A 57671-nucleotide genomic window follows, 5' to 3' on the forward strand; every position below is an offset into this window, starting at 1 on the left:
GTGTGTCACCCGGGCCATATCGCCGCCGGTGGTCTGTGCGGCCCGGGGCATGATCGAGGAGTAGTAGGGCGGGTCCTCGAGGACCACCCCGCGCACGAGATCGGGGCGTGCTGCTGCGAGCCGGGTGGCGAGCAATCCGCCCGACGAATGCCCGGCGAGGAGTACGGGCGCACCGATCACCTCGTCGACGAACTGCGCCACGAGCTCACCGATTCGGGCGTTCGTGTACTCGTCACCGGGCAACCGGGCCGAACCGCCATGGCCGTGCACATCGATGGCGTAAACATGGTGCCGCTCAGCAAGTTCCGGCAGCACCCGCTGGTAGTCCTGCCATCGGGATCCCTGCCCATGGATCAGCAGCAGCGGAGTACCGCGGTCGGGTCCCTCGGCATAGTTCGTCCGGTACCCGCCGATATCGACGCTCTTCTCCGTGAACCCGGCATCGCGGACCCGCGCCATCGCATTTCGGTAATACCCCAGGTCAGCCCCGGAATGCCGCCGCTTGATGAACACGACAGCCGACGCGCCAACCACTCCGAGTCCAGCAATCCACCGCATGCGATGAACTCTATTGGGTTCCGGTAGTAATCGCCGATTATCCAACGCCCCTGGTTGGGGGTGATTCGCCGGTTCCGGGTGCTGGGTGGGGTGGATGGTGCTCGCCTGCCCGTCGCGTCCGCTTCCCAGATTGGCCTTGCGGGGGCCTGCACTAGTACACAACCGGTCGATCACCTTCCGCGAGAACAACTTTCGGGCACCAGCTTCTACGGTGTTCTCATGAGGTATCTAGAAGGTCATTTCGCACCCGTCGAGGTGGAGATCACGGCCCACGACTTGCCGGTCACCGGGCGTATTCCGGCCGAACTCGGCGGCCGGTATGTGCGCAACGGTCCCAACCCGGTCGGTGTGGAGGACCCTGCGACGCATATCTGGGGTATGGGTCAGGGCATGGTGCATGGGGTGCGGCTGCGCGACGGGCGGGCCGAGTGGTATCGCAACCGTTTCGTGCGGGTCCCCGGATTCGCACCCATGGTGCACGTAATCGACCATGCCGGGCAGACTTTCGCTCTAGCCGAGGGCGGATTGCCGCCGGCTCTGCTGGACGCCGAGCTCAACACCGTGGGTTCTTGCGAGCTGGGCGCCACCGCGGCGGGATTCACCGCCGGGGCGCATTCCAAACACGACCCGCGCACCGGAGAGTTGCATTCACTGTCCTATATACCTGGCCGTGATTTCGTGCAGTACGTCGTGACCGATGCGGTCGGGACCGTGGTCGACACCGTGTCGATTCCAATGACGCGGACCCCGTTTCTGCACGATTTCGCACTCACCGGCGACAATGTGGTGCTCTGGGACACCCCGCTGGGCTTCGACGGATTCGACTGCCGATGGCGGCCGGATCACCCCACACGTGTCGGTGTCATGCCACGGACAGGTGGTGCGGTGCGCTGGCACGATATCGACCCCGTCCATGTCAGCCATACGCTCAACGCCTACGACGACGGCGATTCGGTCGTCGTCGACCTGGTTACCGCGGATGGCCCGTTCGACCCCGCCGACCCGGGGGCCATCCGGCCCGTCCTGGACCGCTGGACCATCACCACGGACAAGGTCCATCAGCAGCGCATCGACGACCGCCCGCAAGACTTCCCCCGCATCAACGACGCCTTCGCCGCCCGCCCCCACCGCTACGGCTACTCCGCCGCGACCGATCTGTATGGGATACCGTTCGCACCCGACAGCACGGCCCCGGACGAGATCTTCACCAACGCCTTGATAAAACACGACTTTCACCACGGAACCGCGGACGTTCACACCTTCGGGACCGGAGAAGCGGTAGGCGAGGCGGCCTTCGCTGCCACCGGACCGGGCGAGGACGAGGGGTACCTGCTCACCTACGTCCACAATCCACACCGCAATGCCGCCGATCTGATCGTATTGGCCGCGCAGGACTTCACCGGTGAACCGGTCGCGCGCATACATCTACCGGTCCGCGTTCCGTTGGGCCTGCACGGCAACTGGCTTCCCGACCACTGACCCTGCACCATGATGGTGTGACCGATCCCCGACCGCCCTACCTTCGAATCGTCGCCGAGCTCGAGCGGCGCATCGCCGCAGGGGAATTGCGGCCGGGCGATCCGGTTCCCACCACCAGGGCCATCGTGGGCGAATGGGGTGTCGCCATGGCCACGGCCACCAAAGCCCTTGCGGCGCTCAAACACTCGGGTGCCATCGAATCCGCCCCCCGCGTCGGCGCCGTAGTCGCTGCGCGGCGGCTGCCCTCGCGCAGCACCGACGGGCTCGAACGCGAACGAGTAGTGCGCGCGGCGATGCAGATCGCCGACGCCCGCGGTCTGGCGGCGCTATCCCCGCGGGCTGTGGCGGCCGAACTCGGCATCGCGACGATTACCCTGCGCCGTCACCTCGACGGCGAGTCCGAAGTCACCCAGCTGATCGCGGACGCCGCGTTCGCCGAGATCGATTACCCCGAGCCTCCCCCGAGTTGGCGAGAGCATCTGCGTGTGGCCGCGCGGCTGCAATGGAGTGTCTACCAGCGTCATCCATGGGTACCCAGGCTCGTATCCATCACCCGCCCGGCCACCCTGCCCGCCATGATGGCCTACGGACTGTGGACGCTGCGCGCCTTCGACGGCCTGGAGCTGGATTCCTCCACCCGGCTCCACATCTACGCCACCCTGGTCAACTACGTACGCGGCACAGCAATCAACATCGAAATCGAAGCGGGCGCCGAACTGGACACCGGGATGACAAGCAAACAATGGGGGGCCGCCCGCCTCGCCACCGACCGACCACTGATCGTCAAGATCACCGAACCGAACACGGAGATGGACCTGGAGTCGCTGTTCGCCTTCGGACTGGAACGGCTGCTCGACGGCCTGACCATAGCGATGACGCCACAGAAGACCCGCCGACCACAGTCGTGAGCGGGTCTGGGCTGAGTCGTGAATCCGTCAGTAGACCCATGAGCCTGCGCAAGAATCGGTTGCGGGCGGGATGCCTCTGTGATGACCTCCGGTCTCGTCGTACTCGAGTTGCTGCCACATCGGCCGCGGACAGGTGCCGTTCGAGTGGACCGGCGAAGGGTCTTCTCGGGAACCGGATTCGGTGCGCAGCGCGCTGATCGATTGCTCAGCGTGGACTGTGGCGGAATCGGCCCCAATGGAGTCAGTGACTCGAACGGTACTCCGGGGCCCCATTTCTTCGGTTCCCATTGCCGGGAATGTCAATCCCTCGAAGTGTGGAGGGTTCTTCGATGCGGCCTCGTCTTATGATGGGCCGCCCGGCCGTCACACGCACGGCAGCCATCTGGGTCTCGTAGTCGATCAGTGACAGCCCGCCGCACAGCGAGTGCCGACCGCCGAAGACCTGTCATCCAGCGCTTCCAGCATCTCTATGTCGACGACGAGCAGATCAACGGCCACAGCCCGCACAAGCCATTCGGGCCGCCGATCACCGGCGGCCCGCCGATCCCGACACCGCCGGGTCGGAACGAACCGAACCACGCAAGCAGAACCAGCCGCGGCCACGATCGGTCAGCGAACGCCCCAACTTCACGCCGCGCACCCGGCGGCAGCGCCGACGGGTGCGTTGAGGCGTCGGTGTTTGGCTCTACGGAATGTCGTCCCGCGACAGGCCGCCCGACTCGTCGAAGGTGTCCTCCACCGATTTGTTGCCGTCGCGGGCTGCTCCGTCGAATCCGTTCGTCTCGGACTTGATGGCGCTGACCTCATTCCAATCGCTCAGGCGCCCTTCTTCAGTATCGAACATGTCGTCCCGCGCGACGGTGTATTCGATATTGTCGAATCCCGCGTCTTGGAGTGCACGGACATTCGCATCGCGTTCGGTCGCGGGAACAAGGTTGCCGAGCCCGGTCCGCATGGCCAACGGGCCGCCCGGTTGCAGGACACGGTTGAGCTCGGCTGCTCCACCCTCCTTCAACGCGGTGCCCAAGGGCACGGCCTCGACGTAGACCTGGTCGAATGCTTCGTCCGGGAACATCGACAAATCACGGAAATCTGCGACAACATCGGGCCGGGACTGCGAATCGATATTGACGAATATTTCGCCCGACTCGGCAGGTCGGAAGGCGTGACCACCGCCAACTACCATCCGCGCCCCGCCGGGGGATGCTTGGGCGCGATGTAACAGGGCATCGAGATCCGACGCTGGCTCGGTGCGCAGCTGCGCTGCGTCGATACCTCCCGGCACGGTCCCGAGCGGCCGTTGTCCCAGGCCGTAGTACCGTTCGGTCATGTCGTCGGTCTGGCGCCTCTCCCGCACCCGCAATTCCCGGTTATCGGTGTACCGATACTCGGGCGACAGCCCCGCTCGTATCCGAACCTCCCGAACCAATGCGGCACCGGCCTCGTCTGCCGCCGCCGCCTGATCAACGGCTCGCCTCACCCCCTCAGCGGAATCGTAAATCGGGGGGCGATTCCCTGCTCGCTGGCCGAACGGAAGCTGCGACTGAGAGACTCCTTTGCCCTGCGGAAGATTTCAGCGATCCTACTGCTCAGGAAAAATCACCTCTCACGACGATCGTGGGCAACCATATCGTAGATAGCGAGCATATGAAGTTCTCGCTGCCAGAAATATGAAAGCTCGCTGAAGGACTAACGCCGTTGTCTTCGCGTGCCTGCCGGATTGTGGCAGTCTTAACGTGACGGAGGCGTGTCTCGTAGTCCGACGCCGAGCAGAAGACTGGATTCGGGTGGCGTGGTGTGGCGATAGAAATACCGCATGAGGTTGCTCTGTTCCTCAATGTGATGGGGGTTCCGTACCCGGACATCGACGAGGATCAGGTGCGCGAACTCGCGCGGCAGGTGCGTGACTTCGCAGCCAACGTCGCGAACACCCACGAGTCAGCGACGGGCGCGATCGACCGGATGGGGTCGGTGTATTCGGGTTACTCCTACGAGCAGCTGGTCGCGGCGTGGGCGCGGATGAGCGCAACTCATATGGCCGATCTCGACCGCGCGTGCCAGGTCACAGCCCAGGTTCTCGACGCCGCCGCGAACGTGATCACCATCGTGAAGGCTGCGGTGCTGGCCGGGCTCGCCGCGCTGGCTGCGAGCTATGCCAGCCTGATGGCGGCCACCATCGCGACCGCGGGCCTGTCGGCGGCCATGACCGTCGCGATCCGGGCGGCGGCGGCCAGGCTGGTGACCGCGATGGAGCAGACACTGCTCGTGTATCTCGCGGCCGAGGTAATCGGCAAGGCCATCGAACCACTGGAAGACACCGTCGCCCGCATGATCAATGGTGTCGCCTACGAGGCCGCCGCCGATGCCCTCGGAGTACCCCCGCCACCGAATTCGTCGGCGCTGCCGCTGCATATCGAACCGGACGAAGTGATGCGCTACGCCCAGGTGCTTGATGATCATGCCGACGACATCGTCGGGCATGCGGGGAGGTTCGCCGACACCGTGGCGGCGTTGGACTTCACCACGGCCAGCGGAATCTACGACGCCGTCCCGCCCAGCAACGAGAACACACCGCACCGGTCGGCCAGCGTTTCGCAACCCGGTACCGCAGTAACCCCGCCGTCCACATCAGACCGGACAGCCGAGCCGAATGTGGCGACCACCGGAGCACAGCCAATTGCCACTATGCCAGACACTGGGACAAGCAACGGTGCGGGCCCAGCCGACACGCCCCACGGTCGTCAGTCCCGAGCCGCGTTCGAAAGTGCCGGTTCGTCGCCAGCCAATGCCAGTGACCATGTCGGCGCCGCCTCACACACGACGGCAGATACAGATTCCGTACGCCCGACAGCGATCCACAGACCGAATGCCTACGGCGACGGCTCGCTCCCGACAGCAGCCGACGCGATACCGGGGCAGGGTCGAGACGCCGGAGTGTCCGTCCCGCTGCACAGTTCGGCGGTCGGGACTGGACAGGCGGCGCAATCTGGCAATTCCATCACCGCCACGGGCACACCCGTAACCGGCGCGGACGTGCACCGGCATCCTGTGGAACCGGTCGCGCTGGCTGGGAAACATCAGGATGCGGCAGATGATGTCGTCGTTGGTCCGGCGCTTTCCCCAGCTACACACGCGACAGCTGGACATCCTCCGCCAACCGATGACAGGTCGACGGCCTCCACACGCTGGGGGCGTTCCGCAAGACCGGGTGACCAATTAGGCAGTCCAGCCAGACCAGCCCGTCAGCGCACCACCGCCCGACGACCGATCACTCCGGACACCGACCGCAAGCCGGGACCTACGCCCTGGTCGACGACACCCCATGCCGCGCCCGCAACCGGCCCGAAGACGACGGTGGTCGCGCCAACCCGCATCGAGCCGCGCCCCCAGCGTCATGAAGACGTGACCACTGCTCGACCCGATCAGGCCACCGGCCAGCACCGGATCCGCCAGAGTGCCGAAGACACATCGAGCGTGGCTAGGCAGGTAGATTCTGGAGTCGATTCCAGATGAATGTGTGCGTCACAGGTCGCGTTGAGCGGTGATCACTAGTCCGTTATTCGGTAGCTCTTGGGATCAGCCCGACCTTACCGGCGGCAATTGGCCTGCGGAGCTGGACCCGCTACCAGCCGGCTACAGGTCCTTCGCTACCGCGGGGGAGGCGGACGAGTATGGCATCGATACCTGGGAAGGCACGATCCACGCTGTCCCACAACATCCGGTGGACGACCTGCTGGTCCCCTACGTAGCTAACGGTTCGGAGATCAACGCGGTTCTTCGATCCGGATGGATCGACGAGGAAACAGTCGAGTTTGTCCGGAGTATGGACAGCCTGATGAAACTGACACCGCCTCTGGATAGTCCCCGGTTGGGGCGTGATGATCCGCTACACGCAGGTGCTTCGTCACCTCTATCGAAGTTCGCAGGGCATCTCCGCCCCTATTTCACACTCTCCCAACACTTTTCATCGGCGTATCCAGGCTGAGTGTGTCAGCACCTGTCCAGGCCGGAGGTGCCGTTCCTGTTCGTGTTCTGGTCGTAGACGTAGTAGGGGCCGACGGCCAACCCCGGCACGTTTTTGTACCAGACATTTCCGTGACTGTTGACGACATAGCACCTGATGTAAAATTTATCGCCCTTGTTCTTGCGACTAGCGACCGAGTGCGACGCTCCCGGGCCTGTCCTGATCGGAACGTTGTCCTTGGCGATGGTCGTCGTGGTGTCCGCGTTTGCGATGGGTGCCAGGACGACACCGGCGGACAGTGCCAGAAAAGCGGCCGACAATGTGATCCCCGCGAACCTCTTACGTGTCTTCATCATTCTCCATTCTTCCTATTTATGAACCGACGAGAAATTACCGATTCGCTCGTTATACCGACAACGGAGTCGATCCTCTGGTGCGTCACATGGCCACGGCATCATAACCATGCAATGGAAATGCACTCCAGTCCGTGGAGAGGATTTGACATTCCATTGACATAGAGGGCTCTCTGCATGTCCGAACCGAGGGCCAGGGCACGCTCCGCGTGGATCAGGCGCTGACTGCGGGGAGTCGACACTGGGTGGGGGTGCGGTCGGAGGCGGTGTCGAGAGTCAGGCCCCACACCCGAAACACGCTCGTCCGCGCGAGTGCCGGAAATGCCGCCACCGGCACAGCAGCAATTCCGACACCATGATCGCCCGCCATCTGTACGACCCCTTCCCGAGTCGGCGAGTCTTTTGCTTACTCAGCCCGGATCCACGGGCGAAATTCTGGTGGGCTGATTATTGGTAATTGGGGTGGTGGTCAACGTCGTGTCTGTGGGGTGGGTGGACCGCCCCGGCTTTGGTTGAGACCTGACTACCGACTACTCGTGTCTCATGCTGCCGCGGGCTGCTGACTCGGGCCTTCCCGGAAGGCCTGCTCGAACTCCAACGGTGGACGATAGTCACAGGTGGTGGTTCGGAGTTCCCGCCCGGGCAAGGGTTTCCGATTGATCATCACCACGCTGCCGCGGGAATCGGCCAGCGCGGGCGCGAACAGGCGGGTAAGTCGCAGTGCCGAAACGACGTTGGTGTGGAACCCGGCCGCCACCGCTTCGAGGTCCGCCTCGGCCAGATCGGCCATGGGTGGCATGGCGAACGCATTGTTCACGAGCGCGTCTACTCTGCCGAACGTCTCCAGTACTGTCTCGGCGAGCTTCGCAGCCGACGCGTCGCTGTCGATATCGGTCGGCACCACGCACGTCCGCCCGCCGATCTCCGCGATCTCCGCGATCTCCTTCGAGACTTCCTCGAGCCGGCTCTCCGTTCGAGCCGCGAGCACCACAGTCGCCCCCGCGCGCGCACTCTGTACGGCGATCGACCGGCCGAGCCCCGGGCCTACACCCGATACGACAATGACCTTCTCGCGCAACAACATCAGTCGAAGCTAGTCGGCTATGTCCGGCGATGCGAAAACATACTCCCGGCAGTGGGAACTGGTCGAACTCCCAGGTCGACGTTTCCTGCCTCGGGGCTTTACTCCAGTGCCGACATCGACTCGGCGATATCGGGCGGCGCGGTCTGGATGAGCGCGCCGAATTCGCTGCGACGCCAATCGACGTACTGATGGACTCGGCACTGGCTGATGGCGGGGTTGCGGCGCGGCGCGGTGCGTACCTCGAGGTCCAATCCGACTGTGAAAGCATGACGTTCGAGGCCGGCCAGGTCGATGCCGCGCTGCGTTTCCAGGATCAGATGCAGCGTAGCCGAATGGGCGCCCCATTCATTGTAAACATATCCACCCACCCAAATCGCTTGTCGTGCGGCGGCTTCCGAGGCCGCTGCCGCGGTGGACAGGGGGGTGCTGAACAAATCGCGGGCGATAACGTGTCCGTCCGCCCGGCAGATCGTGTATATCTTCCGTGTGGCGGCTGTCCAGAGCGTCAGGTGTGGTCCGTGGGCGCCGGATGCGCTGAATCGGGAATGGAGTGTGCGGTGCGACATAGTAATTCGAGCGTACGATCCTGAATCGGCCATTTCATGGCCGGATTCCCATAGTTGGGAAGATATGTCGATCGAATTGATCAACGCGACCTCGGGATTCTCGTTCATGCGACGAGAATCCCGGCGGTCATGTTATTCCTGGCTTAGATCCGACGGCAGACGGAGAATGGATAGCTTCCGTTCTCGGGCCGGTCCTTGTAGAAGGGCCAATTCATTCTGGCCCGGGTATCAGGGCCGAAAATTCCATCGGCACCTGTTCCGGCTTTCCCCTGGGCATTGACCAGCGCGGCGTGGGTTCTGTTGGGAACCCGGCAGCAACGTCCTGCGCGAGGTCTCCCTCAGCGGCGCCGCAGGACCAGCGGCAGGCCGTCCTTCGGCTGACAGGTGACCATGTAGCGGGGGATCACCTCGAATCCGGATTCGACACTGAACTCGAATGTGCCGACGACGGCGCTGAGTACCACCTGCGTGATCGTTGTCGACATCCGCTCCCCGATGCACATGCGGCTGCCTTTGCCGAACGGGTAGTAGGCGTTGCGCTGCTCGGTGCCGAAGCGTTCTGAGCTGAAGCGTTCCGGATCGAAGGTTTCCGGATCGTCCCAGAACCGGGAATCACGGTGGGTGATCTGAGGATTGAGGATGATCTTCGCGTTCGCCGGCAGCCGGTAGGGACCGAGGTCGTCGGCCCCTACGGTGCTGCGGAACCAGATCGGGAAGGCCGGATGTAGACGGAACGTCTCGTCGATCACTCGCTTGCCGTACTCCAGGTCGGGCAGCTCGGCGAAGGCCGGTAGCTCGGTGGCCCCGACTCGCGCGAGTTCGGCCGCCATCTTGTCGGTGATCTCCGGATGGTTGGCGAGTTCGTAGGCGGCCCAGGTCAATCCGGTGGCGGTGGTTTCGTACCCGGACATGAACAAGGTGAAGATCTCGTCCCGCAGTTGCTGGTCACTCATCCCCGCACCGGTGTCGGCATCCTCGGCCGCCAAGAGCAGGCCGAGGAGATCCGCGGGTTTGTGGTCCGCCGTGCGCCTTTCGTCGATCAACGCCAGTACCTCCGCGTCCAAGGCGGCCATCGCGCGGCGGTATGCGGTGGCGCCGGGCACCGGGAACCAGCCGGGCAGGAAGAACGTCCACACTTTCGACGCCAATCCCGCGAACACCTGGGAGGTGAGCCGGCGCAACCGTTCTGCCCGTGCCGGATCGATCGACGTGCTGAACAATGTGCCGAGCACGATCTCCACATTGAGTTCGATGCAATCGTCGAGGAAGTTCACCGATCGACCGGAGTCGGCAGCCGCCTCCCATCGCGCTACGGCGCGCTGCACACACGCGCTGACGTGCTCCTCCATCAGCTGCAACTGGTGGGTGTGGAAAGCCGGCTGCATGAGACGCCGTTGTCGTTTCCAGAACTCACCTTCGCTGGTGACCAGCCCGTTGCCCAGCGCCTTCCGCAACGGTTCCATCATCGAACCCTTGACATAGTTCGACGCGTTGGTCACCAGGATGCGGCGAACGTAGTCGGGGTGACTCACGACGTAGACGCCGAGCGGGCCCGCGCCCACGCGCACCAGGCTGTCGTGTTCGGCGGCGGTGTCCATGACGAATCGGTATGGGTCGCGCAGCAGGCCCGTTCGGAGTTCGGCGGACGGGACCGGAAGGGGCACAACGACGTCGGAGGTCATAACAGCAGGTGAGTCGGTACCGCTCATCCTCCGAATTATTTCCGGCCCCTCAATAGCGGGAATAATCAACGAAGTTGGGAACTACCGATGACTACCTACCTACCTATGAGACCAGACTGCTTCGTGTCAGCTTGCTCGAGCTTCAGTAGGGAACGGTTTCAGGTAGGGAACGTCATGGACTACGTCGCCTCATTTCGCTCGTTGTGTACGAAACCCGGTCTGCCCGACCACTATTTCGGTCTGTCCGGCCAGACGTCGGCCTGCCTCCCGCCCGGAGGTGTAGCCGGATCCGAGCCGGCTGAACACCGGTCGAACCGGCGGCAGTGCCGGACGTCGGTTCGACCGACCAGGAAGTAGGGCCCCGGATATGACCGCCGTGCCGATCGCCGTGGTCGCCATCATCAGCGCCGAGATCGTTTTCGTCGTCGGTGCGGTGTGCTGGCCGTCCGGGCGCAGGCAGAGTTCGACAGCGCGGCACAGTCGGCGATCTTTCCTGCGCAGAGCCGGGCAGCTGTTCGCGGCCGTACCCGATCGGTCAGGTTTTCGGCACGAATCGGATGATGTCGTTGCGGGAGGTGATCATCAGCTTCTGGAAGATCGCGGTCATCTGCGCGTCGACGGTTCTGGTCGAACTGCCCCGACGCGCGGCAATAGCGGTGTTCGTCCATCCCTGCGCCGCGAACTTCGCCACCTCACGCTCAGCCCGGGTCAGCTCGTCCCAGAGCGACGCGGTGCCGGTGCGGACGCCACCGGCTGGCACCCGGTCCATGGGTAACTGGCCCAGCGCGAGCCGCTGGACCTCGTACAGGTTGGGACGCAGCTGTGCACCTTCTCGTTCGGCGACGGCGTACGCCTCTGGACCGAGCACACCGCGGGCAACCTCGATGGCCCAGTTGGTTTTCTGGGCTAAGGGCACCATTTTCTCGATGTCGGTGCCTAGATCTTTGCATAGGGTCTCGGCGCCGCCCATGAGCCGGGCAGCCTCGGTCGCCAAGGCAACCAGCTCGTCGGGATCGGCGCCGCCCGCGGCGGTCGCGTCGGAGATGATCTGCGCCAGCGCCCAAGATCGGACGTATACCGCCCAGCCCGAACCCCACTGGTCGGGAATGGACACCAGATGGGCCAGTGACCGGCGCCCCACCGACAATGCCTCCGCGGGATCACCGTTCTCTGTCAGCACGAGCGCCCACATCAGCTGCGTCCACGAGGTCAACCAGCGCGCCCCCGCCGCGTCGGCCCGGTCCACACCGCTGCGGACGGTGTCCAGGGCGTACTCCGTGGCGCCGAAGAAGCCGACCGCCATAGCCTCCAATGGCGTGCCCATTGCCAATCCGCTGTGGTCGCCGGCCGCACGGTTCTTCTCCTGCGCGCGGGCTAGCACGGTCATGGATTCCGCGCTGCCGTGCACCAGCATCAACTCCTGGCCCCAGGTGAATTCGACCGCGGGGGGTAATCCCAGATCGATTTCGGGATGCTGCCGCCAGTCCTGCCGGTCGGCCGGATCGGGTATGCAGAGGGCGACGCACTCGTCGAGCATGCGTTCGGTGTCCGCATACTGCCCCTGCCACAACGCTATCCACCCGATCAAAGCCATGGCGATCACCTGGAGCTCGGTCGGTTGCGGGGTGAGCGAGCGGCTTGCCGCGAGCGCCCGTTCCGTCCACTGCCGGGTTTCGCGTAACGAGGCGTTGAAGAACGGCGCACGCAGCGCGATCAATCCGACCGAGATCTCCAGACCGGTCGCTGATTCGCCCGGCGCGTGCAGGCTGCTTTCGATGGCGAGTTGGATATTGGCCCAGGATGCGCGTGCCCAGTACAGATAGTCCAGTTCCGCCGGGCCGAACCAGCCGGCGTAAGCCTGCAGGATCTTGTCGCGGTAGTACTGCCGATGTCGCCTGGCGACCCGGGCTGGTTCGTCGGCCGAACACTCTTGCAGCCGCTGGTGGGCGAACACCCGGATGGTCTCGAGCAGCGAGTACCGGACGGTGGTTCCGGTGCGGTGCTGGGACGCGAGTGACTGGTCGACCAGGCGCTCCAGCAATCCTTCTATCTCGTCTTTCGCCAGCCGCACCGGCTGGCGGCCGTCGCCTGTGCCGAATTGATCGTCAGCACATACGGATTCGAGTGCTTCCAGCTCGGCACCCACCTCGTGCCCAGGATTGTGGTCTTCTTCAGGGTCCGTATCGTGCCCCGCAGCGAACACCGACAGCCGCGCCAGGAGTAGCCGCTCCTGGTCCGTACACAGTTCGTAGGACCAGGCGATCACATCGGGGACCCGCTGATGCCGCGCATCCACCCCTACCTGCCAGGCCGGGGACCACTGCATCCGCTGGTCGTTGGCGCCGCCGGTCAGTTCCTGCAGGATGGTCGGCAGCGGCTGGCGGCGCAGCCGTGCGGCGGCTAGCCGGATATAGAGCGGGTGATGATGCATGTGCCAGCAGATCTGCCGCGCGATGGCGACATCAGCGGTATCGGTGACCGCGAACCCGGTGAGTTCGGCGCGCTGCCGGAACAGGCTGAGTGCCTGCTGCCCGGACAGCGGCGGAACCGCGACCAGATGCTCGTCGACCCAGCCCACCGGCTCCCGGCTGGTGGCGAGGATGACCAGATCCGGTGCGGCGTCGAGCAACTCGGCTATGATCGAACGCGCCTCGGCAAGCACATGCTCACAGTTGTCCAGCACCAGCAGCGTCTGCGGGGTCCGGCCCGAGACGTTGTTCGCGGTGAACTGATCGACGAGTGCCTTCCACGCCGACCGCCCCGAGAAATCGGCGGCGAGCGCCGCGTGCGCGATCTCCTCTTCCACCGCGGTGACCGTGGATCCCCTGGCCAGCCGGGCCAGCCGCACACAGTGCACTTGCATCCGGGCCGCCTTGCGGAACTGGCCGACCGCTTCCACTGCGAGCCGAGTCTTCCCGATGCCGCCCATCCCGGTCAGCGTGATCAACCGCGCCGATCCCGACAAGAGCGCTCTGATCCGATCCAGTTCCAGGTCCCGGCCGATGAAACCCTCGGAGGTTGCCCGAAAGTCAGCGGGTTCGTGGCGACGCCTGCTCGGCATAGAAGTAGAGCTCCTTCATCCGTACGGGGACCGACCCTACCCGTTTCGTGCATCAAGTAGCTGTAAAACAGCGGGCACATATATGACACGTCCACCACGTCGGTTGTCGAACGACGACCGCCGACTGTTCCCACCAGCGGGAAGTGGACTCCGCGGGCTCGCCGCCGGAGTGAATTACGGTGTGCCGATATAAGTTCGGCGGAAGGGATGCGGCGAGTGTCGAGTCCGGAGGACGCGTTCTACACCGGTGTGCAGGCTTTGGGGCTGGTTGCCGGCGGGGCGCGTAATGAACAGCATGCGGTGGCCGCGTTCACCGCGGCGACAGATCTGGACCCGGACATGTGCGACGCCTGGCTGGGGCGCGCGATGGCGGGCGAGGTCTCCGGTGAGGTGATCTACGGCGCCTATCGGTCGGTCCATAACCTGTATCGCGATCAGCAGCGGGCCGGGCTGGTCGATCGGGCGCTGTGGTGTCACGCCGAACTCGGCGTATACGGGCTGCGGATGCCGATGGCCGACCGGAATCAGATCGCCATCGGGCAGGCAGCCGCCTACGCCGACGCCGGGGAATGGCGGGAGGCCGCGGCGATCCTGGACGAGGTGCCCGGTGACGAGCTGGCCGATTTCGTTCGGATGTCACTGTATTTCCGCACCGGGCGATGGCCCGACGTGCTGGATCTGCGAACTCGGCGGCCCCGGCTCGACGACGGCACCCTCGATATCGCGGCGGAACTGATGGCCACCCAGGCGATGGCGCAGCTGGGCCGCGTCGACGAGGCGTTGCCGCGGGCGCGTCAGCTGGTCGAGGAGACCGCGTCGGGCAGTCAGTCCTACCTGTGGGCCGACGTGCATTTCCTTTACGGAATGTTGTTGCGGCACAACGGGGACCACGAATCCGGCGATAAGGTCCTGGCCGGACTGAAGGGTTCCGGGCTGTGGCCGGACCGGCCCGAATGGCAGCGTGCGGTCGAGGAGAAGACATACCGGCTGGAGATCACCACCGCCACGGTGATCGCCACCAGATCCGACGTGTGGGATTCGGCCACCGGTGACAATCCGGTCGAGGTCGCGGCCGAGGCGGCGCGGTCGCAACGGCAAGAATTGCTGACCGAGGCCTCCGAGCTGCTCAACGCGCAGATCGGGATGGGATCGGTGAAGGAGCAGGTGGACCGGCTGCGCTCGGGCGTGCAGATGGATCAGGTGCGGGCCGCCCGCGGCCTCGCCGTCGACTCGAAATCCCAGCATTTGATCTTTTCCGGGCCGCCGGGCACCGGTAAGACCACCATCGCGCGCGTGGTCGCGAAAATCTTCGCCGGACTCGGCGTGGTCGACAGCGCCGACGTGGTCGAGGTGTCGCGCAACGATATGGTCGGCACCCATCTCGGGCACACCGCACCGAAAACCAACGCGCTCATCGACTCCGCACTCGGCGGGGTGCTGTTCATCGACGAGGCATACACCCTGATCCAGGAGGGCTTGTCGGGTGGCGACGCGTTCGGTAAGGAAGCGGTCGACACGCTGCTGGCCCGGATGGAGAACGACCGCGACAAACTGGTGGTGATCATCGCCGGATACGAGGATGAGATCAACCGGTTCCTGACATCCAACGAGGGTCTGTCCTCCCGGTTCACCAAACGCGTCCGGTTCCCCAGCTATGATCCGAGCGAACTGGTGTTGATCGCCGATCACATTGCCAAGAACAAGGATTCGGTGCTGTCCGAGGATGCCAGGGAGATCCTGCGCGAACGGTGCGAGCACATGTCGCGGCCGGACGACAATGGCAGGCGGCTGATCGACAAGGCGGGCAACGGCCGTTTCATCCGCAATGTGGTCGAAGCGGCCGAGGCCGAACGGGACTACCGGTTCACTCGTGACAGCGCCGACATCAGCGCGATGACCGACGAAGAACTGATGACCGTCAACGCCTTCGATATCACCGCGGCCCTGGCGGGTTTGGCACCGACTGCGGCGAGGTAACCCGGTGGCCCGCTTCCGGGTGGTGTCCAAACACCAGGTTTCCGGCTGGCGTTTCCTGCTCCGCCGGATCGAGCACGCCTTGGTGCGCCGGGATGTCTCGATGCGCGACGATCCGGGACGTGGCCGGTCGACGGCCTTGGCGGTCGGTTTCGCCCTGGCCTGCGTCGGTGTGGCGGGCGCGGCCGTGCTCGGGTTCTTCTCCCCGAAGCAATCGATCGGCGACGCACCGATCGTGGCGGACAAGGACTCCGGAGCGCTGTATGTGAATATGGGCAACCGTTTGTATCCGGCACTGAACTTGACCTCGGCGCGCTTGGTCACCGGGACCGCTGGTGATCCGCAGCGGGTGGGGGCCGACGAACTGGCGAAACTGCCACGCGGCCCGTGGGTCGGTATTCCGGGTGCACCGGGACGAATGATCGCCTCGGACAACCGTGATTCGTCGTGGACGGTGTGTGACCGGTCGCGGAGCGGCAGCGCGCAGGTGGATCCCGACACCGGCCAGCCGGTGGCCACCAGGTCGCCGGTGCACACCACCGTCCTCGGCGCGCCGCTCACCGTGGACGACGAAGCCATCCGCAAACTGGGCGAACACGAGGCCCGGCTGCTGCGCAACAACGACACGATCTGGCTGGTATATCGCGAGGGCACAAGCAATGTGGTGCGGGCGATGATCAATCTCGCCGAATCCGCGGTTACGCTGGCGCTCGGTCTCGACGCGACCGCGCCGATCCTGTCGGCGTCGGACGGGCTGATCGCCGCGATCCCGGAGGTTCCGCCGCTGCGGGTGCCCGCCATCGACGGCCTCGGTACCACGACGACGCTCTCGACCGGAATGACCGTGCAGGTCGGGTCGGTGCTGACGGTAGCGCAACCCGGCCGGGAAGCCGAGTACTACCTGGTCTCCCGCTCGGGTGTGGTCCGGGTGAGCGCGGTCCTCGCGGCCATGGTCCGCAATGCCGATGAGCGCGGCGAGATTTCGTCGCAGACAGTCAATTCGAACCTGATCGCGACGAACCTGCGACCGGGAACCTGGCCGGGAACCCAGCGCTACCCCACCCGGCCGGTTCGGTTGGCGGACACCGGCGCCGACACGGTGACCTGCCTGTCCTGGGAGCGGCTCGAGGGTGAGCCGAGCGCCGCGATCACCCTGCTCGTTGGTCGTCGGCTGCCGCTGACTACCGAAGAACAAAGGCTGCCGGTCGATTTGGTGACCGCCGCGCCCTCTCAGGGAAAGACGGCCGACGCCGCATATCTGCCGCGCACCTCCGGTCGATTCATTCAGGTGACCGGTACCGAGCCCGGTTCGGCACTGGCCGAATCGCTGTGGTGGATTTCCGACAGCGGGGTGCGTTACGGCATCGCCGCAGACCTCGGCGGCACGGGCTCAGCGGATCCGACACTGCGGGCACTCGGGCTCGGTGCTCCGGTGCTGGCCCCGTGGTCGGTCGTCTCGCTGTTCGCGGTGGGACCGACACTGTCGCAGCGTGATGCCCGGATACAGCACGACGGCATCCCGTCCAACCCGTCCGGCGCCGGATTCGGTGAGGAACAGCGATGACCACTACCCGACGCTTCGTGCGGCCACCTCGGATGATCGCCGGGCCGAAAGCGCCCGCGGTGGCCGAGCTGAAGCTGGAACCGCCGACCGAACTGCCCCGACCGGTGCCGCCGTCGAAGCTGAAGATGATCCTGCCGGTCGTCATGGTGGCGGCGATGGTCGGGATGATGGTGATGATGTTCCGCAGTGGGCGGGCCATGTCACCGATGATGTTGATGTTCCCGATGATGATGATGGTGTCGATGGTCGGCATGATGGCCGGCGGCATGGGCGGTGGCGGCAGCAAGGGCACGGCGGGCGAGGTCAACGAGGACCGCAAGGACTACCTGCGCAGTGTCGCCAACAACCGCGCGAAAGTGCATGAGGCAGAAGCCGAATTGCACAAGTTCCTGCGGTATTCCCATCCGGGCCCGGCCGAGATCGGCACCCTGGTCGGCGGCAAACGCATGTGGGAGAACCAGGCCACCCATCCACAGTTCCTGCGGGTGCGGATCGGACGCGGCCGGATCGCCAACCAGGTGCGCGTGATCGTGCCGGAAGCAGCCCCCACCTCGGAGCTGGACCCGGTGGGCGTCGTCGAAATCACCCGATTCGCCAAGGCGTACTCGACGGTGGGCGGCATGCCGGTGGCGATGAACCTGCTGTCCACCCCGCAGGTGGTCTTCGACGGTGATCCGGCCGCGGTCGGCGCACTGCTCCGGGCGATGATCGCCGAAATCGTTGTGCTGCACGGCCCGGACCAGGTCGCGATCGCCGCCGCGGTGCGGGAACCGGACGCCCCGGAATGGGCGTGGCTGAAGTGGCTGCCGCACGCACAGCATCGCGAGGACACCGACGGCATCGGATCGAGCCGGATGGTCTATCGCAGTGTCGGTGAGTTGCGGGCCAAGGTTTTGACCGGATTCAATCGGGGGCCGTTCTCCACCTCGGCGGAACCCGCTGTCGATAAGAAACACCTCCTGTTGATTGTCGATGTGAGCGGTCCGGTCAACGAACGTGATATCTCCGGCATCGACGGCTGCACCTGGCTCGGGATCGGCGGCGTGGATCAGCCGCTGCCACGCTCCCTGCGTTTCACCGTATCCGCGGAGCGGACGATGGACGAGGTGACCCTGCGCGGCACCCGCCGGGTCGGGATCGCCGATCGCATGTCGAGCGCCGCGATGACCGCACTGGCCAGAAGCGTGTCACCGTACCGGCTTTCATCGGTGGTGGAGGCCGTGGTGGCCGAGCAGGCCAGCGGCGGAACATCCTGGCAGGACCTGGTCGGCGTGACGGACCCCGGCGCGATCCGCGTGGACCGGCAGTGGCCGCCGCGCCGCGACAACGACCGGGCCCGGCTCAACATCCCCTTCGGACACGACTCGGCCGGCGCGCCGGTGTTCCTGGACATCAAGGAGTCGGCCGAGGAGGGGATGGGCCCGCACGGAATGTGTATCGGCGCCACCGGATCCGGCAAATCGGAGTTCCTGCGCACGCTGGTGCTGTCCGCCGTCGCCACCCATCCGCCGGAGGTACTCAACCTGCTGCTGGTCGACTTCAAGGGCGGCGCGACCTTCCTCGGCTTCGACCGGCTCTCACATGTGACGGCCGTGGTCACCAATATGGAGGAAGAGTCCGACCTGGTCACCCGCATGGAGGACGTCCTCAACGGCGAGATGGCACGGCGGCAGCGCATCCTGCGCGACGCGGGCAACTTCGCCAACGTGGCCGACTACGAGAAGGCCCGGGAACAGGGCGCGAACCTCGCTCCGCTACCCACCCTGTTCGTCATCCTCGACGAATTCGCCGAATTGCTGGAACAGTACCCGGATTTCGCCAAACTGTTCGTCGCGATCGGTCGGCTGGGGCGTTCACTGCGCATCCACCTGCTGCTGTCCTCGCAGAAAGTGCCGGCCAACCGGATGGGTGAACTGGAAGCCCACCTGTCCTATCGGGTGGCGTTGCGCACCAACCAGACCAGCGACTCGCGCGACGCCATCGGCACCGCGGACGCCTACCATCTACCGAAGAAGCCGGGCGCGGGATATCTGCGGGTCGGCGCCGGTGATCTGCAACGGTTCCAAGCCGCCTATCTGGGCGACCCGTGGACGGCGCCGTCGCAGGCGTCGGCGGCGACACCGCAGCGGGCGCGCCGGCCCGGCGGCGGATACCGTCCCCCACAGCAGTTCACCGTGACCGCGGTAGCCGACATCCGCCCACCCCGGCCGCCCGAACCGCAGGATCTCGCGCCGGAGCCAGGCACTGAAGAAGAGCAGATCACCGTGATGGAAACGGTGTTGCAACAGCTGGCCGGACACGGGCAACCGGCCCATCAGATGTGGCTGCCACCGCTGAATGTCGCGCCGACCCTCGACCGGCTGACACCCGCGGTGGAACCCGGCGCGCTGCGGGTGCCGCTGGCGCTCGTGGACCGGCCGCGCCAGCAGCGCCAAGATGTGTGGTCGGTGGACCTGTCCGGCTCCGGTGGTCACGCCGCCGTCGTCGGCGGACCACAATCGGGTAAATCCACCGCACTGCAATCGCTGATCGTGTCCGCGGCCCTGACCCACACGCCGGAGCAGGTGCAGTTCTACTGCCTGGACTTCTCCGGTGGTTTGGCCGCCCTGCGGAACCTGCCGCATGTGGGTGCGGTGGCGCTACCGCGCGACACCGACCGGATCCGGCGCACCATGGCGCTGATCAGTAACCTGCTGGCCAACCGTCAGGCGCTGTTCGCCGAACTCGGCATCGACAGCATGCGCGAATTCCGTCGCCGGGTGAACTCCCCGGCCGAGGCCGCTGAACTGGCCGCCCACGACCAGCACGGGGATGTGTTCCTGGTGGTGGATGGCTGGGACATCGGGTTCGCACCCAATGGCCCGTACTTCGACGAGTACGGGCCGGTACTGGAATCCGTTGCGGTGCAAGGGTTGAACTACGGCATCCACTTGCTGGTCAGCAGTTCCCGCTGGGCCGCGATCCGGCCGGCGATCAAAGACATGATCCAGACACGGGTCGAGCTGCGCCTGGGTGACCTCACCGACACCGTCTTCAACACGCACCGCAAAATGGTGGCCGCGATACCGCCGAATCGGCCGGGCCGCTGTATCTCCAACGACGCACTGCACATGCTGACCGCACTGCCGCGCATCGACGGTGTGAGCGACAGTGCTACCGCGGCAGAGGGATTGACCGCCACGATCGACCATCTCAACCAGCTCTATCCGGGCCGGAAAGCGCCCGTAGTGAAACTGCTGCCCGCAAAGATCAGCTGGGACGAGATGCACGCCGGGCGGCTGGCGCCGCAGACGTTGGCGCAGCGGCTGGTGGTGCCGTTCGGGATCCGCGAATCCGATTTGAGTGTCGCGGCAATAGATTTCGCCGTATCGACGCACATGATCGTGCTCGGCTCCTCCGGTAGCGGCAAGTCGACCGTGCTCGCCGCCATTCTGGAGTCGATCCGGCGGCAGTTCACGGCGGATCAGGCGCGGGTGCTGCTCGTGGACTATCGGCGCCAGCACATGGACGCGATACCGGAGGAGATGTCGATCGGCTACCTGACCTCCGAACGTGATCTGACTCAGGGGTTGCCGCCGTTCGCCGCGAAAATGCGCAGCCGCCGGGCACCGGACGACGTGACCTCACAGCAGCTGAAGGACCGATCCTGGTGGAGCGGCCCGGAGATATTCCTGGTGATCGACGACTACCACATGGTGTCCCAGCGCGGCGCGATGAACCCCCTCGATCCGATCAAGGACATCATCGTCGACGGGCGCGACACCGGGTTGCACGTCATCGCGGCCCGCAATATCGCACAGGCCGACATGGCGTTGTACGACAATATTCTCGGCCAAATGAAGAACCTGAACTCCTCCGGCCTCGTCATGGACGGGACCAGGCTCGACGGCATGCTGATCGGTGATGTGAAGCCCACCAAGCAGCCCGCCGGGCGGGGAATCTTCGTCGAACCGCTGCATTCCCGCAAAGATCTCGTGCAGGCGGCCTGGGAGCCCGAACGCGAGTCCTGAGCACCGAATCCGGTCCCGATTCCCATGGGTGGGAATGCCTTAGCGTTTTGACTGAGGTGCTCATGGAAGCACAGGTTGATTGGAGATCAGACCATGTTTCTCAACGTTGACCCCGAACAACTTCCGATCACCGGGGCCCAGCTGACCGCGGCGAACCAGGTCCTGGAATCCGCACTGTCCGCGACTGCCGCCACTGCCGTGCCGGTGCCCGCCGGGCTGGACACGGTGAGTTTCGCCGCCACAGCGGCACTCGCACTACACGCGGTCACGTTCTATTCGAACGCGGTCGAAGGCGCGATTCAGTTGCAGGCCGGTGCGATTCAACTCGGTCCGACCGGCGTCAACTACCGGGCTGCCGACACCGCCGGCGGCGGGTCGGTTGCGCAGCATAACGCCGGCTTCACCTACTAGCGACCGGCAGATCCATCATGACCTCCCCATTCGCGCTCATGCAGGCGATACAAATGGTGTTCACGCCGTTCGAATTCGCGGCATTGCCTCCGGAAGTCAATTCCTTCCGGCTCTCGGCGGGTCCCGGCCCCACACCGATGGTCGCTACCTCGGCCGGGTACAAGACACTCGGCGTCACCTTCTCGGGGACCGCGCAGTCGGCCGAGGCGTCGATCACCTCGATGGAGATGACGTGGCAGGGCTTGTCCGGGGAGCGCGCGGCCACAGCGTTCCGGGGGCACTCGAGGTGGTTGCAACGCGAAGCCGAGGCCGCGATCGAGTCGGCGAAGTGTGCCAGCGGCATCGCCAAGGCGAACATGCAGGCGCGGGCCACCATGCCGCCGCTGTCGGTGATCCAGGCCAACCGGGCCGTGAGCGCGGCACTGGCCACAGCCACGGCCCAGGGCGGTCCCCTGGCCGTTGCGACGGGGGCGGTGCTTGCTGCGAACGAACTGATATATATGGCCATGTGGACGGCCGCTGCGGCATCAATGACCACATACTCGGCCAGTACCGCCGGGTTCCTCGCCCAGCTGCCGGCCGTGATTCCGCCGCCACCCATTGTCGATCCCAGCGCTCTCGGTGACGTCACGCCTTACAGTTCGTTGCTCAGCCCCGGTACGCCTCCTGGCACGGAGACACTCGGCGGCCCGGGCGGTGGACAGGGCGTCGGTCCATCGGCACCGACCGGTGGTCAATCGGTACCAACCGGTGGCCAGTCGGGACCAACCGGTGGCCAGTCGGGACCGACGAGTCAGGCGCCGGGACCGTCGTCTCAGCCGGTCCCTGACGCGCAGAACGCGTTGTCCAATGTCGATCAGGCAATACAGTCTCTGCCCGATCCGTTGGCCGAGGGCGCCGGGATGGGTAATTACGGCGAGGGATTCAGCGAGCAGTCGGGCTTTCCTGGGACGTCGACAGAATCCCCCACCTTGGCGGCAATGAGCGGGGGTGCGGGCAGTGCCGTGGCGATGGGGTTGATGCGTGGCGGCTTCGGCGCCATGTCGGGGGCCTCGACCGGCTTCCGGATGCCGTCGAACTGGCCCGCCGGTGTCGGCACCGCATTCGGCGCACCCGCGCAGGCGACCGGCGCGCCCCCGGCGCGCACCGCACCGCGACGGGGAGTGACCGCGCCGACAGCGCGCATGCGTCGGCGACGCCGCGATGACGAGGAAGAGCGGAAATCGAAGGTCTTCGTCCCCGGCGAACCCGTTGAGGTGCCGGTGCTGGACAAGCCACTGGTGGTCGGTGTCATCGAATACGCCGACAGCGAGGACGAGCGGGACAGCGAATCGGCTCGCATAGTGAATGTCGCGGCCGGTGTCATCGGCGTCGACGATGAGTTGGAGGGCGCGGAATCGGCCTCTTCGAAACGTCCCCGGTGAGGTACACCGAGGCGTATTTAAGCCCTACCGGGAAAGGAATATGATATGACCATCACATACACCGGTGATCCGGCAGCGCTGCAGAGTTCGGCGAACAATACTGCGGCTTGCCTTGGTGAACTGGAAAGCCATCTGAAGGCGCTGGCGGCGACGCAGGATGAACTGCACACGGCGGTGGTAAGCCAGGGGGCGGGAAACGCAATCTACAACACGCTGGGTAACGCACACGTGCGTGGTCTCTCGCTGGCTGGGACGCTACAGCAGATTGTGGACGGATTGTCCGACACCGGGGTGAAGGTCGACCTCGAGGATCTCGAAGGTGCGGCCAGGGTTAATGCCGCAATGGGTGACGACGGTGTGGTCGACGGTGGCGCGGGCGCCAGCAGCTGGACATCTGCGGGTACCGCCGTCGACTCAAAGGTCGACACCGCAACCTGGTGATTTCGCTGCCCGAAACATGTTACTTCGATCGAAGGCTTGATAAATCATGAAATATAACTACACAGCTGTCGATGCGAGCAGCGCGACCTTGCAGGTAATTGTGAATGGGATGGAAACCAACCTGACCAATATAAAAACTCTGTACGGCCAGCTGATGGCGGATTTCAGCGGTGCGGGTGCCGAAGGATACTCCACTGTCATGACGACCCTGCAGAACAAAATGGATGCCTACGACACCACCCTGCAGCAGGTGAAGAACGCGATCGCAACCACAGCCGCCAGTGACGGTCTGATGAAAATTACCGACGGCAACCAGGGCAACAAGTTCCTGAGTATCGGGATGTAGTCCAGCGGTGGGCCATTTGCAAGGACACAATGCGGTGATGGTATGGATTCGGATCCGGTAGCGGTCGAGGTGAATGTCGATGCCGCCCTGCTCTTGCAGCGGCTGGTCGGCATCGACTCCTACCCGCCGGTACTGGCGCTGCTGCCCAACATCTTCCGTATCGAGGACCGGGATCGGGTGCACGAGGTAGTACGTTCCCAGCTCGCTGAGGCGGGCATCGTGGACGACGAGGGCGTGCACCCGCAGGTCGCGCACTGGCTGCAATGCCTGTACCGACCCGATATGGAACTCGTCGCCCGGATCATGGACACCGGGGCCGACGAGGTAGCGGGCATGCTGCGGATGTCGATGGTCCGCGCCGGCTCCGACCATGTCCTCGCGGTGCGCAACGACGACCACATCATCATCCAGTCGGTGTATCAGGATCAGCAGGATCTGCGCGTGCTGGTCGCGGCGCTCGCCGAGGCGCTGGGGCCTTGTCCAGCAGTGGAATTCGAGCCGGTGACCGCACGCCAAGAAGACTTCGCCGACAATCCGACCGGCAGTGTGGACCAGCGCAAGCAACTGCTGCTCGAGCTGGGGGCGGTCCCGCACACCGCCGGTGTGCTCAGCCGAGCGTTCGAGGAGGTGCTGCGGCATGCGGAGATCGTCGTCGTCGAACACCACGACGGCGGCTCGACACAAACCGAGATGTGTGTGAATGTCTTCGACACCGAGTTCGGCCGGATTGTCGCGACACCGAGTATCGGCCTCGACGGGCAGCGGTGGACCCGGCTCGCACCCGGCGACGACAGCACACTGCACGCAGGAGTCGTCGCCCTACTAGAGATGTTGCCGGGCCGCAGCTGGTTCGACACCGGCCGGGCCTGAACGATTCGCCTTGGCGCGGCGTGAGTAATTGTGCGAGAGGGGCACTTCGTGAATCGACCACCCACTGCCAACGGGCAGCGGTCCGACCACGGCCGTTCGCTGGGCGGATACGAGGCATTCTTCTCCCCCGAAGAGACCGACCCTGCTCGTTCCGAGAGTGCCGCGTCCACCACATCGTCGCAGCCGCCGAGTGCCGGCCCCTTCGGCGCCGACAGTGCTGCGGCGTCAGCCGGCCAGAACGCACCCGCCGAGGTACCGCAACCGCCGACGGTTCCCAGATCCGAGGACACAGCACCCGGCAACAACGCCACCGGCACGGCCGGGCAATCTCCGCCCGCACCGACCGGATCGACCTCCGCTCCGCCACCGAGCTCGGCGGCTCCTCCGAAAGCGGCTGTGGCGCCGGCACATCCGAGTGCGCCGGACCCGTTCGCTTCGACCGCGGTAGCGCAACCCGGTGCGCCGTCACCGCGGAATGGCTCGCGGATCTCCGTCTGGGAGCCGCCGCCATCTCCGGCCAATGCTCAGACTTCCACCGGGAATGCTCAGTCGTCGCCGTCCAGCGTGCAGGCTTCCGCTGGGAACGCTCAGTCGTCGGAATCGCCGGCAAGTGCTCAGACTTCCACCGGGAACGTTCAGTCGTGGGCGCCGCCCAGCACACAGACATCCGTCCGGAGAGCTGTCGCGGCCGCGGTGCATCATCCTGCCCGGCACCAGGATTCGGCTGCGGTGCAGCATCCGGCCCCACTGCAGGATTCGGCCGTCGCGAACGTGGACGAGCCCGAAGTCCTCACCGGGTCCGAGCCGATCACCTGGCACGCCGAGCCTGCCGGGCGGGTGGAAGTGATTCCCACCGCGCAGGCGAGATCGCAACTGCTGTCGGAGATCATGGCGACCAACCGGGCGACGCTGCGCGCGGCCACCGGAATGCGTGGCGCCTTGAACAAGGTGGGCTTCAAATTCGGGCTCTCGCCGGCCGAGCAGCGCGCCGAGGATCTTCGCAACCGCATCCGGAAGCAGATTCCCAGCACGTACCAGATCGCGGTGATCAGTGTGAAGGGCGGCGTCGGTCGCACCACCACCGCGGCCGCCCTCGGCTCGACCTTCGCGAGCATCCGGTACGACCGGGTGGTGGCCGTCGACGCCAACCCCGACTTCAGCGACCTGGGCACCCGGACGGTGCGGCACCCCTACGGGCTCACCCTGCGTGACCTGGCCAACGCGCAAGACCTGCGGGCGTTCTCGGCGGTGCAGGTCTACACCACCACCAACGCCGCCAACCTGGTGGTCGTCGCGTCGCCGTGGGCGACCGATGCCAGCCAGGCGCTGACCGGAGCCGAATACGCCGCCGCGGTGGAAACCCTGCGCGTGCACTACAACCTGGTCGTCGTCGACTGCGGCACCGGTGTTTTCGATTCCTCGACCGGTAGCGTGCTGGCCAGCAGCGACGCGGTGCTCGTGGTCACGCCGGCCACGGTCGGCGGGGTGACCGGCGCGGTGGCCACCCTGAACTGGCTCGGGTCGCACGGTCTCGCCCGGCTGGTGCAGCGGTCGACCGTGGCGATCGTGCATCAGCATCCGGTGAAACCGAATGTCGATGTGGCAGCGATCGAGGAGCTGTTCGCCACCGCCGGGCGACCGACCTTCACGGTGCCGTTCGACGAGCACCTGGCCGAGGGCGGCGAAATCGATCTACGACTACTCGACAAGTCCACCGGAATCGCGTTCCAGGAGCTGGCCGCGGCACTGGCCGACGACTTCCCGACCTTCCGAGGAGCTGCCCGATGACCGCTGCCGCAGCACCGCCGGCCGAGGCCGCCGCAGCGGAGGTGGCGCGGGTCCGGGTGGCGATCATGGTGGCCACCTACCAGGTCGATGTCGTGGTGCCGACCAAGTTCACGGTGGAGACGTTCATCGACGACCTGCTGGTCGTGCTGGCCGAGGCGATCGACGATGACACCGTCGACTTCACCGCGCCGGCCGGGCAGTGGAGTTTGGCCCGCCCGGGGCAGTTGCCCATTCCACGCTGGCGCAGCCTGGCCGACCACGACATCACCGACGGCGCGGTGCTGACCCTGACCCCGGTCGAGTCGGCGGAAGTGTTCCGTCCCATCGTCGAAGACATCACCGAAGCGTTGGCGCTGACCAATGAGCGGGAGTTCAGCGAATACGATCCCGACGTCTCGGCCGCGGTCGGGCTCGGCGGGGTCGTCGTCGGCTGCGGGGCCGCCTCGGCCATCCTGCTGTGGTCGTGGCTGCAGACGGGGTCCATGATGTGGACCGCGGTGCCGGCGCTGTTGCTGGGGATGATCGGTCTGGGGGCGGCGCTGGCTGCCGCGCAGCGCTTCGGTTCCCCGCGCAGCTGCCTCGGATTGGCGCTGGGCTCGTTGCTGCTGGCGGGCGCCGGGGCCGCGATGCTGGTGCCGCCGGCCTACGGTGAGGCCGGTGCGCTCACCCCGGCCAATCTGGTAGCGGGCGCGGTGGTCGCGGCGGTCGCCGCGGCGACGGTGCTGCGGGTGACCAGGGTCGGTGTCGCCACTCTGATGTCGGTAATAGTGCTCGGTATTCTCGCCACACTCGCGGCGATTCCCGCGCTGATCTGGGAGTTCTCCACCAGCCAGGTGGCGGCCGGTGTGCTCCTCGTCGGGGTAATACTGCTGTCGCTGGCGCCACGGGTGGCGGTGGCGATCGCCCGCATCAAGCCACCCGATCTGCCGGACCCCGGAACCGAGGTGGCCCCGGCCACCCTCGCCGATATCTTCGACGCCGAATCGTCCACCGGTGACCAGCCCGATGACGAGTCGGCGCGCCGCAGCGCCGAATCGCTTTTCGAAGCGCGGGCCCGGCTCGCGGTGACGAGCCTGCGCGGGCTGATGGTGGCGTTGTCGTTTCTGCTCGCGCTGGCGTCGGTGCTGGTGGCGGCGATGCATCCGGGCAAGATCCGCGAAGTAGTGCTGGTGCTCGCGGTGGCGGGCATCCTGCTGATGCGCGCCCGCTGGTATCCGGACCGGGTGCAGGCCATTGCCCTGATCACCGGATCGGCGGTGACGGTCACCGGATTGGGAATCGTGCTGGCGGGAGTGCACGACGATGTCGGCTCCCGGCTGCTGCTCGCCGTGCTCGTCCTGATCATCGCGTTCCTGGGATGCCGTGCGGCGGTACGGCTCCCGCATGTCCGGTTGTCTCCGGTGACGCGCCGGGTGCTCGACATCTTCGAATACTTGCTGCTGGTGCTGGTGCCGATTCTCGCGTTCTGGATCATGGGCATCTACGCGGCGATGCGGGAGCTGCTATGAGAACGGCGGGATGCGCGGTAGCCCTGGCCGCGGCGATGCTGCTCCTCGGCGCGGTACCGGCGGCGGCGGTACAGCCGCCACAGGTCGTGGTCGGCCCGCCACCGCCCGCGGATCCACCACGCCCCGAATTTCCGATGAAGCAGGACAAGGGATGCGTTGCGGCGGGTCTGCTGCCCGGCAGTGACCTGTCCCGGGTCCCGCAGCCGGATGCCGCCCTGAACCTCGCGCGGGTCCGGGAGCTGAGCCGGGGCGCGGGCGTCACGGTGGCGGTCATCGACACCGGGGTGGACCCGAACCCGCGGCTGCCCGACATCGTCGGTGGCGGCGACTTCGTCGTCGACGGCGGTAACGGACTGTCCGACTGCGACGCCCACGGCACCCTGGTGGCCGGAATCATCGCCGGGGCGCCCGATGTGCGGGACGGGTTCGTCGGGGTCGCCCCCGAGGCCAGGATCCTGTCCATCCGGCAGCGCTCTGCGGCGTTCACCGCAGAGCAGCCGCGTGCTTCCGAGCGGACCGAGGCCGCCGCCACCGAGATTCGCACCATGGCACGCGCCATCGTCCATGCCGCGAACCTGGGTGCGGCGGTGATCACGGTGTCCCGGCCGGTGTGCGTGCCTGCCGACCAGCAGGTCGACCAGTCCGCGTTGTCGGCCGCTGTCGGGTACGCGGTCCGGGTGCGCGGTTCGCTGATCGTCGCCGGCGCCGGCGACACCGGTGGTTCCGAATGCAACCAGCAGAACCCGAAAATGGACCCGGCCGACTCGCACGATCCGCGTAACTGGCGCGGAGTGCGAACCATTTCCGCGCCCGGCTGGTTCACTCCCGAGGTACTCACGGTGGGAGCTACCACCGCCTCCGGCGCGGTGCTGGAGAGTTCCCTGGCCGGGCCCTGGGTGTCGGTGGCCGCGCCGGGCACGGGCATCGTGTCGCTCGCCCCCGGTGGCGGGATCGTCAACGGTGTCGTTTCGCAGAACGGGTTGAGCCCCGTGGGTGGTAGCGCGTTCGCCGCCGCGTATGTCAGCGGTGTCGCCGCCTTGCTGCGGTCGCGGTTCCCGGGCGAGACCCCGGCCGAGATCGCCGCCCGCTTGCAGGGCAGTGCCCACGCCCCGGCCCGCGGCGTCGACAATATGATCGGTGCGGGAATGATCGACCCGCTGGTAGCGCTCAGCTACCGGGCGCCGCCGGCCCGGCCGGCCGGGCTCTACCTCTCCGCGCCGCTGACCGTACCCCCGTCGGCGCGGCCAGCAGATCGGCGACCGGCGATCATCGCCGTGATAGTGCTCATCGGAGCCGTATTGCTGGGTGCCGCAGTGAGTTTCAGCCCGGGGCTGGCTCGCAAGCCCGCGGCTGACCAGGAACCGGGGTCGCGGTGACGGTGTCGTTCCCGCGCACGGTTCCCGTGCCCACCGCCGCCCGCCTGCCTTTCGCTACCGAAGCCGGCCCGCTCGCCGGGGCGCTGATCGGTGGCAGCCTCATCCTCCCCGTCCTGATCGCGACTACCCCCTGGTGGGTTGTCGTGCTCGTCTCGGCCCTGTGGGCGGGCGCGGTGCTGGTGCCGGTGCGAGGTCGCACCGCCTGCGGGTGGCTGCGCGATCGGCTGGCCTACCGAGCGGGCCGGATCCGGCACGCCGACGAACTCACCCGCGCGCAGCCGGTGGTGGATGTGGAGGTGGCCGCGGGCGTGTGCGGTATCCGGCTCGGGGACACCACGCTGGTCGCGATGATTCAGCTTGCGCCGAACCTGGACCTGCCGACGATCATCGGCGCGAACACGACCTACACCGAGGACATCGTCCCGGTGGACCTGCTCGCGACCATGCTCGACCAGTACGGACTCGCCCTCGACATCGACATTGTGACCACCGGGCAGCGGGTCCGGTCCGCGGGAAGTTACGGCGCGCTCTACGACCAGCTGATCGGCAACAATCCGGCGATCGGAGACCGGCTCACCTGGCTGGTGCTGCGCCTGGATGTCGAACGCAATCTCGAACTGCTGGCACGGCGCGGTCCCGCGGCGTCGGTGGCGCCGAAGGCGCTGGCCACGGCGGCGCTGCGGATCGCTTCCCGGTTTCGCGAGCTCGAGATCACCGCGCAGGTCCTGCCGGCCGAGGCGGTGCGCGAGGCAACCCGGTTGTTGCACACCGGATTCGAGCTGACCGACCTGCGGGAAACCTGGGCTCATCTGGAGGGGGTAGTGTCGGCCCGCTGCGTCACCAGCTACGAGATCGACCTCGCCGGGATCGACCAGGAAACTCTCGATACCTGCTGGATGTGGCACACGGGCCGGATCACGCTCACCGTGAGTCTGTCCACCAGGCCCGGCGAACACGGTGCCGGCCCGATGGCTCCGGGAGTCGAGCTGCGCGCCCTGGTGCGTTACGTCGGCACGCCGCAAGTCGACCCACCCGCGCATCTGCATCCGCTGACCGGTCGGCAGCAGTTGGCCCTGCTGGCGTCGCTTCCCCTCGCCGTGCGCGATCACCTGGGGCGTATCCAGCCTCCACGAGGGGTCCAACCTGTCCGCCACACTGCCGGATCACCGGATTCTGTTGTCCCGCAACTAAGTCTGCCCATCGGACCGAGCGGGCAGATCCTCGGCGCGATCAGTGGGCGAGCCGAGCATCATCTCGCGCTGCCACTGTTCGATCCGGTGCGCTACAGTCCGCGCCGACGCACCATCGATGTGCACGCACACCTGTCGACCGCACAGCAACTCGTCCTGCGAACCATTGCCGTCGGTGCCGACGTGGAGATCCACACCAGCCGCCCGCAGCAATGGCAGCCGCTGATCGACGCCGTCGGTGATCCGCGCTCGGTGCGCCTGGCGGCTGGGCACGGCCCGATCGAGGGCTCGAGCCACGCGGAGCCGGCGAGAGTAGCGGTCTTCGATCATCGCACGCCGACGGTCACCGCGGCACAGGCCACGATCGTCATCGGCGCACCCGGCGGGCCGCGGCAACGATCTGCCGACCTGGCCATCGACCAGGTCTCGGAGACCACCGTCGACGTCAGCATCCCGATGCACACCGTGCGGCTCGACCTGATCGAACCGGTCGGTGAGCAAAGGTACCTGGCCGGTGCCTCGAACACTGGTACCTCGAACAATGGTGCCCCGAGCGCTGGTGCCCCGAACGACATGTCGCCCCGCGGCCAACCGGCCGCCGTACCCGCTCTGATCGGTGCTCGACCCGAGTCAGGGATTGCGGAAAGGTAGGTCCTCAGGTGTTGCCGGATTCGAAGCCTCGAAACGACGACAGCAGTGTCGAGTTGACGCCCAGCAGTGTCGAATTGACGCCCAGCAGTGTCGAATTGACGCCAAGACAAGAATTGACGCCCAGACAGCTGGCCGCGTCGGTGTTTTCGAAGCGGCTGTCCGCGCTCATCGCGGAATCTGTCGTGTCCAGCGAAGAGGAGGGGCCGGCGCGGTCGTTGACGCTGTATTCGCTGGCGCAACATCTGGAACTGGCGTACCCCGACGTGCCAGTGTCGCAGTCGGGGCTGTATCGCCTGATCCACGGTGACGCGATACCGCGACTGGATCTGATCATCGCGCTGGCCCGGGTCTTCGACGTCGAGCCGGGCTACTTCATCACCGACTAGGTTCCCGCCGACGGGAACAGCTCGAGACCCGAGATCGATAGGATTCGCGGTATGCCCGACCAGGAACCGGGAGATGTTTTCCTCCGCCATCGGAGCCTGGTGCTCGCTGCGCTGATGCCCGACTCGCCGGGGGCGGAAGCCGACGCGCCGGGGGCGGAGGCCGACGCGCAGCCAGCCGACGCCGAACCCGCGAAACCGGACCCGGAGACCACAACGCAAGCGACGCAGCGGCTGATGGAGTCCGACACCGTCCCGGAGTCGCGACCGCTGTCCGGTGTGGTCGATGTCGGGACCGCCACACGCCCACGACGGTCGGGCAATTCGTCGGCAAGTGATCGAATCAACGCGCTGTTGAACGGGTCCACGGCCACCGCGTCGAGCCCGCCGACGTTCGTCGAACCCCCGCGGAGCGCGTACAACGGCGGCGCTACCGCGCCGGCCGACCCGGCACCCGAGCACCGGGATGAATTCGATGACCTGCTGCGACGACCGCGGCAGGAGGGTCTGCGCGGAAAAGCTGCCGAATGGGGCCAGCGGCTCGTCCCCGCGCTGCGTAAACCCAAGGTCCAACTGGCCGTCGGTGCGGCGCTGGTGGTGCTGCTGCTGATTGTGCTTATCCGGCCCGGGGGTGGCGAGCCACCAGAACAACCCCTGGTGATGACGGTTCCGCAAACACCTGCCCCGACATCCGCGGCGAACACCGCCGCGGCGGACAGTGCCAAGCGAATCCAGGTGCTGTCCGCGAAAAGTCACTGCCCCGCAGGCAGTACTGATCCGATGGACGCCTTCTCCAGCGAGGCCGATAAGGCCTGGGCATGTGTGCGGGCCTACAAGGTCGACGGACAGGTGCTCACCATCGACCTCGGCGCCAGCCACAAGATCGAATCCATCTCTCTCGTGCCCGGCTGGGACTACGTGTCCGACAGCGGTGTGGACGAGTGGGACAAACACCGGACCGCCAGCAAGGTGTCCTACCAATTCGATGACGCGAACTTCACCACCTACACCCAGGAAACTCTCGATCAGCGGGGCGTGGTGACGACCGAGATCAATCCACCCGTGACGGCGACCAAGATCACTCTGACGATCCTGAAGTCCGGTGGCGACCGTGCACTGACCGATACCGCCATCTCCTCGATCGTGATCACCGGACAATAGGGAAGGTCGGAGATGGCGTCGAGAACCTGCTACTACTGCTCGCACCACAACACCGGTGCCGACGCCCGCTGCGCGCACTGCGGTGCACCGCTGTCCGGACAGGCCGAGGCGACAGAGGCCGCGCCGACGGCGGAGAGGCCCGCGCCGACGGCAGAGGTACCCGCACCACACCGAATGCGGCCCGCCGATATGGCCAAGGACCTGTCCGGTGCTGTGACCCGGGAACTGGCCGCGCCGCTGGGCCGGATCCGAACACTCACCGATCGGCGCTACCCGCGGCGGCACTGGGTTGCCGTAGCCGCGGGGATCGCCGGATTGCTGGTGTGCGGCATGCTGGTCGGCAGTCGGTTCGCCATGACACCGCCCACCGCGGCCGCCGGTGTCGCAACAGCGAGCCTGCCCGAGCCGCTGCGCGCCGCGTCCTGTCAGCGGTACAAGGCCGCGGAACCCAGCGAGCGCTGTGTGCTGGCGGCCGGTGACGCGCTGCTCAGTGGCATCTCCGGCCGCCGGGATCTGATCTTCCACGTGCGCGCCGTCGCTCCGACCGAGTTGGCGGAGACGGTCGCGCAGTGGCGCGGGAGTGCGCGGGCGATCGTCGCGGACGGGGAGATCTTCGCGGCGATCGGGCCTGCGGCCACGGTGCTGTATGCGGACAGTGCGAAGGGAATTCGGTTGGAGACCACCGCATTCGAGGCGGAGTCGAGCGCCCGGAGCTTCCTGAACCGCTCGGGTCTGCTGCGGTGAGGCGCGTCGCGCAAAACTAGACGGTATGAGGGCCTGAACGTGGTGCGGTGAGGCCGAAGGCCTCGTCTGCAAAGCGTTCAGGCCCTCATACCGTCTAGGCGCCTAGCTGCTCCTGCTCTGATCTCTTTTGTGCTGGCTCGGTTTTCGTCGGTCAAGGTGTTGTTGCTGAAAGGGTGAGCTGAGAGCTGGTAACGCTGCGGACCTTTCATGCCATGCCGAACCGACAGAGGCGAGGGGCAGATCGCCCCATGGTCGGTATCGCAGGTCAGCATTGACCACCGCATTCGGCAATGATTCGGGGCGCGGCGGGCTCACGACTATTTTGAGCTGTGCCGTTCGACGGGCGTGCCCATTTGCTGTCGCTCGTCTGGAATGCTCGCACTGTCCCAGGTCAGCGGGGATGAACGAACATCGGCGATCGTTCGGCCGCGGCGGCGGCGGAAGAGGCTGCGGAGCGTGCCCGCGTTGAGATAGCCGACCTTGGCGGCTACCGAGTCGATGGTCAGCGCAGTGGTGCGTAACAAATGCGTGGCTCGCTGTAGCCGAATCTCATTCACGAAATCCGTCGGGGACATGCCAATTTCAGTCCGGGTAGCGCGCTGCAAGCTACGAGGCGTGACGTTGAGTTGCCTTGCGGCATCGGTGATCTGGAACTGTTCAGCGATATGGTCGCGGATCCAACGTTCGAACGCGGCGACCAGCGAGTCGCCTCGGGCGATCACCTCGGGGACGGCGAATTCGATCTGTGTTCGCCCATAGCCTGCTACCAGGTAGCGGGAGGTCAATTCCGCCAGCGCGGGACTGCGCGCCGCGATCAGGGATAGCGCCAGATCAAGGTGAGAGAGTGCGGCGCCGGCTGTAGTGATGCGACCGGCGCGGCACAGGACGGGGCCCTCGTCGACGACGATGCGCGGATAGCGATTTCGAAATGCCGGGCCGAGCCACCAACTCGTTGTTGCCTGTACACCGTCGAGCACTCCGGCTTCGGCCAGAAAGAACGTACCGGTGCAAGCGGCGGCGAGGCTTGCACCCTCAGTACGGGCTCGCAAAATCCTTTCCAGGACAGGACGGCCCGCTGGCGCGGAGACCAGCCGAATCAGAGATTCGGCGTCGAAGACCAAGACGGCGGGCACAATTATCAGATCGATCCCGGCCGACATGTTCGCCAATCGCGTGGTCGGCACGGTGTGGCCGTGGCCGGAACGAACGCTGTCACCGAGCGACACGGTTTGTATTCGCCATACGGCAGGCGCTGGGTCGAATTCCTCGACCAGCGAATTTGCTGTGCTGAACGCCTCCAGCACGGCTGCGAGGCCGAAGTCGGCAACGCCATCTACTACGAAGACTGCCACGTCCATGTCGCAAATAGTACCCAAGTTGTCCATTGCGACACTCGGATGTCGGTTACCAGGCGGTTACTGTCGACATTGGGAGTCTCCCGGCATAGTTGCCGAATCCCCGCGACGTCGCTACTGGCGATCGTGCACCGGCCCTCCAACGCGGAGTACACATGACGCTCATCGATACCACTGGCATCCACCACATCCGGCTCACCGTCACCGACATAGAACGCTCCTGCGCGTTCTACCGTGACGTGCTCGGGTTCGCTATCGCCGCGGAATCGTCGAGCAGTCCGGATGATCCACAGGTTCGCAATGATCCGGCTCAACTCTACGGCGGTGTGGTATTTCAAACCAACGGAATGCTTTTCGGACTCAGGCCGGTAGCGGCAGCCGACGATCATTTCGACTCCGAACGGGTGGGCCTGGACCACCTCAGCTTTACGGTGTCGTCGGCGGACGAATTATCCGCCGCGGCAGCTAGATTGGACGACGCCGATATCGAACACGGAGAAATTACCACACTGGAACAGTTCGGAATCGTGATCCTGTCCTTCAGTGATCCCGATGGCATCCACCTCGAACTGACCGCACCGATCGGTTGACACCCATGTCCCTGGAGCGCTTACGATGAGGATCAACAGTCGCCGCTGCCGTACTTTCAAGTATAAAGTCACCACTCCGACTTCCTGTGCCGTCGATCTCGATCCGTCAGCAGTCGGGAGGAACGAATTATTCTTCGATTGTCTCGTGGTGACCGTCGACGTCGAGCGGGGAGATGTGGCGCTGGGCGCCAAGGCCACGCATGTGATTCGGCGAATCGTCGCCGAATCTGCGGCAGCATATGTTGTTATTCGTGGTTCTGCTCAGCTGGTTAGCCCAGCCGAGCAGTTCGATGACCTGACCAGCTGGGACATGCTGTCCCAATTAGCTGACGTTCTGGATGTCTTGACTCTTCTTGCCGAACGCCTGGAGGAGTACGGCGAGCGGGTCCACCTGGTGCCGTTCGGTTGGAAGTACCGTGCGCAGCTCGATCCACTGGAACCCGAACGGGATGAGGATGATATCCATCTGGCATTGCGGCTGGCCCCCTCGCAATAGGTGGCCCTTCACGAATTGGGGTGGCCCTGAAAAAGTGGACAAGGTTGGCTTGCTTCGTTCTCCGGGTCGGCAGTCGCCCTGCTCGACTGGCAGCGGAGACTGTGGGCTGACTTCGGGAATCCCAGCCCAACTGACCTGCCACCTCTCAGGTTCCAATTCAGCGACTAACTGACAGCCTCCACGAGAGGCTGATCGATATGCCACCCCCTACCCTGCCGAGTTTCGTGCGCGAGCGATCGCACTCGTGCGCGCCGGAAAACCTGCCAAACAGACGGCGACCGAGTTGGGCATTCATCATGGATCGACGACTTCTACAACACCGAACGCCACCACAGCTACCTCAACAACCTCAATCCTGCCCAGTAGGAGATGCTCTGGCAGGATATCCAACGCGAGTCTCAACTCTCGTAAGGATGGACCACAATCCGGGGGCCACATCAATGTCGTGTGAGAGCCGTCCCGCCTTCTATGTGGGCCGCAGGGCTCTCGCGCTCCCCGGGCCGAAATCAGGGGGACAGGTCAAACTCATTGGATCAGAGTCAGCGATGCTGGTGGAACGGCATATGTCCGCTCAAGCTGCGTTCCGCGCTTGTCTCGGTCGGCCGAGTCGCATGACCGCGGCCAAATCTGACATTCGATAAGGCCCGCCCACGCGGGTCAATGCGGTGTTTCAGCTTGAGTTGCCGCGCGACGCGTAATACCAGGCAAAACTAGCACGACAGTTGTATTTCGTTGTGTCACTGGCGTTGTCGTTGGTATCGGGCTTGTCGAACGCGAGTCTGGTGGCGGCGACGCCAGTGTGAAGCGGCGAGAGCGTGGCTGAGAGTGCGGGCGGGGTGGAGCACTATCGCCAGGAGACGGCGGATCTCGGCGACTGTGATTCGGCCCAGCCCGCGTGGGCTTTTGGGTCGGTGGCAGCGGTGACGGCAAGGAAGGCGTGGGCGAGCATGGCCATGGTGATGTGCCGGTACCATGGGTCCCATTTGCGGACTTGGTAGTGGTCCAGGCCGCATTGTCCCTTGGCAGCCTGGAAGCACTCTTCGATAGCCCATCTGGCTCCGGCAACGGCCACGATCTGCTCACGGGTCACGGTATCGGGATGAAAGCACAGGTAGTAGGCGATATCGGTGGGGTCGTCGATCGAGCGCCGCGCCAGCAATGTGCGCACGAATCCCGTTGGGGTGTCGTCGAATTCGGGTAAGGTGGCCCAGGCGAAGTCGTATTCGCGTTCACCGCGAACCCCGGGACCACACGAAACCCGGCGCCATGCTTCCCCCGGAGCACGGCCGATGAGCGTATCGACCCGACGGCGGCCGTCGGTATCGGGCACGGTCTGTTTGATCGGCACCTCCACGACGTAGGACATGCGGCGGGCCTCCAGGAATGCCCGGAACTTGCCGTCGCGGCCATATGCCGAATCCGCAGCCAGCCACCCCGCGACGACCCCGGCAGCCAGAGCCCGGTCGACCATCGCCTCGGCCAGCCTGGATTTGGTCAAAACACCTTGCTCCCATCGGTATTCGGGAATTCCGGCGTCGGCGCACCGATCTCGGTCGGCGATCCAGGACTCTGGCAGATACAACTCCCGATCAATCAATGCCCGCCCCGACCGACCGGCATACGCGAGAAATACCCCCAGCTGACAGTTCTCGACCCGCCCGGCCGTACCCGAGTACTGCCGCTGCACCCCTGCCGAGCGCAGTCCCTTCTTCACGAAACCCGTCTCGTCGATCACCAGCACCCCATCGGGCGAGGCCAGCGACTCGGCCACATAGGAGCGAACCTGGTCACGCACAGCGTCGGCGCTCCACCGCGCCCGGTTCAGAAAGTGCTGGCACCCATCGGGACTCACCGCCCCTGCGGCCTCCGACAGCTGCCAGGAATTCTTCCGCTCCACCGGCGCCAGCAACCCGGTCAGGTACGACCTCGCCCACCGCCTCGGCTCCGCCCGCCCGAACACTCCTGCGATACGCGCGCACACATCATCCAAACTCGCCCGCCACGACGAAATATCCTCAGCGACAACATCATCCAGCACCGACACAAAACTACATCAGAATCAACCACACTGCAGCACAACGAAATACAACTGTCGTGCTAGTACTCCAGCAGCACTTCGTGATAGATGCTGTCGTCGATTCCGCTGATAGTGGGGCGGGTTCGGCGGTAGCCTGCGTGTCTTGTGCCGATCGATGAGGATTTCTCGGCGTGGGTGGCCGGGTTGGATGATCTGTTCGCGCGGGTGGCGGGGCGTTTTCACCGTGCGGAACCGCGACGACGTGCGCGGGCGTATGTGCGGGGCCTATTGGCTCCGTTGGCCGGGAAGAACGGGTGGACCCTCGCCGAAGCGGCGGGTGACGGGACTCCGGACGGGATGCAGCGGCTACTGAACAAGGCCGCCTGGGACGTCGCCGGGGTACGCGACGATGTGCTCGCCTACGCGGTCGAACACCTCGGCGACCCCAACGGTGTGCTAGTCGTGGACGAGACCGGATTCCTGAAGAAGGGAACGAAATCTGCTGGTGTGCAACGGCAATACTCCGGAACGGCGGGCCGGATCGAGAACTGCCAGCTGGGCGTGTTCTGCGCCTACACGACAGACAAAGGCCGCACCTTGATTGATGCGGAGCTGTATCTACCGAAATCGTGGATCGAGGACCGGGACCGCTGCCGACAGGCGAATGTGCCGGACGAAGTCGTCTTCGCCACCAAACAGGTTCTGGCACAGCGAATGCTGGCCCGCGCCCTGGAGACAGGCGTGCCCGCGCGGTGGGTCACCGCGGACGAGGCCTACGGCGGTGATTCGAAGTTCCGCAGGTGGCTCGAACGGCGACAGATCGGATATGTGGTCGCCGTGCCCAGCAGCGCGCCGATCGTGTCTGTGGCGGGAGACTCACGCGTGGACCGCATCGTCGCGGACGCACCGCAGAGCGCATGGAAGCGTCGCAGCTGCGGAGAAGGCGCGAAAGGCCCTCGCCTGTTCGACTGGGCCGTCGCCACGCTGCTGACCCTCAGCGAGGCCGGGGCCGGATGGCGCCGCTGGCTGCTGGCACGACGGTCGCTGACCCCCACCGCCAAAGGCGAACTCGAGATCGCCTACTACCTGTGCGGCGCCCCGATCGGCACCAACGACGAGGACCTCATCCGGGTCGCCGGGGCCCGCTGGGCGGTCGAGGACTGTTTCCAGACCGCCAAGACCGAGGTCGGACTCGACCAATATCAGGTCCGCCGCTACGACGCCTGGTATCGGCACATCACCCTGGCCATGCTCGCCCACACCTACCTCGCCGTCACCGCAGCCATCGCCCCAAAAGCGTTGGCAGCGGCCTTATCTCATTCACTATCGGCGAAGTCAAACGTCTCCTGGCACACCTGATCACCACCGACGCCGACCCCGAACGGATCTGGCGGTGGTCGATCTGGCGACGCCGCCATCAATACCGAGCCCGAAAATCCCATTACCAGCGTCGACAGCATCTATCACGAAGTGCTGCTGGAGTACTAAGACGGTTGGTGTTCGCGCCGGAGCGCGGCAGCCAGATCCGCCGGATCGTCGTAGAGTTCGGCCAGCTCGGCGGTGTCGGTTTCCAGATACTTCAGGACGAGCTGGCTGACCAGCGCGACGGTCGCGCGGCCCGGGAGGACGCGGGTGGCGGCCAACTGCTCGGTGACCTCGGCCAGATCCTCGGGGGTGCGCTGGGATTCCTGGAACCGGGCCCAGCCCAGCCGGTGGAACAGGTCGATGTGCCGGCGCGCGATACGGTCGCAGTCGGCGTACAGGTTCTCCAGTTCGCCGACGACCTCGGTGATCGGGAGCCCGGTCTCGGCGAGCCGGTTGCCGATACTGAGGAGCCGGGGGTTCGCGATGCGATAGGTGGTGGCGTCGATGGGCTGGTAGAGCCCGATCGACACGATCCGGGCCAGTCCGGCGGGCACGTCACGGTAGCGTGCTTCCAGCTCGGCCGCCGAGATCGTTTCGCTGGGGAACTTTCCGCTCTGGGTGGTTGTCTCGTCGATGACGCCGAGCACGTCGGACAGGCCGTCGCCGCGATCCCAGGCCTTCAGCAGTTCCTTGATCCCGTTGAGTTTGATCCCGCGGTTCAGCAACCGGCTGATCGTCCGCACCCGGCTCAGATGCTCGGGGCTGTAAAAACCGGTCCTGCCCTTGACCAGCGGCGGCGGCAGTATGCCGCGCTCATGGTATACACGCAGGCTGCGCACGGTGGTCCCGGCTTCGCGCGCCAGCTCATCGATCGTGTAGTTCGCCTCGACTGCCATGCATCAAGGAAACCACAGGGACATTTGAATGCAACTAGAACTACACGCTAATTGATGTGACGCCAAGGAGTGATGTATAACGACGGCTCGAGAGTTCTGCCACTATGTGTCGGCTGGACTTCCACAGGCGCCACAGAACCGCGCCCCCGGCCCAAGCGTGGCACCGCAGCCCGTGCACAGGCGGGCGGCCAGTCGTCGGCCGCACCCGGTACAGAACGACGACCCCGCGGGGATACCGACCTGACACTGCGCGCACTCGACCTGGCCGGCATCCTCGGCGGCGAGCGGCCCGTTACTCCCGGCCGCCCCCCGAGCAGGTGCGTGCCCGGGCGGAGGTCCGGAAGCTGGTGGCGCCGTGCCGAGTTGCTGCCCGGCCGCGCTCAATCCGAGGCCCGCGCCGAGGAATCCGCCCGCGACGGCTGATCCACCGCCGAGAGCCATGCCCTGCCCGGCGCCCAGGGCCAGTTCACCGGCCGCGTACGGCTGGAACCCACCGGCAAGCTGGATGTAGCGCACATCCTTGGCAAGACGCTTGAGCCGGTCGGTATCCTCGGGCGCCAGATTGATATCGAAGTTGCCGAGCCGGGTGATCAGCAGCCCGTACCGGCGGAGTTGCTGATTTGTCGCCGACAGCACCTCGGTGTCGATCTCCGGAAGGTAGGCCGCCAGCCCGAGGATGGGCCAGCGGCCGCCGGTGGTACCGGCCGCCACCGTGATCCGCATCGAACGCAGCAGCAGATCCGAGCACCACGAGATCACGCTGCCCGGGTCGGTCAGGTCGACAGTGCCGGTCAGGCCGGTGATCAGGGCGGCCGGGTCACGCACCGCCAGCGCGTATTCGCCGAACACGCGCAGGGTGACGATCTGCTCGCTGCGGGGATCCAGAATGTCGTCGAGCCGCCCGCCGAACTTGTTGCCCGGAAACTCTTTGGTGCCAACGAAATACAGCTCCGCCCGGTAGGCATTGCCACCGCTGAGCTTATCCAGGAGTGCGCCGAGCCCGGGCAGCTCGGTGGCATCGACCTGGTGCCGACCGGGGGTCATGACAGCAGCGACCTGCCCGGTGTGGACGAACAGGGCGATCTCGCCGGCATCGACGATCACACGAGAGAAACGGCGGATATTGACATCCGGCCACTTGTGCACCAGCTGATTCTTGTGGCTCGGCGGAACCGCGATGAATTCCCGCTCGAACCAAGCCATACGACTGAGCCTAATGCCGGTATTCCGGGCGAGGGGCCCAGCCGTCTTCCCATGGCGGGGAAGGTTGATCGGTGACAGCCCGACGGCCGGTCGAGGACAATCGGTGCGATTTCGCCCACGCAGTCCGGGGGAGTGACCCATGCCGGAAGACACCTCCATGCCGCAAGATTCGGGAGCTTCCTGGCTGTCCACGACCGGTGTGGTCGCGGCGCTCGACGGTGCCGGTTTCGGTTCGGGACGCGGTCCACGATCACGGCCGAGCGTCCGCAGGCTGGGTGGCGGCTGGGTCGAACTGCCCCCCGCCGAGCCGGTCGATCCGCGCACCGTCGTTCTCGACAATCCGGAAGTCCGGGACCACAAGCGATTCTGCTGGCGGTGTGCCGCGCCGGTGGGACGCTCCTCGGAACTCGGGCCGGGTTCGGTGGTGGGTGAATGTGACAGCTGCGCAGCACCATACGATTTCCGGCCCGCGCTCTCGGCCGGTGACGTCGTGGCCGGCCAGTACGAGGTTCGAGGGTGCCTCGCGCACGGCGGAATGGGCTGGGTGTACCTCGCCATCGATCGCTATGTCAGTGACCGGTGGGTGGTGTTGAAAGGGTTGATGACCTACGGCGATTTCGAGGCACACGCCGTCGCGGTCGCCGAGCGCCAGTTCCTGGCCGAGGTCTCCCACCCCAATATCGTGAAGATCTACAACTTCGTCCAGCACGAGCCGGCAACGGGTATGCCGTCCGGCTACATCGTGATGGAGTATGTCGACGGCCGCTCACTGCAGAACATCCTCGACGTCGGCACACCGAATCGGTTGTCGGTCGCCGAGGCCATCGCCTTCATCATGGAAATCGTTCCGGCGCTGGAGTATCTGCACTCGCTCGGCCTCGCCTACAACGACCTCAAGCCAGACAACATCATGGTCGGTGATCAGGTCAAACTGATCGACCTCGGCGCCGTCTCGGCGACGGAGGCAGCGGGGTACCTCTACGGCACACCTGGTTACCAGGCACCCGAGCTCACCCAGACCGGGCCGACCGTCGCCTCCGATGTCTACACCGTGGGGCGGACCCTGGCCGCGCTGACGTTAGATCTGGCGATCGACGATTCGGACAGCGGCGAATCCGGTACACCTACGCCGGACGCGCACCCGCTGCTCCGGCGATACGAGTCGTTCTACCGGCTGTTGCGGCGGGCTACCGACCCGGATCCCGCGCTGCGGTTCGCGTCCATGCGGGCACTGGGTACCCAGCTCACCGGGGTGCTGGCCACCGTGCTGGCCCTCGACACCGGCGCCGAATATCCGCAGGCGTCAACGCTGTTCAGTGCCTATCGCGGCAGCTTCGGCACCGCGACGCTGGTCGCGCCGACCGACAGCCTCGCCGATGGCGCACACCGGAAAACCACCCTGGACCCGTCGAGTGTGGCTGCGGCACTGCCGGTTCCGCTCAACGACGTCGACGATCCGAGCGTGACGCTGGCATCCAAGTCATTGCCGAGCGACCCACTGCAGGTGCTCGACACGCTCCGAATCGTGGCGGAATGGTCCCGGGCGGGCAAAATACAGACTCCCGGATCCTACGAGCTGGAGGGGGCACTGGCCGCCGTCCGCGTCTACCTCGACATGGGGGATCCGGTCTCCGCCCGAGCGGAACTGCGCCAGATCGGGTCCGGCGGCGAAACGGACTGGCGAATCGCCTGGTACTGCGGCATCGCCGCACTGCTGGAGGAGGAGTTCGAGGAGGCGTACGCACAATTCGATCTGGTACACACCATGGTGCCGGGGGAACTCGCCCCGACCCTGGCGCTGGCCGCTACCGCCGAGCTCCTGGCCCAGGATCCGCAGCGGGTAACCGCCACCGACGATCGGGACCGCTGGCATGAAATGGCGCTGGGCTACTACGCCACTGTCTGGCGAACCAATCGTGCGGGTGTCAGTGCCGCGTTCGGCGTAGCACGGCGGCTGGCCGCGGTCGGGGATACGCACGGCGCGATCGCGGCTCTGGACGAGGTGGCGCCGAGCTCGAGTCAGTACATCGTCGCGCAGTTGACCGGATGCCTGCTTCTGGTCACCGGATCGCGGCAGGAACTGTCCGAATCCGATTGGTACGTCGTGTCGGAACGGCTGGAAGCCTTGCCCGCCGCGGAACCTCGCGTGCAGCAAATGCGTGTCATGGCGCTGAATGTGGCCTTGCTCTGGTTGACAGGGGGACGGCGTCCGGCCCGGCCGAAATCAACTCTGCTCGGCATCCCGTTCACTGAAGAGGGTGTGCGGCACGGACTTTCGTCGGCCCTGCGGCTACTCGCGCGCAAGTGTGACAACCGTCTGCACCGCTACCACCTAGTCGATCTCGCCAATCAGGTTCGACCGCGGACGTGGTGGTGAAGCGCTCATGCCGGGCTTCCCCGACATGGGAAGAGGCGAGAATTCACCTGTGGTCGACTACACCGTGGACAGAGCGTGGGTGACCTATGTCGATGAGCATGCGTTGCCCGCCCGGCTCCGGCAAACCCTCGCGACCCGGCGCGACGCGGGATCCGCGCCGATCCATCAGGGGGCAGGTCGGGCGCGGGGCCTATCCGGCAACAGGGCCGCCTGGTACGCGCTCGGCGCTGTCCTGCTGGTTCCCCTGCTGATCGTCGGATCCGGTCCGCTGTGGTATCCGATGGTCGGTCTTGCGGCCACGGCGCTGGGCGCGATAGCCGTTACCCAGCTGGTCGCGCGCGGTGCGGCACGGCCGGACACCACGCTGAGCGCCGCCGACCGGCGAAAGATTGCCGCGGCCACCCGGCGACTGTTCCTGCCGGATCTCGCCGAGGACGCACCGCTGCCGCCCGACACCACCGAGGGATTTCCGGTCGCGGAACTGATCGCGCGGGCCATCGCACTCCGCGGCGGCATCGCTGACTCGCCCGCCTGGCAGAGCAGCTACCTCGACTCGCATCGGATGCGACTCGATCTGGATTCCGAACTCGACCAGATTATCGGGCATGCGCTCTGGTTGCACAGTGCCGCCGGTCAGCTCGACGCTCCGGTCGGTGGTTCCATGACCACGGCGGCGGCGGCGCGGGGGATCGAGAGCTCCCGCGCATCGCTGTCGCGTGCCTGGACCGCACTCGTGTCCCGGGTCGGCGCGCTGGCCGCCTACCGGGCGCATCTGGGTGAGCTGGAAACCGAGCTCGGCAATGCTGAAATCGCTGGGCGCACAGTCGGTGTGGAGCTCGACATCGCCGAGTTGGAGGCCGCGACAGCCAATGCCGAACAGGCGGTCGAGCACATCGACGGGCTGCGCGACGAAGCCGCCGCCCTCGCACTGGCGATCAACGAGATCATCGACGCGCTGAACGGTGACCTGGACACCTTGGCTGCGCTGGGGGTGCCGGGGCCGAACGAGGACAAAGCTGAAATGGAGCACACCAAATGACAGTTATGGCACTGGAAATCGGCCCGGCCAGGTTCGCCGCAGCGCGAGTGGCCCCGGACGGGGGTCTGCAAGATGTGCAGGCGGTGCCGATTCCCTCCCGTGCGCCCTGGAACGCCTGCCGGGATCTGCTGACCGAGGTGGCCGCCGGTAGTGAGGTCACCGGCCTCGGAATCGGTGCTACCGGTCCCATCGATATGGCCGCGGGCGTGGCGGCGCCACCCGATATCCCCGACTGGCGGATCGGGTTCGACGTGGTCGAGGCCGCGCAGAAGCTGTTCCCTTCGGCGCCTGTGGGAATGGCCCTGGACGGCGTCTGCGTCGCGCTGGCCGAACAGGCCTACGGTTCGCTGCGCGGCGTCCCGGACGCGCTCGCGGTTGCCGTCTCCACCCGGATCTGCGGTGGCATCGTCGTCGGGGGTTTCTGCGCGGTGGGGCGTACGGGTAATGCGGGGAACATCGGCCATATGGTCATGCCCGGGTATGACGACCCGTGTGACTGCGGCGGTAAAGGATGTGTCCAGGCGATTGCCAGTGGAGCGGCGATGGTGCGCTGGGCCCGGGAGCAAGGCTGGGCCGGAGATGATTTCGCCGCGCTCACCGACGCGGCCGGATCCGGTGACCCGATCGCGGATGCGGCGGTGCGGCGGGCGGGAACGGTGCTCGGCCAGGCGCTCTCCTCGGTGGCCTCACTGCTGGATATCGATCGGGTCGTGGTCGGCGGTTTCGTGGCGCAGGCCGGTCCGGTGCTGTGGGGGCCGGTGCGGGAAGCAGTTGCCGCACATGCCCGAATCGGCTTCCTGTCCGGGATTCGGGTGGAGCCGTCGAGGCTCGGCGATACGGCGGTGCTGGCCGGCGCCGGGATTCTCGCGTCGCCGCCGCAGCAGCGATAATGCCGGCACAGCAGGCGCGGCAGGTAAACCACGCGCCTGCCGTGCCGGTCTGATCAGTATCGGTCCAGGGTAGGCGGCGTCAGCTCGGAATTGCCGAGCGGCCCGATCGAGTCCTCGAAAGCGTTTTCCCACGAGCCATCGGCCATCATTTCCTCGAGCGCGTCGTTGATTCTGGCGCGGGTCCCGTCGTCGCCCTTCTTCAGGCCGATGCCGTAATTCTCGAGCGAGAAATTCGCTCCGACCACCTTCAGCTCACCCGGTGCCTGAGTCGCGAAACCGGCGAGGATGACATCGTCGGTAGTCACGACATCGACCGAACCAGCGAGCAGTGCCTCGACACACTCCGAGTAGCTGCTGAATTCCTGGAGCTGAGTGTCCTTGGCATAGTTTTCTTTGACGTTCTGTGCTGGGGTAGAGCTTTTGACAGAGCAAAGCTTCGTGCTGCTGTTCAGTGACCAGACACTGGTGATATCGGTGTTCTCGGTGCGCACCAGCAGGGCTTGCCCGGCGGTGAAATAGGGTCCGGCGAAGTCGACCTTCGCCTTGCGCTCGTCGGTGATCGAGTACGTGGCGACAACGAAGTCCACTTCACCATTGACGATCATCTCCTCGCGGCGCTCCGACGGCGCCTCGACGAAAGTGATGCCATCGGAAGGCACACCGAGCTTGTCTGCCACGTACTTGGCGATCTCGACGTCGTACCCGCTGAACGAGCCGTCTTCCTCACGGATACCGAGGCCGGGCTGGTCGAACTTGATGCCGATGGTCAGCTTGCCATCCGCGGCGATATCGGCAGTCTCGGCGTCTCCGCTACCGCACGCGGCAGCAGCGAAAGTTATAGCGAGCGCCCCCATTCCGAGGCGAAGTGTGCGGTTGATCCTCATAGAATGTGATTCCCTCTCGCAGTGAGCCGCAGAGCCCAGATTCGGTACAAGTGGGAGCCCCATCTTTCCGCAGCGGCCCCTGCACCTACAGTGCACGTCTTCCCATCGGTGGAGAATGCGGTGACAATGCGCGGTCGAGGATTCATCAGGTGAATCGAGAAGCCCGCAGCTCGGCAATGGAAACACCGCGGCGCCGCCCGATCCGCCGTTGCGCGGACATGAGGCCTGCCGCGCCGGAGCGCCATGTCCCGACCACCGGGGCGGCAGCGCGCCCAGGGTCACCACAGCTGGGAATGTCGACTTTTGGGATATTGACACACTAGATGACGTGCCGCTGTATGGCGGCACGATGCTAGTGGTACGAACGGAGATTCCCATGGCAAGATCCCCAGGAACCTGGACTTCCAGGCTGGCCACCCTGGTCGTGCTCGTCGGCGCGGCGGCGTGCGTGCCCGCAGCACTCACGCCCAGCATCGTGGCTGCCGATTCGTTGGTGGGATCCATCAGGTCGGAGAGAGACTTCAGCGACTCCACCGGCTGGGATCATATCGATCCGAAGGGTTGGCACCACGAGAGTCGGTGGAGCTGGCAGCGCGCGGAACGGGACGATAATCGGCGCGCGTACTTCGAGGGATTGCGGGCGCAGCAGCAGCCGACGACGTCGTGGGATAGACAAGACGGGGGTTCTCAAACCTGGGTGCCGACGCCAGGGGCCGATGGGGGATGGGCCGTCTGCAAGCCCCTCGCGAGGCACTGCTGACAATACGGCAGCGCCGACCATGCGGGGCTCGCGGACAACGCGGCATCAGATGTGGTGCTCCCTTCAGGAAGGGCGCTGCCGGGATCATATCCGCGGGCCGGTGGCGCACACGAGCTGACGGTCAGGGGTCCACGGCGGTCGGCCCTTCGGTATCGAGAGCTTCGAGAACCCTTGGCGGCGGCCGCGGCCATCCGATCGATCAATGATCGTGGCTCGAGTGATCGGAGGTTCCGGCAGTGCGATGGCGCCACCATCGCCGAAACCAGGGTCGCCGAACCAATGGCGACGGCTCGTCAGTTGACGGTTGCTCCCGTCCCTGGGAATGGCGCGGCGCTACGAGTTGCCGTCACGATCGAGTCCCGCCAGTCGAGGTGAGCATCGTGGATGTGTGGGAATGAGCCGCGCGGTCCTGGCCTGAGTGAAAATGGTGTTGGCGTTCGGACTCCGACATGCCGCCCCAGATGCCGTACTGCTCCCCTGCGGCGAGCGCATACGCGCGGCATTCGGCGAGTACCGGGCAGTTCGCGCAGATCCGCTTCGCCAGCCGAATACGGGCATTTCGCGCCCGACCGCGCTCATGATCCGGGTGGTAGAAGACCGCCGACGGCATGCCGCGGCATGATCCGCGGAGTTGCCATTCCCGTGATCTCTGGGGCGAGGGATTGTTCATGACTCGAATGATCAACTGTGTTTGCGTTTTCCCTTGTCGGATACGGATTCCAAGGATATCGACCGGCCTTGATTCTACGGAGTCGAACCGCGTGGGACTTGCCACGGGTGGAAAGGGTGGGACTGGTCCGATATTCGTGAGCCATTCACGAATCCATGATCATGGATCGGATGGCAAGGAGTGTGAGATATTTCGAGATGCCGATCATTCCCGTGAGTGGGAACAGTCTGGCGTGCACGACGAAATATGTAGCGTTACCGTCATGGTCGTACCGCATCGGTCATTAGTGCCGGTGCGGCGAGCGTCATGAAATAGTAGTCCGCAGTGTTGCGAAACCACAGGGCGTCTTTTGTTCGCCTCATCACCCGTGGTGTCGTTATCGGTGAGCTCGGGACAAGCGTGCCGTTCACTCGCTGCCATTTCATGACCGGCTACCCCCGGTCAGGTTTACCACTCGCCAGCTCGGGGGTAGCGCCGGGGGGCGGTCGGCCGTCGTGGTCAGCCGAAGGAACTTACGACAGGGTCGGATCATGGCGAAGACCTCCAGCAATTCCGACGGTCGAGACGTGGAGCTGGGAAAGGCGGACGTAACCGCCTCGGCCGCAACGACGGTCACGGTGTGGGCGAACGGTGCGCGGGCCGCCACTCGATCGTTTGGCGGCAGCAGTACTGGCCAGCGGGATCCGCAGTGCGATCGCGACGACGGGACCGCGTCAACGGAATTGGCGCTGGCTGCGGTCGGCACCAGCCTGATGATCGACTGGATGGCTTGCGCTGTTCAGCGTGGCCTCGACTACCGGGAGCTGCACGTGGTGGTCACCGCCGAGGGTGCGTGTGACCGTCCGGACTGCGGCGATGGTGCTGGGCTTTGCCTCGGTGCTATCGACTACGATATCCGCGTCCGGTGCGCGGCGCCCTGGATCGTCTTGGGGGAAGTCCGGCGGGCCGCTGAATCTACATGTGTCGCTGGCGATCCAGTGAGCGGCTGGATCCAGCTGCACGGGCGGGTTCATCACAGGGGAACGCCAGGGCCGCCCGGCATTCGCTGACGAATCGGCTCGTCCTGGACGTAGGTGTCGTCGGGTAGCTACTCGGCTGTGAAAACATGGCTCGCCCCGATCGCTTCTTGCAGGAAATAGCTTGGAGTGCAAAGGCTCTGGCCGTTCGGTCGTCCTCCGTGTCGTTTCACGAAGCGCGCTGCCAGCCTGCCAACCGCGACGATTGTCCGATGCCCGGCGGGATCGTTGGGATAGGGCCCCTCGTCCAGCGCAGTGACCTTCCATCCGGGGTTGGTCGACGGCTTGGTCCGGCTGTCCATCGCATGGACCACAACCCGCGCGAACCCGAAGTCCCTCAAGACCTTCGCGATCGTCACTGCGGCGTCCTCGTCGGGCGCCAGGAATTTGTGTGTACCCACCATTCTCGGCTCTGCGACCACACGATTATCCTGTCGGATCGAAGAGATTTCTGATTCGCCGCTATTCCCATCGGTGGGTATCTTCTTGGGGTCGGTCCGGGCGACCTAGACAGTAGGGCATGCGTGGGTTGGGGGCCGCAATCGCGTTGTTGGCCTCGGGAAGCAGAGTGATTCGTCCACTCTGAAAATCGCCTGCGGTTCGCTGCTGTCGCGTGAATGCGATGGGCACCTCCGTGATCGCCACGCCTGCTCCCATACTCATTTGATGGGTGTTCCCGTCAGTGGGAGTAGGTCGCGGCTGCGGAGTTGTTCACCAGTGCTGGGAAGCATTGAGAATGGAATGGCCTCACTGAGATTCCGGGGATACCCCTTTGATTCCCGGCGGTGAGACCACCTGTCCGGGTGACGGCGGAAGTGGCTTCCTCCCCACGCCAGTTCCTCTGCCTTGGCCGTCACTCGGCAGGTGCCCCGCACGCCGGAGAGGTCACCAAGCCATGCTCGGATCAAGCGCCGATTCCCCCCTCTCTACCAGTTTCTTTCTTTCGGTCCTCCTTTCCCTGCTGGGCGTGGGCAGCTCGATGATGAGTCTTGTCCTGTGAGATGACGTACTGGTGATCTCGCCGCCGGGGGCTTTCGAGTATCGACCGCTCTCGGTAGTGGGAAGAACCCACAATTGCTGCCAACGAACGTCGATCGCGACACGAGGAGATGTGATGGAAAGCTTGGGGCGGGAAGATCTGAGCTCGGCCGACGACGGGGTGCGCGAGCAGATCGATCAGGTCGCCGCCGCACTCGGCGAACAGCAGACTCGCCTGGCCGAGGTCCATCAACAGCTGGACGCGGTGCGATGCACCGCTGGCTCGGCGGACGGCCTGGTGCAGGTCACCGTCGACGCTACCGGTGTGCTCACCGAGGTGCGCTTCGGCGCTGGCGCCCGGCGTACCTCGCTCGATCAGCTGGGTACGGCGGTGGCCGCGGCCAGTCGGGAAGCCTCCCAGCGCGCACGCGCGCGCACCTGGGAGCTGATGGCGTCCTTCTCGCAGACCGCTGGTCTGGTCCCGGGCCCGCCGAGTTTCGGGAGTGCGCTGCAGAACACGTCGCTCGCCGAATGAACTCGGCCGGTGGCGTCGACAGTCACCTGGACCGAGCCGTCCGCCGTTCGAGCGGTGGCACGCGCGGACGCCCGCCGCGCGACAATGTCCGGAATCCGCCCACTCACCCTGCATTTCGGGCCTGCTCGCGTTCGCTGTGCTCAGCTCGGCCGATGATGCCCGACTACTGGTTCGAGCGCGGCATCGCCGATATCGCCCAGTCCACGGGTGTGACGTCCACCGGCCTCATCCTGCTCCGCGTCGCCGACCCGGATCTCGAAACGCGCGCTTCCACGAATGATCGGCGCACGTCGGGTATGGCGGGCGGTTCGGTGAAGCTGGCAGCGGCCGCATCGAGCATGCGCTCACCCTAATTCTCGGACAGGCCGGTTGGAACCATCCGTGGTCGGAGACGTCTTCGCCCCTGCTTCAGGGTTTTCGATCTGGCTGGCCCGTCGGATCGAACGTTGCTTCGGCTGTCTACCCCGCCAACTCGCTGTGCTTGACGACGATGCGGTCACATTCTATGGTTCATTACATCAGTAATGAACCATAGAGGTGGCGGTGTGAGCCGCTCCCCAAATCCATGGAGTGCCGTGTTCGACAACCGGAGCCCGATCTATCAACAGATCGCCGAGCAGATACGCACCGATGTACTCCACGGGTCTCTCGCGGAGGACGAGCAGATCATGTCGACGAACCAGTACGCGCAGCTGTTCCGGATCAATCCGGCCACTGCGGCCAAGGCGTTTCAGGAACTGGTGACCGAGGGGGTGATCTACAAGCGTCGGGGCGTCGGCATGTTCGTGGCCCCCGGCGCGCGGGAGGCCCTGGCCAGGCAGCGGCGGGAACGATTTTTCGCGGAGGTGGTGGATTCGATGGTGGCCGAGGCGAAGGCGCTGGGGGTGCCGCTCGGGGATGTAGTGGCACATATCGAGCATGCGGGGAAGGAACGGCGATGAACATCCGGATCGATGTCGAGAAAGTGATGCTGCGCTATCCCAGCAGCAGTGAAAATGCTTTGGAAGAAGTGACATTCAGTCTCGAGGGACCGGGAATTCACGGTCTGCTCGGCCGCAACGGTGCCGGTAAGACCAGTCTGCTGTCGGTACTCGCCGCATTCCGGAAGCCCAGTGCGGGAACGGTTCTGCTCAATGGTGCGCCGGTATACGAGAACGCCGACGTGGCGAGCGGCATCTGCTTGGTGTCGGGAGGTGGCGGCAGCGTCGAAAACAATTGGCCGGAGGATCGCGTCGACGACGCGCTCGCCGTCGCCGCTATGCTGCGCCCCCAATGGTCGGCCGACTATGCCGACGAACTGTTGAACAAGTTCGAACTGTCTGGGCGTAAACGGTTTTCGGAACTCTCGCGGGGGCAGCGCGCCCAGATCGGGTGCGTGCTCGGACTGGCGTCCAGGGCGCCGGTCACCGTTTTCGACGAGACCCATCTCGGGATGGACGCACCCGCACGGCACCTGTTCTACGACGAGCTGCTGCGTGACAACAACGAGCATCCACGACTGATCATCCTGTCCACCCATCTCATCGACGAGGTCGCGCCCCTGCTCGAGGATGTGGTCATCCTGCGGGACGGTCGGGTGCTGTTGCACGAGCAGGTCGAGACACTGCGCGCGCAGGGAGCATCGGTCACCGGCCCCGCCGACCGGGTCGACGACTTCGTTCGCGATCTCACCGTGCTCAATCGCCAACAGCTCGGCGGTACCACCCGTGCCACCGTGCGCGGGCAGCTGCCCGCGGAACGGCATGCGGCCGGACTGATTGTGGAACCTCTTGCCCTGCAAGAGCTTTTCATCCATCTCACCACCACCGAAGGAGTGCGGTGATGAACCGGTACACCTTGACCCGACACCTGTGGCGCTCGAGTGGGCTGGTGGTGCTCTGGGCCGGGATGCTGGTGCTCTCGCTGCTGGTCACCGGCATCGTCAGCCTCTTCAAGGACATCACTATCAGCGGCTGGAGTGCCTGGGTGTACATCAGCCCCTGGTACATGCTCGGTATGGGCATCTATGTCACGGCGGTTCACCTGCCGATGTACATCGAGCACGGTGTCACCCGACGCCGATGCATGCCGCAGGCACTGCTTTTCGGCCTGCTGCTGGTGACGGTGGGAGCGGCCTTGATCACCCTCGGATTCGGCATCGAACGTGCGCTGTACGCGGTGGTGGACTGGCCGCAGACACTGGGCGAGAGTGACGACGGGCTGTTCACGGCCGCCGACCAGTACGGTCGGATATTCCTCGGCTTCTGGCTGGGGTTCGCCATCTTCCTCGCGGTGGGCGCGGCCATCGGTGCGGCGTTCTACCGTAAGGCGTGGGGTGGACTCGGCGGCGTTCTGGTCATCGTGCTGGGACTGGGTCTGATCAGCCCGGCCGGGCTGGCGGGAGCGGCGAGTTTCCCGACGAGCAGAGTGGTCGAAGCGGTGGCCGGGCAGCCGAGTATCGCCCTGGTCGTCGTGTCCTGTGTGGTGGCCGCTGTGGCCGCGACCGGCCTAACCTGGGGCCTGGTACGTGATCTACCGATTCGTAGCAGCGGGAATTGATATCGCTCGACGTCAACCGAGCCGATTCCGGCCGAAGCGCGCCGGAACGACGAGATCGAGTTAGGGGATATTCGATGCTGGAAGTCGCGCACCTGGTGCGCCGATTCGGGGACAACGTCGCCGTGAGCGATGTGTCCTTCGACGTGGCACCGGGCGTATTGACGGGTTTCGTCGGCGGCAATGGCGCGGGCAAGACCACCACCATGCGCATGATCATGGGCGTGCTGGCCGTGCACGGCGGCGAAGTCCGCTGGCAGGGCCGGCCGGTCACCATCGAGGATCGGCGGTCGTTCGGCTATATGCCGGAGGAGCGCGGGCTGTATCCGAAGCAGCCGATCCTCGAGCAGCTCGTCTATCTTGCCCGCTTGCGCGGTAGCACCGCCTCCGGCGCCAAGCGGCGCGGCAGCGAACTCCTGGAGCGGTTCGACCTGGCGGCCCGGGCGGGGGACAAGCTGGAATCGCTGTCACTCGGCAACCAGCAGCGGGTGCAGATCGCGGCGGCCGTTATGTCCGACCCCGCGCTGTTGATTCTCGATGAGCCGTTCTCCGGTTTGGACCCCGTGGCCATCGACGCCATGGCGGACCTGTTGCGGGAATACGCCGAACGTGGCGTACCGGTGCTGTTCTCCTCGCATCAGCTGGACCTGGTGGAGCGCCTCTGCGACGCCCTGGTGATTCTCGCCGCCGGGCGGGTGGTGGCCAAGGGATCGGTCCCGGAGTTGGCCGGCGGACGTACGCGATACCGGCTGGTACTGGGCGGAAGTACCGCGTGGCTGGCGGATTTCGGCGGGGTGCGAGTGTTGGAGACCAATGGGTCCAGCGCCCTGCTCGAATTGACCGGAGCGACCACAGACAAGCTGCTCACCGAGGCGCTGGCACGAGGTTCGGTCTATGAGCTGGCCGCGGTACGGCAGTCGGTGTCGGAGATCTACCGGGAGGTCACCGCATGAGTGAGCGTAGCGAGCGAACAATGGACACGGCCGAGCGATCGAAGGGTCCCGCCGGATCGCACGGCGTTTGGCGCATTGTCGCCGCACGTGAACTATCGGTGAAGCTGCGCGACCGCAATTTCATTGTGTCCACGGTCATTACAATCGCGGTGATCGCGGCGGCACTGGGCATCAGCGGCTTCATGAGCAGCCGCACCGATACGGTCGAGGTGGCGATCACCGGCGTGGGCGCGGACCGGGTTGTCGCGACCGCCAACGGTCTCGCCGAAAATGCGGACAAGAAGGTCGTTTTCGCGGCGCACCCGGTTGCCGACGCGGCCATCGTGGAGCAGCGGGTACGCGATGAGTCTGCCGATGTCGGCCTGGTTCCCGACGCTCAGGGTTGGCGTCTGATCGGCAAGTCCGCCGAAAACGACGATGCCGCAACCTTTGTCACCGCCGCCGCCCAGCAGATCGCCGTAGCGCGTAATGCCGAGGCCGCGGGTACCTCCATCGAGCAACTCGGTACCGGCGGTGCGGTGACCTACGACCTGCTCGACAGGGACGCCGTGGACCCCGGGCTCGCCGCGGCCGCGGCCTTCGTCTTCGCCTTCCTCTTCTACCTGGCGTCGATCCTGTTCGGCATGGCCATCGCGCAGAGCGTCGTCGAGGAGAAGCAGAATCGCATTGTCGAAATTCTGGCGAGTGCGATTCCGCTGCGACAGTTGCTGATCGGCAAGGTGATCGGCAGTACCGTACTGGCCTTCGCACAGCTCGCCCTCTTCGTCGGTGCGGGGCTGATCGGTCTGGCCGCCATTGGCAAGGGCGATCAGGTCTTCCAAATCGCCGGTGCGGCAGGCTGGTTCATCGCCTTCTTCATTGTCGGTTTCCTCGCCCTGGCGAGTCTGTGGGCGGTGGCCGGAGCTCTCGCGACCCGCAGCGAAGACCTGCAATCCACCGCCACACCGATGTCGATGCTGATCCTGATCGTGCTCTTCGCGGGCATCTTCCTGACCGGCACCGCCCGCGTGATCGCCTCCTATATCCCCATCGTCTCCATCGTGTCGATGCCCGGTCGCCTGGCCGATGGCACCGCCGCCTGGTGGGAGCCCCTGGTGGCCCTGGCCCTCATGGCCGTCGCCACCTACGGCATTGTCATCGTCGCGGAGAAGATCTACCGCCGCTCCCTGATGCAAACACAATCGCGTCTGACCATGCGGCAGGCGCTGGCGGTCGAGGACTGACCGACGAGCAGCCACCCTCCGGATACGCGAGTGACCGAAATCGGTGCGACACTGGCATATCCGGAAACGGGCGGCGAGTGAGGGTGAGCGGTTGTGTTGGGGCGGACATTTCGCAGTGTCGGACACGTCGATCGGTCGGTGAGCGGCGCCGTGGCACGGATTCCGGTCTCGGCGGTCGATCGTGAGCTACAGCGATTGACTCGATCGGCGGATCGCGGCGTGCTGTGGTCGGCGATCGCGCTGCTGCTGGCATCCAAGAAGGGTGCGACCCGGCGCGCGGCGCTCCGCGGGACGGTATCCGTGGCCGGTGCGAGCCTGGCCGTGAATGTGGTGCTGAAATCGTTATTCGCTCGGCGGCGCCCGGCGGCGGAGTTGCTACCGCCCGCCCGGCGTTTGGTCAAGGTTCCGACGTCGTCGTCTTTCCCCTCCGGCCACAGCGCGGCGGCCGCCGCGTTCGTCACGGCCGTCGCGATGGAGAGTCCGCGCACCGCAGTGGTTTTGGCCCCGTTGGCGGCGACGGTCGCCTACTCCCGGGTCCACACCGGCGTGCACTGGGGTTCGGATGTCATTGTCGGCGCGACCGTTGGTGCCGGCGTGGCGCTGGCTACCCAGCGGTGGTGGCCGATCCGTGAGTCCGACGAGGCCGCGGCGCATCTGGTGCGTGAGGTGCCCGCGCTCGTCGAGGGCAAAGGGCTTGTCATAGTGGTGAATCCGGTATCCGGTGACAACGACTACGACCCGACCGACGATGTGACGCGGGCACTCCCCGCAGCGACCGTATTGCGCACCGAACCGGGTCGCGATGCCGTCGAGCAGTTGGAGGAGGCGCTGGCGGCGCGTACCGAGGAGGCGCTGGCGGTGGGTGCCGCCGGCGGTGACGGCACCATCGCGGCGGCTGCCACGGTCGCGCTGCGACACCGGCTGCCGCTGGTCGTCGTGCCGACGGGAACGCTGAATCATTTCGCCCGCGATCTCGGCGTCTACGACCTGACCGAGGTGGTGGATGCCACCGGTGCGGGTGAGGCGGTCGTGGTCGATATCGCGAGTGTGGAACTGGAGACCGGCGCAGGCACCCGGACCCATCATCTGATCAATACCTCCAGCCTGGGCGCCTACCCGGATCTGGTGCGACTGCGCGAGAAATGGCAGGGGCGCTGGGGTAAGTGGCCCGCATTCGCCGCCGCACTGGTGGTCATGCTGCGGCGGGCGGAGCCGATTCGGATCCGCATGGACGCGGACTGGCACGATGTGTGGTTCATCTTCGTGGGCAACGGCTGGTACCGACCGCACGGCGCGGTACCGGCCTTCCGCTCGCGTTTGGATAGCCGTCTGCTCGATATTCGTTGGGTCCGTGCGGATTTGCGGTTCTCCCGCACCCGCGCGGCGCTGGCGCTCGCGCTGGGAGCCATCGGGAGCAGCAAGGTGTACCAGGAACGGCAGGTACCCGAACTGATCGTCGAGCTGGACGCGCCGGAGGCGGTCGCTGCCGACGGCGAAGTGCTCGGCGAGGCACGGCGGCTCCGCTTCTTCGTGGCGGGCCAGATCGCGGCCTACCGCCGCGATGAGGACAACCCGCGCTGGGCGGCTCGGGAGCGTCCGCATCACCGCCGCCCGCTGGCCATCTTCCGGGCAGTAGCGCGCCGCGACTAGCCACAGGGCTGCTCGCGGGACCCGGATCCGTACCGCGACGGCGCTCCCGTCGCACGGCGTGTGGATTCCAGGCCACAAGCATGCCGGTATGACGGAGACGGCGCTCCTGTCACATAGGGCGTGTGGATTCCTGCGCAAGCGTGTCGGTATGACGGAGACGGCGCTCCCGTCATTCCGACGTGATTGTGGCCGGAATCCACACGATCCGGAGTTGTCATCGCGGGTGTGGATCCCGGCCACAGCAGGCCGGGGACGACGGGGTACGAGCCGAGTGCTGTTGCGGTATCAGCCGAGGCTGAACGGCTGCCCCCACATCCGCAGCTCGGAGCGCCCGAACTTGGTGGTTACCTCGACGCCGACGAACGCGCGAGCCTGGGCGTAGCCGGCGCAGCCCGCGAGGCCGAGGGTGGAGTCCTTCCAGTTCACCGACGCCTGCTGTTCGGTGAATTTGAAGCCGGGCAGATAGCTCTGTTCGCCGTAGGCATCGGGGCCTTCGAGTTGGAGCACCCAGAAGGTCGAGGCCTGGCCGGGGCCGAGGGTCAGGCTGCCACCGGAGGTGACGCCGCCGCTGCCCTTCCCTTCCCAGGTGGCCGCGCCATTGGCGCCGCCGGTTCCGGCGCCGCCGCTAATGTTGACCTGGCAGCCGACGACGTAGCCGGGGTAGATCTTCGAGTAGCTGTGCTCGCCGTGGATCTGCACCTCGGCCCGTCCGGAGGCCCAGACATTGCGGTGCAGCGGAGTGG

The 57671-nt window shown here is 65.6% G+C and carries 50 protein-coding genes (1 of these 50 running past the window's edge); 34 read left to right on the top strand and 16 right to left on the bottom strand.

The features are described 5' to 3' along the window. On the bottom strand, positions 1-558 hold a 558-nt coding region (locus tag NU1_RS33550), incomplete at its 3' end, for an alpha/beta fold hydrolase (protein WP_157553379.1). Positions 559-777: 219 nt separating this feature from the next. Here NU1_RS33550 and NU1_RS33555 point away from each other — a divergent pair. Next, positions 778-2037, top strand: coding sequence for a carotenoid oxygenase family protein (locus tag NU1_RS33555; RefSeq protein ID WP_067527720.1), 1260 nt, complete (start codon positions 778-780; stop codon positions 2035-2037). A 17-nt stretch (positions 2038-2054) separates the two neighbouring features. Then, on the top strand, positions 2055-2945 hold the full coding sequence (locus NU1_RS33560; RefSeq protein WP_067527722.1) for a GntR family transcriptional regulator: 891 nt from the start codon (positions 2055-2057) through the stop codon (positions 2943-2945). Between the two features lie 685 nt (positions 2946-3630). Here NU1_RS33560 and NU1_RS33565 read toward each other — a convergent pair. Continuing rightward, complete coding sequence (locus tag NU1_RS33565; protein WP_067527724.1) at positions 3631-4425, bottom strand: class I SAM-dependent methyltransferase; 795 nt, start codon at positions 4423-4425, stop codon at positions 3631-3633. Between the two features lie 317 nt (positions 4426-4742). Here NU1_RS33565 and NU1_RS33570 point away from each other — a divergent pair, with 317 nt between their 5' ends. After that, positions 4743-6458 carry a WXG100-like domain-containing protein gene (locus NU1_RS33570; protein ID WP_067527726.1) on the top strand — a complete coding sequence of 572 codons (1716 nt, stop codon included), beginning with the start codon at positions 4743-4745 and terminating at the stop codon, positions 6456-6458. 477 nt (positions 6459-6935) lie between these two features. Here the strand turns inward: NU1_RS33570 and NU1_RS33575 are convergent, their stop codons facing one another. The 5 genes from NU1_RS33575 to NU1_RS33595 form a co-directional block, all read right to left on the bottom strand. Continuing rightward, positions 6936-7265, bottom strand: a complete 330-nt coding sequence (locus NU1_RS33575; RefSeq protein ID WP_067527729.1) for an SH3 domain-containing protein — start codon at positions 7263-7265, stop codon at positions 6936-6938. 538 nt (positions 7266-7803) lie between these two features. Then, positions 7804-8346, bottom strand: coding sequence for an SDR family NAD(P)-dependent oxidoreductase (locus tag NU1_RS33580; protein ID WP_084522055.1), 543 nt, complete (start codon positions 8344-8346; stop codon positions 7804-7806). A 98-nt stretch (positions 8347-8444) separates the two neighbouring features. Continuing rightward, a complete protein-coding gene (locus NU1_RS33585) occupies positions 8445-9020 on the bottom strand; it encodes a hypothetical protein (RefSeq protein WP_067527731.1) in 576 nt (191 codons plus the stop codon). Between the two features lie 230 nt (positions 9021-9250). Further along, a complete protein-coding gene (locus tag NU1_RS33590; protein WP_084522056.1) occupies positions 9251-10621 on the bottom strand; it encodes a cytochrome P450 in 1371 nt (456 codons plus the stop codon). A gap of 508 nt (positions 10622-11129) precedes the next feature. After that, positions 11130-13655: a helix-turn-helix transcriptional regulator gene (locus NU1_RS33595; protein ID WP_067527735.1), complete on the bottom strand. Its 2526-nt coding sequence runs from the start codon at positions 13653-13655 to the stop codon at positions 11130-11132. 216 nt (positions 13656-13871) lie between these two features. On the opposite strand from NU1_RS33595, the gene eccA reads away from it, so the two are divergent. The 12 genes from eccA to eccE all read left to right on the top strand — a co-directional run bounded on the left by eccA (position 13872) and on the right by eccE (position 31208). Further along, positions 13872-15632: a type VII secretion AAA-ATPase EccA gene (gene eccA / locus NU1_RS33600; RefSeq protein WP_084522057.1), complete on the top strand. Its 1761-nt coding sequence runs from the start codon at positions 13872-13874 to the stop codon at positions 15630-15632. Positions 15633-15636: 4 nt separating this feature from the next. Further along, complete coding sequence (gene eccB / locus NU1_RS33605; protein ID WP_067527739.1) at positions 15637-17193, top strand: type VII secretion protein EccB; 1557 nt, start codon at positions 15637-15639, stop codon at positions 17191-17193. Next, entirely contained in the window at positions 17190-21203 is a 4014-nt protein-coding gene (gene eccCa, locus NU1_RS33610) for a type VII secretion protein EccCa (protein ID WP_084522058.1), read from the top strand. Before eccB ends, eccCa begins: the two co-directional genes overlap by 4 nt. Before the next feature lie 93 nt (positions 21204-21296). Beyond that, a complete protein-coding gene (locus NU1_RS33615; RefSeq protein ID WP_067527744.1) occupies positions 21297-21614 on the top strand; it encodes a PE domain-containing protein in 318 nt (105 codons plus the stop codon). A 17-nt stretch (positions 21615-21631) separates the two neighbouring features. Continuing rightward, entirely contained in the window at positions 21632-23038 is a 1407-nt protein-coding gene (locus NU1_RS40840) for a PPE family protein (RefSeq protein ID WP_084522059.1), read from the top strand. 45 nt (positions 23039-23083) lie between these two features. After that, entirely contained in the window at positions 23084-23479 is a 396-nt protein-coding gene (locus tag NU1_RS33630; protein ID WP_067527750.1) for a hypothetical protein, read from the top strand. Between the two features lie 46 nt (positions 23480-23525). Beyond that, positions 23526-23825, top strand: coding sequence for a WXG100 family type VII secretion target (locus NU1_RS33635; protein WP_067527752.1), 300 nt, complete (start codon positions 23526-23528; stop codon positions 23823-23825). A 42-nt stretch (positions 23826-23867) separates the two neighbouring features. After that, the gene (locus NU1_RS33640; protein WP_067527754.1) at positions 23868-24695 is read left to right on the top strand and encodes an ESX secretion-associated protein EspG; all 828 of its coding nucleotides are present in this window, start codon (positions 23868-23870) and stop codon (positions 24693-24695) included. Positions 24696-25424: 729 nt separating this feature from the next. Next, positions 25425-26483, top strand: coding sequence for a MinD/ParA family ATP-binding protein (locus NU1_RS33645; RefSeq protein WP_245720426.1), 1059 nt, complete (start codon positions 25425-25427; stop codon positions 26481-26483). Next, complete coding sequence (eccD, locus tag NU1_RS33650) at positions 26480-27991, top strand: type VII secretion integral membrane protein EccD (RefSeq protein WP_067527756.1); 1512 nt, start codon at positions 26480-26482, stop codon at positions 27989-27991. Before NU1_RS33645 ends, eccD begins: the two co-directional genes overlap by 4 nt. After that, complete coding sequence (gene mycP, locus NU1_RS33655; RefSeq protein WP_067527758.1) at positions 27988-29367, top strand: type VII secretion-associated serine protease mycosin; 1380 nt, start codon at positions 27988-27990, stop codon at positions 29365-29367. The genes eccD and mycP overlap by 4 nt, the downstream gene beginning before the upstream one ends. Beyond that, positions 29364-31208 carry a type VII secretion protein EccE gene (eccE, locus tag NU1_RS33660; protein WP_067527761.1) on the top strand — a complete coding sequence of 615 codons (1845 nt, stop codon included), beginning with the start codon at positions 29364-29366 and terminating at the stop codon, positions 31206-31208. Before mycP ends, eccE begins: the two co-directional genes overlap by 4 nt. 4 nt (positions 31209-31212) lie before the next feature. Here the strand turns inward: eccE and NU1_RS43570 are convergent, their stop codons facing one another. Continuing rightward, a complete protein-coding gene (locus NU1_RS43570; protein WP_245720427.1) occupies positions 31213-31377 on the bottom strand; it encodes a hypothetical protein in 165 nt (54 codons plus the stop codon). Between the two features lie 13 nt (positions 31378-31390). Between NU1_RS43570 and NU1_RS43575 the strand changes: the two genes are divergently transcribed. Genes NU1_RS43575 through NU1_RS33675 form a run of 3 tightly spaced genes read left to right on the top strand, consistent with a single transcriptional unit; the run spans position 31391 to position 33496 of the window. Continuing rightward, positions 31391-31594, top strand: coding sequence for a helix-turn-helix domain-containing protein (locus tag NU1_RS43575; RefSeq protein ID WP_245720428.1), 204 nt, complete (start codon positions 31391-31393; stop codon positions 31592-31594). A gap of 51 nt (positions 31595-31645) precedes the next feature. Continuing rightward, on the top strand, positions 31646-32752 hold the full coding sequence (locus tag NU1_RS33670) for a discoidin domain-containing protein (protein ID WP_067527763.1): 1107 nt from the start codon (positions 31646-31648) through the stop codon (positions 32750-32752). 12 nt (positions 32753-32764) lie between these two features. Then, a complete protein-coding gene (locus NU1_RS33675) occupies positions 32765-33496 on the top strand; it encodes a hypothetical protein (RefSeq protein WP_067527765.1) in 732 nt (243 codons plus the stop codon). Positions 33497-33813: 317 nt separating this feature from the next. On the opposite strand, the gene NU1_RS33680 is transcribed toward NU1_RS33675, so the two are convergent. Next, a complete protein-coding gene (locus NU1_RS33680; RefSeq protein ID WP_067527767.1) occupies positions 33814-34854 on the bottom strand; it encodes a GlxA family transcriptional regulator in 1041 nt (346 codons plus the stop codon). Positions 34855-35006: 152 nt separating this feature from the next. On the opposite strand from NU1_RS33680, the gene NU1_RS33685 reads away from it, so the two are divergent. Next, positions 35007-35441, top strand: coding sequence for a VOC family protein (locus tag NU1_RS33685; RefSeq protein ID WP_084522060.1), 435 nt, complete (start codon positions 35007-35009; stop codon positions 35439-35441). A gap of 25 nt (positions 35442-35466) precedes the next feature. Next, positions 35467-35937 (top strand): hypothetical protein, encoded by a 471-nt coding sequence (locus tag NU1_RS33690; RefSeq protein ID WP_157553381.1) that lies wholly within the window; start codon positions 35467-35469, stop codon positions 35935-35937. Positions 35938-36781: 844 nt separating this feature from the next. Here the strand turns inward: NU1_RS33690 and NU1_RS33695 are convergent. Then, a complete protein-coding gene (locus tag NU1_RS33695; RefSeq protein WP_443093789.1) occupies positions 36782-37975 on the bottom strand; it encodes an IS701 family transposase in 1194 nt (397 codons plus the stop codon). A 150-nt stretch (positions 37976-38125) separates the two neighbouring features. On the opposite strand from NU1_RS33695, the gene NU1_RS33700 reads away from it, so the two are divergent. Then, positions 38126-39313: an IS701 family transposase gene (locus NU1_RS33700; protein WP_084522069.1), complete on the top strand. Its 1188-nt coding sequence runs from the start codon at positions 38126-38128 to the stop codon at positions 39311-39313. 125 nt (positions 39314-39438) lie between these two features. Here the strand turns inward: NU1_RS33700 and NU1_RS33705 are convergent, their stop codons facing one another. Beyond that, complete coding sequence (locus NU1_RS33705; RefSeq protein WP_067527773.1) at positions 39439-40215, bottom strand: MerR family transcriptional regulator; 777 nt, start codon at positions 40213-40215, stop codon at positions 39439-39441. Positions 40216-40317: 102 nt separating this feature from the next. Beyond that, the gene (locus tag NU1_RS33710) at positions 40318-41418 is read right to left on the bottom strand and encodes an SPFH domain-containing protein (RefSeq protein ID WP_067527775.1); all 1101 of its coding nucleotides are present in this window, start codon (positions 41416-41418) and stop codon (positions 40318-40320) included. 139 nt (positions 41419-41557) lie between these two features. Here NU1_RS33710 and NU1_RS33715 point away from each other — a divergent pair, with 139 nt between their 5' ends. The 3 genes from NU1_RS33715 to NU1_RS33725 are packed head-to-tail and all read left to right on the top strand — an operon-like array spanning position 41558 to position 45724. Beyond that, entirely contained in the window at positions 41558-43795 is a 2238-nt protein-coding gene (locus NU1_RS33715; RefSeq protein WP_067527777.1) for a serine/threonine-protein kinase, read from the top strand. Positions 43796-43844: 49 nt separating this feature from the next. Beyond that, positions 43845-44834, top strand: a complete 990-nt coding sequence (locus tag NU1_RS33720) for a coiled-coil domain-containing protein (RefSeq protein WP_157553383.1) — start codon at positions 43845-43847, stop codon at positions 44832-44834. Continuing rightward, the gene (locus NU1_RS33725; RefSeq protein WP_067527781.1) at positions 44831-45724 is read left to right on the top strand and encodes an ROK family protein; all 894 of its coding nucleotides are present in this window, start codon (positions 44831-44833) and stop codon (positions 45722-45724) included. The genes NU1_RS33720 and NU1_RS33725 overlap by 4 nt, the downstream gene beginning before the upstream one ends. Positions 45725-45777: 53 nt before the next feature. Here NU1_RS33725 and NU1_RS33730 read toward each other — a convergent pair whose 3' ends face one another. After that, positions 45778-46608 (bottom strand): glutamate ABC transporter substrate-binding protein, encoded by an 831-nt coding sequence (locus NU1_RS33730; RefSeq protein WP_067527783.1) that lies wholly within the window; start codon positions 46606-46608, stop codon positions 45778-45780. A gap of 376 nt (positions 46609-46984) precedes the next feature. Between NU1_RS33730 and NU1_RS33735 the strand changes: the two genes are divergently transcribed. Further along, on the top strand, positions 46985-47368 hold the full coding sequence (locus NU1_RS33735) for a hypothetical protein (protein ID WP_157553385.1): 384 nt from the start codon (positions 46985-46987) through the stop codon (positions 47366-47368). Positions 47369-47714: 346 nt separating this feature from the next. Here NU1_RS33735 and NU1_RS40850 read toward each other — a convergent pair whose 3' ends face one another. Next, entirely contained in the window at positions 47715-48038 is a 324-nt protein-coding gene (locus NU1_RS40850) for a WhiB family transcriptional regulator (protein WP_084522062.1), read from the bottom strand. 530 nt (positions 48039-48568) lie between these two features. Between NU1_RS40850 and NU1_RS33740 the strand changes: the two genes are divergently transcribed. Beyond that, positions 48569-49087 (top strand): OsmC family protein, encoded by a 519-nt coding sequence (locus NU1_RS33740; RefSeq protein ID WP_067527787.1) that lies wholly within the window; start codon positions 48569-48571, stop codon positions 49085-49087. 38 nt (positions 49088-49125) lie between these two features. Here the strand turns inward: NU1_RS33740 and NU1_RS33745 are convergent, their stop codons facing one another. Further along, complete coding sequence (locus tag NU1_RS33745; RefSeq protein WP_157553387.1) at positions 49126-49413, bottom strand: hypothetical protein; 288 nt, start codon at positions 49411-49413, stop codon at positions 49126-49128. 755 nt (positions 49414-50168) lie between these two features. Here NU1_RS33745 and NU1_RS33750 point away from each other — a divergent pair. From NU1_RS33750 to NU1_RS33785, 8 genes are all read left to right on the top strand, one after another. Further along, positions 50169-50567, top strand: coding sequence for a YbaB/EbfC family nucleoid-associated protein (locus tag NU1_RS33750; RefSeq protein WP_067527791.1), 399 nt, complete (start codon positions 50169-50171; stop codon positions 50565-50567). Positions 50568-50719: 152 nt separating this feature from the next. Next, the gene (locus NU1_RS42415; protein ID WP_067527793.1) at positions 50720-50920 is read left to right on the top strand and encodes a hypothetical protein; all 201 of its coding nucleotides are present in this window, start codon (positions 50720-50722) and stop codon (positions 50918-50920) included. A gap of 222 nt (positions 50921-51142) precedes the next feature. Further along, on the top strand, positions 51143-51508 hold the full coding sequence (locus NU1_RS33760) for a GntR family transcriptional regulator (protein WP_067527795.1): 366 nt from the start codon (positions 51143-51145) through the stop codon (positions 51506-51508). Further along, positions 51505-52389 (top strand): ATP-binding cassette domain-containing protein, encoded by an 885-nt coding sequence (locus NU1_RS33765; protein WP_067527797.1) that lies wholly within the window; start codon positions 51505-51507, stop codon positions 52387-52389. Before NU1_RS33760 ends, NU1_RS33765 begins: the two co-directional genes overlap by 4 nt. Then, on the top strand, positions 52389-53105 hold the full coding sequence (locus NU1_RS33770) for a hypothetical protein (RefSeq protein WP_067527799.1): 717 nt from the start codon (positions 52389-52391) through the stop codon (positions 53103-53105). Before NU1_RS33765 ends, NU1_RS33770 begins: the two co-directional genes overlap by 1 nt. A 74-nt stretch (positions 53106-53179) precedes the next feature. After that, positions 53180-54055 carry an ABC transporter ATP-binding protein gene (locus tag NU1_RS33775; RefSeq protein ID WP_067527801.1) on the top strand — a complete coding sequence of 292 codons (876 nt, stop codon included), beginning with the start codon at positions 53180-53182 and terminating at the stop codon, positions 54053-54055. Next, a complete protein-coding gene (locus tag NU1_RS33780; protein ID WP_245720429.1) occupies positions 54052-55278 on the top strand; it encodes an ABC transporter permease in 1227 nt (408 codons plus the stop codon). The genes NU1_RS33775 and NU1_RS33780 overlap by 4 nt, the downstream gene beginning before the upstream one ends. 138 nt (positions 55279-55416) lie before the next feature. Beyond that, positions 55417-56928 carry a bifunctional phosphatase PAP2/diacylglycerol kinase family protein gene (locus tag NU1_RS33785; RefSeq protein ID WP_084522064.1) on the top strand — a complete coding sequence of 504 codons (1512 nt, stop codon included), beginning with the start codon at positions 55417-55419 and terminating at the stop codon, positions 56926-56928. 285 nt (positions 56929-57213) lie between these two features. Here NU1_RS33785 and NU1_RS33790 read toward each other — a convergent pair whose 3' ends face one another. Beyond that, positions 57214-57671 carry the 3' portion of an MspA family porin gene (locus NU1_RS33790; RefSeq protein ID WP_067527869.1) on the bottom strand. 208 nt of this gene lie beyond the right edge of the window, so only the last 458 of its 666 coding nucleotides appear in the window; its start codon lies beyond the right edge, outside the window; the stop codon is at positions 57214-57216.

The sequence above is a fragment of the Nocardia uniformis NBRC 13702 genome, from assembly GCF_001613345.1.
Classification (GTDB): Bacteria; Actinomycetota; Actinomycetes; order Mycobacteriales; family Mycobacteriaceae; genus Nocardia; species Nocardia uniformis.

Coding starts and splice junctions, on each gene's coding strand:
- NU1_RS33555 (WP_067527720.1), top strand. CDS start 778: ATGAGGTATCTAGAAGGTCATTTCGCACCCGTCGAGGTGGAGATCACG.
- NU1_RS33575 (WP_067527729.1), bottom strand. CDS start 7,265: ATGATGAAGACACGTAAGAGGTTCGCGGGGATCACATTGTCGGCCGCT.
- NU1_RS33580 (WP_084522055.1), bottom strand. CDS start 8,346: ATGTTGTTGCGCGAGAAGGTCATTGTCGTATCGGGTGTAGGCCCGGGG.
- NU1_RS33585 (WP_067527731.1), bottom strand. CDS start 9,020: ATGAACGAGAATCCCGAGGTCGCGTTGATCAATTCGATCGACATATCT.
- NU1_RS33590 (WP_084522056.1), bottom strand. CDS start 10,621: ATGAGCGGTACCGACTCACCTGCTGTTATGACCTCCGACGTCGTTGTG.
- NU1_RS33595 (WP_067527735.1), bottom strand. CDS start 13,655: ATGCCGAGCAGGCGTCGCCACGAACCCGCTGACTTTCGGGCAACCTCC.
- eccCa (WP_084522058.1), top strand. CDS start 17,190: ATGACCACTACCCGACGCTTCGTGCGGCCACCTCGGATGATCGCCGGG.
- NU1_RS33615 (WP_067527744.1), top strand. CDS start 21,297: ATGTTTCTCAACGTTGACCCCGAACAACTTCCGATCACCGGGGCCCAG.
- NU1_RS40840 (WP_084522059.1), top strand. CDS start 21,632: ATGACCTCCCCATTCGCGCTCATGCAGGCGATACAAATGGTGTTCACG.
- NU1_RS33630 (WP_067527750.1), top strand. CDS start 23,084: ATGACCATCACATACACCGGTGATCCGGCAGCGCTGCAGAGTTCGGCG.
- NU1_RS33635 (WP_067527752.1), top strand. CDS start 23,526: ATGAAATATAACTACACAGCTGTCGATGCGAGCAGCGCGACCTTGCAG.
- NU1_RS33640 (WP_067527754.1), top strand. CDS start 23,868: ATGGATTCGGATCCGGTAGCGGTCGAGGTGAATGTCGATGCCGCCCTG.
- eccD (WP_067527756.1), top strand. CDS start 26,480: ATGACCGCTGCCGCAGCACCGCCGGCCGAGGCCGCCGCAGCGGAGGTG.
- mycP (WP_067527758.1), top strand. CDS start 27,988: ATGAGAACGGCGGGATGCGCGGTAGCCCTGGCCGCGGCGATGCTGCTC.
- NU1_RS43570 (WP_245720427.1), bottom strand. CDS start 31,377: ATGAGCGCGGACAGCCGCTTCGAAAACACCGACGCGGCCAGCTGTCTG.
- NU1_RS33670 (WP_067527763.1), top strand. CDS start 31,646: ATGCCCGACCAGGAACCGGGAGATGTTTTCCTCCGCCATCGGAGCCTG.
- NU1_RS33675 (WP_067527765.1), top strand. CDS start 32,765: ATGGCGTCGAGAACCTGCTACTACTGCTCGCACCACAACACCGGTGCC.
- NU1_RS33680 (WP_067527767.1), bottom strand. CDS start 34,854: ATGGACGTGGCAGTCTTCGTAGTAGATGGCGTTGCCGACTTCGGCCTC.
- NU1_RS33685 (WP_084522060.1), top strand. CDS start 35,007: ATGACGCTCATCGATACCACTGGCATCCACCACATCCGGCTCACCGTC.
- NU1_RS33690 (WP_157553381.1), top strand. CDS start 35,467: ATGAGGATCAACAGTCGCCGCTGCCGTACTTTCAAGTATAAAGTCACC.
- NU1_RS33705 (WP_067527773.1), bottom strand. CDS start 40,215: ATGGCAGTCGAGGCGAACTACACGATCGATGAGCTGGCGCGCGAAGCC.
- NU1_RS33710 (WP_067527775.1), bottom strand. CDS start 41,418: ATGGCTTGGTTCGAGCGGGAATTCATCGCGGTTCCGCCGAGCCACAAG.
- NU1_RS33715 (WP_067527777.1), top strand. CDS start 41,558: ATGCCGGAAGACACCTCCATGCCGCAAGATTCGGGAGCTTCCTGGCTG.
- NU1_RS33725 (WP_067527781.1), top strand. CDS start 44,831: ATGACAGTTATGGCACTGGAAATCGGCCCGGCCAGGTTCGCCGCAGCG.
- NU1_RS33730 (WP_067527783.1), bottom strand. CDS start 46,608: ATGAGGATCAACCGCACACTTCGCCTCGGAATGGGGGCGCTCGCTATA.
- NU1_RS33735 (WP_157553385.1), top strand. CDS start 46,985: ATGGCAAGATCCCCAGGAACCTGGACTTCCAGGCTGGCCACCCTGGTC.
- NU1_RS40850 (WP_084522062.1), bottom strand. CDS start 48,038: ATGAACAATCCCTCGCCCCAGAGATCACGGGAATGGCAACTCCGCGGA.
- NU1_RS33740 (WP_067527787.1), top strand. CDS start 48,569: ATGGCGAAGACCTCCAGCAATTCCGACGGTCGAGACGTGGAGCTGGGA.
- NU1_RS33750 (WP_067527791.1), top strand. CDS start 50,169: ATGGAAAGCTTGGGGCGGGAAGATCTGAGCTCGGCCGACGACGGGGTG.
- NU1_RS42415 (WP_067527793.1), top strand. CDS start 50,720: ATGATGCCCGACTACTGGTTCGAGCGCGGCATCGCCGATATCGCCCAG.
- NU1_RS33765 (WP_067527797.1), top strand. CDS start 51,505: ATGAACATCCGGATCGATGTCGAGAAAGTGATGCTGCGCTATCCCAGC.
- NU1_RS33770 (WP_067527799.1), top strand. CDS start 52,389: ATGAACCGGTACACCTTGACCCGACACCTGTGGCGCTCGAGTGGGCTG.
- NU1_RS33775 (WP_067527801.1), top strand. CDS start 53,180: ATGCTGGAAGTCGCGCACCTGGTGCGCCGATTCGGGGACAACGTCGCC.
- NU1_RS33780 (WP_245720429.1), top strand. CDS start 54,052: ATGAGTGAGCGTAGCGAGCGAACAATGGACACGGCCGAGCGATCGAAG.